The organism is Cellulophaga algicola DSM 14237 (assembly GCF_000186265.1).
Taxonomy (GTDB): domain Bacteria; phylum Bacteroidota; class Bacteroidia; order Flavobacteriales; family Flavobacteriaceae; genus Cellulophaga; species Cellulophaga algicola.
Map to the genome: position 1 here is coordinate 3,285,921 of NC_014934.1, position 57,332 is coordinate 3,343,252.

Annotated in this window: 59 protein-coding genes, 1 other RNA gene and 1 pseudogene (2 of these 61 cut by a window edge); 27 read left to right on the top strand and 34 right to left on the bottom strand. The window is 33.3% G+C overall.

The features are described from left to right. The 10 genes from CELAL_RS14205 to CELAL_RS14250 all read right to left on the bottom strand — a co-directional run. Positions 1–892 carry the beginning of a DUF6493 family protein gene (locus CELAL_RS14205; protein WP_013551591.1) on the bottom strand. 1,883 nt of this gene lie to the left of the window's left edge, so 892 of the gene's 2,775 nt are visible here — the first part of the coding sequence; the start codon lies at positions 890–892; the stop codon falls past the left edge of the window. After that, complete coding sequence (locus tag CELAL_RS14210) at positions 889–2,247, bottom strand: hypothetical protein (RefSeq protein WP_013551592.1); 1,359 nt, start codon at positions 2,245–2,247, stop codon at positions 889–891. Before CELAL_RS14210 ends, CELAL_RS14205 begins: the two co-directional genes overlap by 4 nt. A 125-nt stretch (positions 2,248–2,372) precedes the next feature. Further along, complete coding sequence (locus CELAL_RS14215; protein ID WP_013551593.1) at positions 2,373–3,263, bottom strand: hypothetical protein; 891 nt, start codon at positions 3,261–3,263, stop codon at positions 2,373–2,375. Between the two features lie 105 nt (positions 3,264–3,368). Further along, positions 3,369–4,472, bottom strand: a complete 1,104-nt coding sequence (locus CELAL_RS14220) for a toxin-antitoxin system YwqK family antitoxin (RefSeq protein ID WP_013551594.1) — start codon at positions 4,470–4,472, stop codon at positions 3,369–3,371. Between the two features lie 144 nt (positions 4,473–4,616). Further along, positions 4,617–5,948, bottom strand: coding sequence for a DUF58 domain-containing protein (locus CELAL_RS14225; protein ID WP_013551595.1), 1,332 nt, complete (start codon positions 5,946–5,948; stop codon positions 4,617–4,619). A gap of 178 nt (positions 5,949–6,126) precedes the next feature. After that, on the bottom strand, positions 6,127–7,125 hold the full coding sequence (locus tag CELAL_RS14230) for an AAA family ATPase (protein WP_013551596.1): 999 nt from the start codon (positions 7,123–7,125) through the stop codon (positions 6,127–6,129). Then, positions 7,115–8,335, bottom strand: coding sequence for a DUF4350 domain-containing protein (locus CELAL_RS14235; protein ID WP_013551597.1), 1,221 nt, complete (start codon positions 8,333–8,335; stop codon positions 7,115–7,117). The genes CELAL_RS14230 and CELAL_RS14235 overlap by 11 nt, the downstream gene beginning before the upstream one ends. Then, entirely contained in the window at positions 8,322–9,017 is a 696-nt protein-coding gene (locus CELAL_RS14240) for a DUF4129 domain-containing protein (protein WP_245529635.1), read from the bottom strand. Before CELAL_RS14240 ends, CELAL_RS14235 begins: the two co-directional genes overlap by 14 nt. A gap of 50 nt (positions 9,018–9,067) precedes the next feature. Further along, positions 9,068–9,964: a hypothetical protein gene (locus CELAL_RS14245; RefSeq protein WP_013551599.1), complete on the bottom strand. Its 897-nt coding sequence runs from the start codon at positions 9,962–9,964 to the stop codon at positions 9,068–9,070. Then, positions 9,939–10,922 (bottom strand): stage II sporulation protein M, encoded by a 984-nt coding sequence (locus CELAL_RS14250; protein WP_013551600.1) that lies wholly within the window; start codon positions 10,920–10,922, stop codon positions 9,939–9,941. The genes CELAL_RS14245 and CELAL_RS14250 overlap by 26 nt, the downstream gene beginning before the upstream one ends. A 33-nt stretch (positions 10,923–10,955) precedes the next feature. Between CELAL_RS14250 and CELAL_RS14255 the strand changes: the two genes are divergently transcribed. Next, entirely contained in the window at positions 10,956–11,669 is a 714-nt protein-coding gene (locus tag CELAL_RS14255; RefSeq protein WP_013551601.1) for an RDD family protein, read from the top strand. Between the two features lie 3 nt (positions 11,670–11,672). Beyond that, positions 11,673–12,290 carry a trimeric intracellular cation channel family protein gene (locus CELAL_RS14260; RefSeq protein ID WP_013551602.1) on the top strand — a complete coding sequence of 206 codons (618 nt, stop codon included), beginning with the start codon at positions 11,673–11,675 and terminating at the stop codon, positions 12,288–12,290. Between the two features lie 179 nt (positions 12,291–12,469). Here CELAL_RS14260 and CELAL_RS14265 read toward each other — a convergent pair whose 3' ends face one another. Further along, on the bottom strand, positions 12,470–13,174 hold the full coding sequence (locus tag CELAL_RS14265) for a peptidylprolyl isomerase (protein WP_041557743.1): 705 nt from the start codon (positions 13,172–13,174) through the stop codon (positions 12,470–12,472). Between CELAL_RS14265 and CELAL_RS14270 the strand changes: the two genes are divergently transcribed. Then, positions 13,173–13,811, top strand: a complete 639-nt coding sequence (locus tag CELAL_RS14270; protein WP_013551604.1) for an NUDIX hydrolase — start codon at positions 13,173–13,175, stop codon at positions 13,809–13,811. The two genes, CELAL_RS14265 and CELAL_RS14270, sit on opposite strands and share 2 nt — an antisense overlap. 39 nt (positions 13,812–13,850) lie before the next feature. Continuing rightward, complete coding sequence (locus tag CELAL_RS14275; RefSeq protein ID WP_013551605.1) at positions 13,851–14,654, top strand: lysophospholipid acyltransferase family protein; 804 nt, start codon at positions 13,851–13,853, stop codon at positions 14,652–14,654. Here CELAL_RS14275 and CELAL_RS14280 read toward each other — a convergent pair. The 3 genes and pseudogenes from CELAL_RS14280 to CELAL_RS14290 form a co-directional block, all read right to left on the bottom strand. Then, positions 14,651–15,298, bottom strand: a complete 648-nt coding sequence (locus CELAL_RS14280; RefSeq protein WP_013551606.1) for a hypothetical protein — start codon at positions 15,296–15,298, stop codon at positions 14,651–14,653. The genes CELAL_RS14275 and CELAL_RS14280 overlap by 4 nt on opposite strands. A gap of 12 nt (positions 15,299–15,310) precedes the next feature. Then, positions 15,311–15,805, bottom strand: coding sequence for an RNA polymerase sigma factor (locus CELAL_RS14285; protein WP_013551607.1), 495 nt, complete (start codon positions 15,803–15,805; stop codon positions 15,311–15,313). Positions 15,806–15,926: 121 nt separating this feature from the next. Further along, positions 15,927–17,144: pseudogene (locus tag CELAL_RS14290) on the bottom strand (amidohydrolase); the annotation flags it as partial. 65 nt (positions 17,145–17,209) lie between these two features. On the opposite strand from CELAL_RS14290, the gene tnpA reads away from it, so the two are divergent. After that, positions 17,210–17,647 carry an IS200/IS605 family transposase gene (gene tnpA, locus CELAL_RS14295; protein WP_013549065.1) on the top strand — a complete coding sequence of 146 codons (438 nt, stop codon included), beginning with the start codon at positions 17,210–17,212 and terminating at the stop codon, positions 17,645–17,647. 41 nt (positions 17,648–17,688) lie between these two features. On the opposite strand, the gene CELAL_RS22395 is transcribed toward tnpA, so the two are convergent. After that, complete coding sequence (locus CELAL_RS22395) at positions 17,689–17,928, bottom strand: hypothetical protein (RefSeq protein WP_041557744.1); 240 nt, start codon at positions 17,926–17,928, stop codon at positions 17,689–17,691. Positions 17,929–18,023: 95 nt separating this feature from the next. Between CELAL_RS22395 and CELAL_RS14305 the strand changes: the two genes are divergently transcribed. Both CELAL_RS14305 and CELAL_RS14310 read left to right on the top strand, forming a co-directional pair. Beyond that, positions 18,024–19,316 carry an NAD(P)/FAD-dependent oxidoreductase gene (locus CELAL_RS14305; RefSeq protein WP_041558177.1) on the top strand — a complete coding sequence of 431 codons (1,293 nt, stop codon included), beginning with the start codon at positions 18,024–18,026 and terminating at the stop codon, positions 19,314–19,316. Between the two features lie 119 nt (positions 19,317–19,435). Beyond that, positions 19,436–19,930 (top strand): hypothetical protein, encoded by a 495-nt coding sequence (locus tag CELAL_RS14310; RefSeq protein WP_013551609.1) that lies wholly within the window; start codon positions 19,436–19,438, stop codon positions 19,928–19,930. A 4-nt stretch (positions 19,931–19,934) separates the two neighbouring features. Here the strand turns inward: CELAL_RS14310 and xerD are convergent, their stop codons facing one another. Beyond that, the gene (xerD, locus tag CELAL_RS14315; RefSeq protein WP_013551610.1) at positions 19,935–20,831 is read right to left on the bottom strand and encodes a site-specific tyrosine recombinase XerD; all 897 of its coding nucleotides are present in this window, start codon (positions 20,829–20,831) and stop codon (positions 19,935–19,937) included. Between the two features lie 184 nt (positions 20,832–21,015). On the opposite strand from xerD, the gene CELAL_RS14320 reads away from it, so the two are divergent. From CELAL_RS14320 to aroQ, 3 genes are all read left to right on the top strand, one after another. Next, complete coding sequence (locus CELAL_RS14320; RefSeq protein WP_013551611.1) at positions 21,016–21,546, top strand: hypothetical protein; 531 nt, start codon at positions 21,016–21,018, stop codon at positions 21,544–21,546. Between the two features lie 130 nt (positions 21,547–21,676). After that, positions 21,677–22,141 carry a hypothetical protein gene (locus CELAL_RS14325; protein ID WP_013551612.1) on the top strand — a complete coding sequence of 155 codons (465 nt, stop codon included), beginning with the start codon at positions 21,677–21,679 and terminating at the stop codon, positions 22,139–22,141. A gap of 77 nt (positions 22,142–22,218) precedes the next feature. Continuing rightward, complete coding sequence (aroQ, locus tag CELAL_RS14330; RefSeq protein WP_013551613.1) at positions 22,219–22,632, top strand: type II 3-dehydroquinate dehydratase; 414 nt, start codon at positions 22,219–22,221, stop codon at positions 22,630–22,632. Between the two features lie 278 nt (positions 22,633–22,910). Here aroQ and CELAL_RS14335 read toward each other — a convergent pair whose 3' ends face one another. The 6 genes from CELAL_RS14335 to CELAL_RS14360 form a co-directional block, all read right to left on the bottom strand. Further along, positions 22,911–23,594 (bottom strand): hypothetical protein, encoded by a 684-nt coding sequence (locus CELAL_RS14335; RefSeq protein ID WP_013551614.1) that lies wholly within the window; start codon positions 23,592–23,594, stop codon positions 22,911–22,913. Between the two features lie 100 nt (positions 23,595–23,694). Beyond that, a complete protein-coding gene (locus CELAL_RS14340) occupies positions 23,695–24,588 on the bottom strand; it encodes an IS1595-like element ISCal1 family transposase (protein WP_013549103.1) in 894 nt (297 codons plus the stop codon). A gap of 71 nt (positions 24,589–24,659) precedes the next feature. Further along, the gene (locus tag CELAL_RS14345) at positions 24,660–24,944 is read right to left on the bottom strand and encodes a DUF3817 domain-containing protein (protein WP_013551615.1); all 285 of its coding nucleotides are present in this window, start codon (positions 24,942–24,944) and stop codon (positions 24,660–24,662) included. A 69-nt stretch (positions 24,945–25,013) separates the two neighbouring features. Then, positions 25,014–26,405, bottom strand: coding sequence for a dihydrolipoyl dehydrogenase (gene lpdA, locus CELAL_RS14350; protein ID WP_013551616.1), 1,392 nt, complete (start codon positions 26,403–26,405; stop codon positions 25,014–25,016). 182 nt (positions 26,406–26,587) lie between these two features. After that, entirely contained in the window at positions 26,588–27,088 is a 501-nt protein-coding gene (msrB, locus tag CELAL_RS14355; protein ID WP_013551617.1) for a peptide-methionine (R)-S-oxide reductase MsrB, read from the bottom strand. A gap of 155 nt (positions 27,089–27,243) precedes the next feature. Further along, positions 27,244–27,810 (bottom strand): hypothetical protein, encoded by a 567-nt coding sequence (locus CELAL_RS14360; protein WP_013551618.1) that lies wholly within the window; start codon positions 27,808–27,810, stop codon positions 27,244–27,246. Positions 27,811–27,978: 168 nt separating this feature from the next. Here CELAL_RS14360 and glgB point away from each other — a divergent pair, with 168 nt between their 5' ends. From glgB to CELAL_RS14380, 4 genes are all read left to right on the top strand, one after another. After that, the gene (gene glgB, locus CELAL_RS14365) at positions 27,979–29,874 is read left to right on the top strand and encodes a 1,4-alpha-glucan branching protein GlgB (protein WP_013551619.1); all 1,896 of its coding nucleotides are present in this window, start codon (positions 27,979–27,981) and stop codon (positions 29,872–29,874) included. Between the two features lie 103 nt (positions 29,875–29,977). After that, positions 29,978–32,377, top strand: a complete 2,400-nt coding sequence (locus tag CELAL_RS14370; RefSeq protein ID WP_013551620.1) for a glycoside hydrolase family 31 protein — start codon at positions 29,978–29,980, stop codon at positions 32,375–32,377. A gap of 100 nt (positions 32,378–32,477) precedes the next feature. Beyond that, positions 32,478–33,287 (top strand): M48 family metallopeptidase, encoded by an 810-nt coding sequence (locus CELAL_RS14375; RefSeq protein ID WP_013551621.1) that lies wholly within the window; start codon positions 32,478–32,480, stop codon positions 33,285–33,287. Positions 33,288–33,380: 93 nt separating this feature from the next. After that, a complete protein-coding gene (locus tag CELAL_RS14380; protein WP_013551622.1) occupies positions 33,381–34,721 on the top strand; it encodes an MFS transporter in 1,341 nt (446 codons plus the stop codon). A gap of 35 nt (positions 34,722–34,756) precedes the next feature. Here CELAL_RS14380 and CELAL_RS14385 read toward each other — a convergent pair whose 3' ends face one another. From CELAL_RS14385 to CELAL_RS14400, 4 genes are read right to left on the bottom strand one after another with little or no spacing between them, the layout of a single operon-like run. Further along, positions 34,757–35,482 carry a head GIN domain-containing protein gene (locus tag CELAL_RS14385; RefSeq protein WP_013551623.1) on the bottom strand — a complete coding sequence of 242 codons (726 nt, stop codon included), beginning with the start codon at positions 35,480–35,482 and terminating at the stop codon, positions 34,757–34,759. Positions 35,483–35,513: 31 nt separating this feature from the next. Further along, complete coding sequence (locus CELAL_RS14390) at positions 35,514–36,602, bottom strand: DUF4097 family beta strand repeat-containing protein (protein ID WP_013551624.1); 1,089 nt, start codon at positions 36,600–36,602, stop codon at positions 35,514–35,516. Further along, the gene (locus CELAL_RS14395) at positions 36,583–37,143 is read right to left on the bottom strand and encodes a hypothetical protein (protein ID WP_013551625.1); all 561 of its coding nucleotides are present in this window, start codon (positions 37,141–37,143) and stop codon (positions 36,583–36,585) included. The genes CELAL_RS14390 and CELAL_RS14395 overlap by 20 nt, the downstream gene beginning before the upstream one ends. Before the next feature lies 1 nt (position 37,144). Continuing rightward, a complete protein-coding gene (locus CELAL_RS14400; protein ID WP_013551626.1) occupies positions 37,145–37,696 on the bottom strand; it encodes an RNA polymerase sigma factor in 552 nt (183 codons plus the stop codon). Positions 37,697–37,913: 217 nt separating this feature from the next. On the opposite strand from CELAL_RS14400, the gene lon reads away from it, so the two are divergent. Together lon and cmk are read left to right on the top strand one after the other, a co-directional pair. Next, entirely contained in the window at positions 37,914–40,364 is a 2,451-nt protein-coding gene (gene lon / locus CELAL_RS14405; protein WP_013551627.1) for an endopeptidase La, read from the top strand. Between the two features lie 117 nt (positions 40,365–40,481). Further along, a complete protein-coding gene (cmk, locus tag CELAL_RS14410) occupies positions 40,482–41,174 on the top strand; it encodes a (d)CMP kinase (RefSeq protein ID WP_013551628.1) in 693 nt (230 codons plus the stop codon). A gap of 48 nt (positions 41,175–41,222) precedes the next feature. Here cmk and CELAL_RS14415 read toward each other — a convergent pair whose 3' ends face one another. Further along, a complete protein-coding gene (locus CELAL_RS14415; protein ID WP_013551629.1) occupies positions 41,223–41,603 on the bottom strand; it encodes a LysM peptidoglycan-binding domain-containing protein in 381 nt (126 codons plus the stop codon). Between the two features lie 279 nt (positions 41,604–41,882). On the opposite strand from CELAL_RS14415, the gene rpsA reads away from it, so the two are divergent. From rpsA to CELAL_RS14445, 6 genes are all read left to right on the top strand, one after another. After that, positions 41,883–43,703 carry a 30S ribosomal protein S1 gene (rpsA, locus tag CELAL_RS14420; RefSeq protein WP_013551630.1) on the top strand — a complete coding sequence of 607 codons (1,821 nt, stop codon included), beginning with the start codon at positions 41,883–41,885 and terminating at the stop codon, positions 43,701–43,703. Positions 43,704–43,868: 165 nt separating this feature from the next. Then, entirely contained in the window at positions 43,869–44,414 is a 546-nt protein-coding gene (pyrR, locus tag CELAL_RS14425; protein ID WP_013551631.1) for a bifunctional pyr operon transcriptional regulator/uracil phosphoribosyltransferase PyrR, read from the top strand. Positions 44,415–44,444: 30 nt separating this feature from the next. Continuing rightward, the gene (locus CELAL_RS14430; protein ID WP_013551632.1) at positions 44,445–45,371 is read left to right on the top strand and encodes an aspartate carbamoyltransferase catalytic subunit; all 927 of its coding nucleotides are present in this window, start codon (positions 44,445–44,447) and stop codon (positions 45,369–45,371) included. A gap of 5 nt (positions 45,372–45,376) precedes the next feature. Further along, entirely contained in the window at positions 45,377–45,709 is a 333-nt protein-coding gene (locus CELAL_RS14435) for a hypothetical protein (protein WP_013551633.1), read from the top strand. After that, a complete protein-coding gene (locus CELAL_RS14440) occupies positions 45,706–46,173 on the top strand; it encodes a DUF3291 domain-containing protein (RefSeq protein WP_041557745.1) in 468 nt (155 codons plus the stop codon). The genes CELAL_RS14435 and CELAL_RS14440 overlap by 4 nt, the downstream gene beginning before the upstream one ends. A 10-nt stretch (positions 46,174–46,183) precedes the next feature. Further along, positions 46,184–47,089 (top strand): ribonuclease Z, encoded by a 906-nt coding sequence (locus CELAL_RS14445; protein WP_013551635.1) that lies wholly within the window; start codon positions 46,184–46,186, stop codon positions 47,087–47,089. A 22-nt stretch (positions 47,090–47,111) separates the two neighbouring features. Here CELAL_RS14445 and CELAL_RS14450 read toward each other — a convergent pair whose 3' ends face one another. Further along, positions 47,112–48,005: an IS1595-like element ISCal1 family transposase gene (locus CELAL_RS14450; protein WP_013548995.1), complete on the bottom strand. Its 894-nt coding sequence runs from the start codon at positions 48,003–48,005 to the stop codon at positions 47,112–47,114. A 146-nt stretch (positions 48,006–48,151) separates the two neighbouring features. Between CELAL_RS14450 and pdxH the strand changes: the two genes are divergently transcribed. From pdxH to CELAL_RS14470, 4 genes are read left to right on the top strand one after another with little or no spacing between them, the layout of a single operon-like run. Continuing rightward, positions 48,152–48,796 carry a pyridoxamine 5'-phosphate oxidase gene (gene pdxH / locus CELAL_RS14455; RefSeq protein WP_013551636.1) on the top strand — a complete coding sequence of 215 codons (645 nt, stop codon included), beginning with the start codon at positions 48,152–48,154 and terminating at the stop codon, positions 48,794–48,796. Between the two features lie 34 nt (positions 48,797–48,830). Next, positions 48,831–49,319 carry a SixA phosphatase family protein gene (locus CELAL_RS14460; RefSeq protein ID WP_013551637.1) on the top strand — a complete coding sequence of 163 codons (489 nt, stop codon included), beginning with the start codon at positions 48,831–48,833 and terminating at the stop codon, positions 49,317–49,319. Next, positions 49,319–51,391: a polyphosphate kinase 1 gene (gene ppk1, locus CELAL_RS14465; RefSeq protein WP_013551638.1), complete on the top strand. Its 2,073-nt coding sequence runs from the start codon at positions 49,319–49,321 to the stop codon at positions 51,389–51,391. The genes CELAL_RS14460 and ppk1 overlap by 1 nt, the downstream gene beginning before the upstream one ends. Positions 51,392–51,404: 13 nt before the next feature. Beyond that, positions 51,405–52,304, top strand: coding sequence for a Ppx/GppA phosphatase family protein (locus CELAL_RS14470; RefSeq protein ID WP_013551639.1), 900 nt, complete (start codon positions 51,405–51,407; stop codon positions 52,302–52,304). Here the strand turns inward: CELAL_RS14470 and miaE are convergent. Then, entirely contained in the window at positions 52,301–52,882 is a 582-nt protein-coding gene (gene miaE, locus CELAL_RS14475) for a tRNA-(ms[2]io[6]A)-hydroxylase (protein WP_013551640.1), read from the bottom strand. The two genes, CELAL_RS14470 and miaE, sit on opposite strands and share 4 nt — an antisense overlap. A gap of 87 nt (positions 52,883–52,969) precedes the next feature. Further along, positions 52,970–54,823, bottom strand: coding sequence for a DNA polymerase III subunit gamma/tau (locus CELAL_RS14480; RefSeq protein WP_013551641.1), 1,854 nt, complete (start codon positions 54,821–54,823; stop codon positions 52,970–52,972). A 132-nt stretch (positions 54,824–54,955) separates the two neighbouring features. On the opposite strand from CELAL_RS14480, the gene rnpB reads away from it, so the two are divergent. Continuing rightward, an RNA gene (rnpB, locus tag CELAL_RS21735) (RNase P RNA component class A) lies at positions 54,956–55,277 on the top strand. Here rnpB and CELAL_RS14485 read toward each other — a convergent pair. The 4 genes from CELAL_RS14485 to CELAL_RS14500 all read right to left on the bottom strand — a co-directional run. Next, on the bottom strand, positions 55,277–55,873 hold the full coding sequence (locus CELAL_RS14485; RefSeq protein WP_013551642.1) for an LURP-one-related/scramblase family protein: 597 nt from the start codon (positions 55,871–55,873) through the stop codon (positions 55,277–55,279). The two genes, rnpB and CELAL_RS14485, sit on opposite strands and share 1 nt — an antisense overlap. A gap of 66 nt (positions 55,874–55,939) precedes the next feature. Continuing rightward, the gene (locus CELAL_RS14490) at positions 55,940–56,482 is read right to left on the bottom strand and encodes an RsmD family RNA methyltransferase (protein ID WP_013551643.1); all 543 of its coding nucleotides are present in this window, start codon (positions 56,480–56,482) and stop codon (positions 55,940–55,942) included. After that, positions 56,482–57,312: a DUF3822 family protein gene (locus tag CELAL_RS14495; protein WP_041557746.1), complete on the bottom strand. Its 831-nt coding sequence runs from the start codon at positions 57,310–57,312 to the stop codon at positions 56,482–56,484. Before CELAL_RS14495 ends, CELAL_RS14490 begins: the two co-directional genes overlap by 1 nt. Next, positions 57,290–57,332: the 3' portion of a hypothetical protein gene (locus CELAL_RS14500; RefSeq protein WP_013551645.1), read on the bottom strand. 608 nt of this gene lie beyond the right edge of the window; 43 of the gene's 651 nt are visible here — the last part of the coding sequence; the start codon falls outside the window, past its right edge — the gene reads right to left on this strand; the stop codon is at positions 57,290–57,292. The genes CELAL_RS14495 and CELAL_RS14500 overlap by 23 nt, the downstream gene beginning before the upstream one ends.

A 57,332-nucleotide genomic window follows, 5' to 3' on the forward strand; every position in this document is an offset into this window, starting at 1 on the left:
CGATAAAATAAGACCAATCGAAAGTTTTATCAGTAGAAATTTGTTTTAATATTTTAAGACTGAAATTGCTGATTAAATTTATATCATTATGCAGTAATTCTATGAATTGTGCTTGACAAGCCAGATTTTCTTCTTTAGTAAATTTGAGTCCGACGTAAACGTTTTTAACCCAAGATTGAGTGCTTTGTTTTAGCGTAGGGTTGTTGAATGCTTCAAATATTTTCTGCTGAACTTTGCCTTTATCTAATGTGCCGTCATTTACTAATTTTAAAATAATAGCACCAATATTTAAATCGCGTTCTAAATAAAAAGCGCCATCAACACCAAGTTCCATTTCAAAAACAGCCATTAAAATATCTAAGGTAAACTGATCTTTCGGAAAAATACGGTCTACCTTTTCGGCAGCTTCAGGTTTTAATTTTTCTGTAAAATGAGATTTGTGCCAAACATTAAAACGAATTAAGCAGGCTACAAAAATTTGCCTATCAAAAGGTACTTTTTTCTTCTCAAATAAAGCTTTAATAACCGTGTAAGGTATGTATGTGAGAAAACTTTCAGGGCTTGCTATATCTGCCTTAATCTCTTTATACCTGCTTTCTGGTTTTTGTAAGTCATAAAAAGATAAAACTTCGTCGATTTCAATATCACTTAAGACAGAAACATCAAGGTCTATTTTAGTTAAATTTAAAACCCCCTGAGAGCTGAAATTTAATAAAGAAATCATTGTATTTTGAACCTGAGAAAGTGTTTTTCTTTTTACTTCATCATATTGTTTTAAATGCTCAATGAAAATTTTTCTATCCTCCCATTCGTAACCTAAAAACCATTTCTTAATTCCTGTGATTTCTTCTTTGGCGAGTTTTTCTTCAAACATCTTTATTACTCCGCTCATAATTCTAGTTCTTCTATTATTTTTTCAATTTCTGTTTGCTCCTTATTCTTTAAGATTTTACCCACTAAAATATGCTTACAATCTCCTCTTTCATTTTGGTGGCTGGCATACCAGGTACAGGTGCATTTAGACTTCTCTTTCGATAATACTACTTTATGATAATGACCACTGCCTTTGACCTCAATCTCTTTATTTTTTACTAGCCATTTGTAGTCACCTTTATTAATGATTTTTAAAGCATTTTTATACCTAGGGTTTAAGCTTTCGATCCTGTTCATTTTAAAAGGCAGCTTTCTATAATAATAAACTTGGTCAGTAAGGTCAAAACCAAGTAAGCCCATAGAAGCCAGCCTAGTGGCAACATTTTTAAAATCTGTTGTACTTAGCTCTTGTAAGTGATTGTCTTTTAAGCTAAATTCTTCATGTATTTTGGCATAGTTATCTAATTTGTCTAACCAAGTATCGGGTACATCATCTACTAAGTAACTTAATACGGTGCCTTCGCCCGAAAAACCTCGCCAAAAACTTCTAGAAAGCATAAGTGTAAAACGCATATTTTTCATTTGAAACTCAAATGCCGTGGCATTTTCTGTTTCCATAGCGTATATGGTTAACGAATCGGCTAGGTTTACCAATCCGTCAAGTAACCTTAATCGATGTACACCACCAATACAGATACTCTTAGGCGATTTAACCGGTGATAGATTTGGTCTTCTACCTCTTAGACTTAAATGATAATCGTCATTGATGTTTCCTTTTGGTACGCTTCTAAAAAGTAATTGAATTTGGAGTTTATCTAGTTTTAAAAATGGCGTTAATTCTGAAGCTAAAATTTGAACGGTTGCCATACCTTTTATCCACCGTAAGGGTAAAGAGACTTTTTTTTCTACGACGCTATTATTATCTTTTTGCAGCACAAAATCTTTTTCTCCGATAGAAAAAAATACTTCTTCATTTTTTCTGATTTTACTTAAAGCAGAAATCATTTCAGTATTAAAATCTACGTTTGTGGTGCCTTGCTGTAAAAAATCACCATCTAAAGAAGCGGGCAGTAAATCTACTTTTGCATAAACACTACAACAAGATGAAAAGGCTTCTAATCTCAATTTATTACCACCGGCAGTAATTACAGGATCTCTTAAAGAACTGCCTAAAGGCATATAGTTGGCGGCAACAACTTTAGAAAGTGTAAGCAAACTTCTTGCTACTAGGTATGGGTTATTAAGCTTGCCCCAAAAGAAACAAGGTGTTTCAGCTTGCGAGTATTCTTCATTAAAATGAGCTAGAAAAAGTCTACTTTCTTTTTCTGTTTTTTTTAAGCTAGAAACCTGGCTGTACTGATATGAGATATTCATATTGGTTATTTAGATGTTTTTTTTTGAGAATATTAAATATATTATATGGATTTTCGACCTTATAAAATTACACAAACTCTTTAAAAAAGCACCAAACCACTATCTTAATTATGGGTTCTCAACTCTTAATTAATCGTGCTTTCTGGAGAGTTTTCTTGGGTTTCTGCCGCAGCTAGTTCCTTTTCAAGGAGCTTAGGCTCTACCCATTTCTTGTAAATGAAAAACTCAGTAATAGGGAAAAGTAGCACGAGAAGTGCCAACATATATAAGGGCTTGATAATAGCGCTGTATTGGTTGTCTAGCAAAGAAGTAAACCAATCGTTTAGTTTTTCTAAAACAACTTGCTCAATATCTTTATGACCTACAGACATTAAGAAATCCATTGCCGCACTAAAGTCACCATAAGTAATCACTTCATCCATATTGGTATGCGCTGCATGGGCAATTGCAAAATTAAGCATGGCATACACTCCTGCTTTGTAAATATCTGTACCGTATTTTGTAATTAAATAATCAGCTATTTTATTTTTCCCTGAATCTATGAGCGAATAGCCAGAGTTATGGTTTTTTGATTCTTTTCTCAATTGAAATATAAACTCATCAGACCGGTCTTTGGTATCTATGGCAGTGGCTTGTATTTCGCCAATGAAATTATTTTTAGCTTCTTCGGTTTCAAAGGCAAAACCTAAGGTGTTCGTGTAAATTCCAGAAACAATGTTTGTTTTCTCTTTTTCTAAGCATTTATAAATGCCACGGATAAGACCTATTTGTCCAAAAATATATAAGAAAGATAGTATGATTATAGGGATGTATAATTTTACAGCCCAGTTATAATATTTTGGTTTTCTTTTGAGTAGTTTTTTCTTTGCAATGACGATAGAGTAGGTCAGTGAAATAGCAAAGCCTAGGAATAGAAATAAGAGGGTGTTAAAAATTAATGTGCCTGAATGTGGAATTACGGTATCTCTTACTATACTCCAAATAAAAGGCCAATCTACTTTTTCTAAATATTCCATAGCTATTTTTAGATAACTTACAATTAGCTTGCTTTAGTATTTTTAAAGCAAAAAATAACCACTAAGTGTTCTTATTATTTTACTTAGTGGTTGTTTTTTTTTGTCTTAATTGTATTTTTTCTCGGAAACAACATTTCCATTTTTATATTCTGTTTCTTTAGAAATCTTTCCGTTAAGCTTATAGTATTTCCATAGACCCGTTTTTTCATGGTTCAGATACTCACCTTCACTTTCAACTTTACCAGCAGCATTATACGTCTTCGCTGGACCTTTTCTTCTACTATCCTCAAAAGTGTACATGTCTTTTAGCATTTTATCATCTGTATAACTTTTCCATTCACCAGATTTATAGCCCATGGTAAACTGTCCTTCAAGAATAAGTATTCCATCTTCAGAATAGAGTTGGTAAGCACCATTACGGTGACCATCTTTAGAATCTGCGATTTCTTTTTTAGTACCGTTAGCATAAAAATTAACTAGATTTTTTAAATAACTAGCGTCATATTTTTTCTCACTGAGGATGATTCCTGCAGAGCTATAGTATTTACAAGTACCATCTAATTTATTGTCTTTGTAAAGTTCTTCAGATTTTAATTTCCCATTAGAGAAATATTCCTTTTTAGAATACTCTTTAGCATCAGAGTAATTTTTTTCCCAAATTAAACGGCCGTCTTCTGTTTTTTGATTCCATTTGCCCGTGGCTTCATTATCTTTATAATAAGATGTTTCTACAAGTTTTGTTCCGGTACTGGCATCCTTGAGGTGTGCTACCCATTTACCATTCTTTAAATCACTACTGTAAGATTCTATTTTTTGAAGAACGCCTTTATTCGTGTAGGTTTTCCATTCGCCATCTTTGAGGCCATTTTTATACATGAAATCTTCATATACTTTACCATTGGAGTAGTAAGATGTGCTTTTGCCGTTTGCTTGCCCATTCTCATTAAAGGTAATTTCTTGTTCTAATTTCCCAGTGAAATCAAAATCTTTCTTAGTACCTACCATTTTTCCGTTTTTAAAAGTAGCTTGCGTGTAGGCACCACTATTTTCTGCAATTTTATAAGCTCCCTCTAGCGGTTTTTCATCTGACTTAAAAATTGTTTCTTTTCCGAATCTTTGGGTGTCTACATCGTTCCACATCAAATAGGTTTCTTGTGCTTGTAGGGTAGACACAATTAAAAGTAATAGGATAAAAAGGGTGTTTTTCATGGTGGTAGGTATTCATTAGTAAGTTCTAAAAATAAAGCTAAATAATTAATATCCTCAATTTTAAAACTATTTTCTATCGATAAAGTAGATTTTAAACTCTTCTAAGGCATAGATAATCGGTCTTTATAGTCATCAGAATGTTGGTTATAACAGCCCTCTAGCTTTTATCTCTAAGTACTTATTGATGGTGTTTATGGTAAGGTTTTCTGGTTTTGTAAGTATGGTTTGTATGCCATATTGTTGCAGTTCTTTCTGCATTAATCGTTTTTCTAAAGAAAATTTTTCAGCAATAGTCTTATGATATATACTTTGAATGTCTTCTGCATTGGTTTCTATAAGTTCTTTTAGTTCTGTGTTCTCAAAAAAGATGACCACTAAGACATGTTTTTTAGCAATAGCGGTTAAAAATGGAAGCTGTCTGCGCATGGCAGAAATATGTTCAAAATTGGTATATAATAAGAGTAGACTTCTGTGGTTTACTTTTCTTTTGATATGTGCGTAGAGCAAGCCAAAATCAGAATCTGTAAAGGCTGTAGTTACGTTATATAGTTTTTCTAAAATGGTATTTAAATACGTGATTTTTTGTACAGCAGGTAGAAAAGTTTCAATCTTTTTAGAGAAGGAAATCATGCCTGTTTTGTCGTTCTTTTTTAAAGCAACATTAGAAAAAGCTAAGGTAGAATTTATAGCATAATCTACTAATTTAAGTTCATTAAAAGGCATTTTCATAACCCTTCCAGTATCTATAATAGAATAGATAGGCTGCGATTTTTCATCTTGGTATTGGTTTACCATAAGCTGACTTCTTTTCGCAGTAGCTTTCCAATTTATAGTTCTAAAATCATCACCAGCAATATATTCTTTAATCTGTTCAAACTCTTGGGTGTGCCCAATTCTGCGAATTTTTTTAAGTCCAAATTCCGTTAGATTATTACTCATTGCAAGGAAATCATACTGTTGCATTTGAATAATACTTGGGTACACAGGTACCATTTCATCTTTCTGAAATAGATACCTGCGCTTTACCATTTTTAGATGGGAAGAAACAAAAATATTTAAATTTCCAAAAACATATTCCCCACGGTCTACAGGACGTACGGTATAGTCATATTGTTTTTTATCTCCTTTGAGTAGTGTAGTCGTATAGTCAAAATCTCTTTTTTGAAACTGCACTGGCAATTCGTCTATTATACTGATAAGGACTTTAAAAGGATAAAAACTTCTAAAATTTAAGGTGATGGTGTTGTGATCGCTATTGGATAATTTCTGAGGGGTTATTCTGCTAGCTTCTATGCCTTTTTTTGTACTGTATACCAAAAAGAGGTCTAAGAAAAATGTAGCTAATAATAAGAAGGTTGTTATCCAAGCAATAGGATAAAGCCATTTTACCCAGTACGACACAATAAATAACGCTGATAAAATAGCGATATACCTAAAAAAGGAATTATGTATGTAAAACGATTTTAAAAATTTCATTTGCTTTTTATTAACTCTAATTCTTTACTGTTTAAAAACAGTAGTTAGTTTTGGTTTTTAAGCCTTTTTTTTTGAACTTACCATCAACCATCAACCATCAACCATCAACCATCAACCATCAACCATCAACCATCAACCATCAACCATCAACCATCAACCATCAACCATCAACCATCAACTACCGAGGTATCTCTACAGATTCCATGATCATTTTTATCACACTATCGGTACTCATACCTTCCATTTCACGTTCTGGAGTTAGAATAACACGGTGATTTAAAACAGGAACTAAGGCTCTTTTAATATCATTTGGAATTACAAAATCACGCCCATCAATGGCAGCAAAAGCTTTGGCTGCATTTAAAGTAGCAATACTAGCTCTTGGAGAACCTCCTAAATACAAATGTGGGTGGTTACGGGTTTTAGAAATTACTTCAGCGATATATTTTATAATTTTTTCTTCAACTACAATCTCTTGAATCTTTTGTTTAAAATCTATTAATTGCGTTGGTGTAATTACAGCGTTAATTAATCCTTGTGGTTTGCTTCCTTTACGTTCATGATGTGTTTGTATAATTTTCACTTCTTCTTCTAACGTAGGGTATTCTACTTTAATTTTGAATAAAAAGCGGTCTAATTGTGCTTCTGGTAGGGCGTATGTACCTTCTTGCTCAATTGGGTTTTGAGTTGCTAGAACCATAAACGGGGCATCTATTTTATAGGTGGTACCATCCATAGTTACTTGTATTTCTTCCATGATCTCAAACATGGCCGCTTGCGTTTTAGCAGGAGCACGGTTTATTTCATCTATCAACACGATATTAGAAAAAATAGGCCCTTTTTTAAACTCAAATTCAGCTGTTTTTACGTTGAAGATAGAGGTGCCCAAAATATCACTAGGCATTAAATCTGGTGTAAACTGGATGCGACTAAAATTGGTTTTTAAAGTTTTGGCAAAAAGTTTTGCGGTAACCGTTTTTGCAATTCCGGGAACACCTTCAATCAATACATGCCCATCTACCAAAAGAGAAACAATAAGCAGTTCTATAAAATTTTCTTGACCAATGATTACTTTGGCTAATTCTGCTTTTATAGCATCTACCGCATTTTTTAAATCTTCTAAGGGTATTCTATTATCAAAATTTAAATCGCTTGTATTTGTTTCGTTATTTTCCATGGGCGTTTGCTTTAAAATTTTCTATCGCAGTATTCAACTTTATTAATTCTGCGTCTGTTATATGTTCTTTATGCTTTAGACTACTGAATATTGAAAATAAGTCTTTAATTTCATACGCTTCATGATGTGTTCTTGCTGCGAGATTTTGAAAAAAGTCTTCATTAACCTCTAACGTATTCAAATAAAAGTGAGACCGAATATATTCTAGAAAGAAGGCTATTTTATGATGCGCAATAGATTTACGATCTCCTTTTTCATAATACATTTCTGCTATGGTTCTCGTAAATGCTAAAGTCTGGTTTTGTAATGGTTTTACAATAGGCACTGCTCTTTGTTTACGCTTGCCTTCAAACAACACATAAACTAAGGCCCCTATAAGAATCATATAATACGCCCATTTTAATTCTTTTGTATTTAAAAAGATATACATAGGGGAGGAGTAGAATTTTTTACCACTCTTATAATATGCATCGATATAAATAGGATTTTCGTTATTTAAATAGGATAATAGTCCTGCAGTGTAATTCCGGTTGTTGTCTTTTAAAATAAAATAATTGGTAAAAGCGATAGGGAAGGTGGTTAGTATTATATTCCCCTTACCAAATTTTTGTTGGATAACATTTGGGTGTGTTTCAAAATCTGTTCCGTTGCCTGATGCATTAGAAACCTCACCAATCACAATAGTATTTAGCGTATCTAATTGGCTAAAATACATAGTGCTATAACTTTTCTTATATTGATATTTTATTTTCGAATTTAATTGAGGGTTCACTAAGCGGTGTTGAAACTGATGTTCTAAGCCCTCATCACCATAAAGACTCTTGGTTTCTAAATGTAGCGTGTCTAACAATTCTTTTTCAAAATTTGAAGACGCAATAAATAGGGTGTTTCCTTGAGTGGTCCAATCTAAAAGTGTTTCTAATTCTGTTTTTGAAAATGAAACGGAATTATTGATAAATACATACGTATTTTCTTTAGTATCTATCTCTTTTAGAAACTCAAAAGGAGGCACGGAGACAGGTAAAGTTGTCGTAAATTTCTTTTCAAAAATATCATTTAGGACCTTTGTACCATAGGGAATTTTATGCTGTGCCACATAAGATGGAAACCAGTTGAGCGCTTCTTTTTTGTTATATTCTAAGTACAATATTAGTGCGAAAGTAAGTGCACCTATGATGATGTAAATAATACTTTTTTTACGAATTTTCATGGATGTTTTTTTTAAGCGTGGAAAAAGCCATTGCTGCTTTTTGATACTTGGTTTCATCTATCGTAAAATCGCCATACCAGATATATTCATAAAGACGGGTACTAGCTTTAAAAGGTGTTTTTAAGTGCTCTTTATTTATCTCATTAAGATAATCAGAATTTGTTTTTTGTAATTCCCATGCTATAATATCTTTTTCGGTAAGTAGCTTTAAAATCATTAAATAGGAGTATCGAATGGCTAAGCGGTAGTCTTTATTAGCAACGGCATTTGCGATAAGATCATCAATATTTTCATTTTTGATAATATTTTCTTCATCAGACAACCCAACGATATTCCCGTTTGTAGTAGTATTCTGTTGACTCCTTAAGTTTGCATTTATAAAAAAGCGAATGAGTATAAAGATTAAAAAAACGATAAGCAAATAAGGAAGTAGTCTTAGAAAAAAAGATAAGGGTCCTACAGCAGCATCAATACCAAAAATCCATTCAAATATTCGGGTAATAATATTTTGAAACCACGCCCAAACATCATCAAGCCAAGTTGGTTCTTTTATCTTCTCTTCGTAGTTAAACGCAGCATCATCTTTATACGCACTCAAGTCGTCTTCAGTAATCTCTTGAGTACTTAATTGTGAATCATCATAGCGCACCACAAGAGTGTCCTGCTGTGCTTGTAAGGGCATCAAAAGACAAGTTGTAGCGAAAAAAATGAATAGGAGTAGCTTCATATAAATTACGAATCTAAATCTCCTCCTAATTTTTGAATACGTTCCATAGTTCCTTCATTATTTTTTATTTCATTAAGGTTGAAATAAATAAAAGCAATAGCAACGAGTGATATAATATTAAATAAGAATTGCGCAAGCGTAGAAATTAAATTTAGAACAATATAAATGGGGTCTACAAAGTTTACATCCATATTTTCTGCATCCATTTCTCCAGAAAAAATACCCAACTTAAAATATTGGTATATAACGGCAGGGATGCTAAAAGCGTAGGAGGCAAATGTAACGATAAGCCCTACTACGAAAATAGTAGCAAAAGTCATCCACCAGTGTTCTTTAACCAAATCAAAACTATACCCAAAGGAATCAGTAGCACTTCTTTTGCTATAGACCATAATAGCAAAACTCAAAGAAAGTGGTACGTATAAAAATATTCCAGGAATACAGCAAAATATTAAGGCGATCCCTACAGATAAAATAACTAAAATACCTAGACCTATGAAGCTCCAGAAATTTTTATACACGTTTTTTCTTATCTCAGTTTCGTTAATAACGCCGTTATTTTCTGCATAAGATTGTATATAATATAGCGTAGTGGCTTGTGAAAGTACATAGGTTGCTATTCCAGAAAATAGTAAAGCAATTACTGCAAGAATAAAATTGATACTAGAAAATGCATTAAGAGGATTAGAATTAAAATTAGCATTTGCATTAAAATCTAATAAAGAAGAGAAACTAGAAAAATAGAAACCATAGCTAATTAAAAATACGGCCAAATAAGGACCTACAATCTTAAAGAAGGTAGTAAAGAAAGGTTTAAATTGGATGCGTAAAAAAGCAAAAGTATCGGACAAAATATCGCCTAGCTCTCGTTTTTTCTTAAATTCTATGTGTTGAATTTTCATGTATTTGGTTTTTTTTATGAAGTTGAATTGGGTAAATAATATAATAAAAAACGATTAATGATAATGAAGTAAAGATGATGAAAATAGCTAACCAATCGGGCATTTCGGTATGTCTCGTAACAAAACCTTCTAGAAAACCTGCAATGATAAAAAACGGAATAGTGCTTACTACAATTTTTAAACCGTTGAGCACTCCAGTTTTAAAAGAGTCTATTCTTGGGTAAGTCCCTGGAAACAACATACCATTGGCTAAAACCAATCCTGCACATCCAGCAATAATAATAACAGAAATTTCTATAGTACCATGAATCCAAATGGTTCTTACGGATTCCCACCCCAAACCTTTTTCAAAAAAGAAATACTGAAAAGACCCTAACATCAACCCATTGCTGAGTAATATATATAAGGTGCCTATTCCTAGTAAAACTCCGTAAACAAAGGCCATTAGTGCTACACGAATATTGTTGATGGTAATACCAAGGAACATGTTAAATTCTCCCTGTTCTTTGTACACCTTCATGGGGTCATTATTTTCAATATTATCCAAGGTCATATTTACATAATTATCGCCTAAAATAGAACGGACAAAATCTCCTTCATTTGCGGCAGAAAAAACGCCAACAGCCACAAAAAAACCAAAAAAGAGAAAAGCAATTAAAAGTTCTCTTTGATGGTGGTAAAACATGGTCGGAAATTCTGTTTTCCAAAAACGTACAATACGGTTCTTAGATTCTCGTTTTGTTTTATAGATTTGCCTATGGGCTTGCCCAGCGAGTGCATTCAGAAAAAATTCAGTGTTGCTTTGTGGGTAGAATGTCTTGGCATAACTTAAATGATCGGTAATTTCAATATAAAGGTCAGAAAGTTCGTCAGGATTTATTTCTGTTTTCTTTGCAAGGACATTTTCAAAAGTTGTCCATTTGTCTTTATTTTGTTTAACGAAAGCAGCCTCGCGCATTAACCTTGGGTATTTATCCAAAGAAAGTAAAATATGGAACAATTTCAAATAGAAACCGCTCAAAATATAAGTATTAGTCAAAATACAGCACATTTAGGCGATCGAATGTTGGCGTTTTTGATCGATACGCTCATAATCGTTGCGTATTATATTATTGTAATTATACTTATGGTCTCCTTAAATTTGGATGGAGGAGATTCTTGGGCGATGTATATGTTATTTTCATTGCCCCCTTTTTTGTATTATTTGTTGTTAGAAACCTTTAATAATGGTAAAACGGTAGGAAAAAGTGCTTTGAAAATTAGGGTAGTAAAACTAGACGGATCAAACCCTACATTTGCAAATTATTTTGTGCGATGGATATTGCGAATTTTGGATATATCATTAAGTTCTGGAGGGGTAGCTGTATTAACCATATTACTTAGAGGAAACGGACAGCGAGTAGGAGATATGGCAGCTGGTACCACGGTAATCAGTGAGAAAAAAAGAATAAGTATTAGAGATACTGTTCTTAGAGAATTACCAGAAGATTATGCGCCAAGATTTCCGCAAGTAACCGTGTTTAGTGACCGAGAAATGCAAACGATTAAACAAATGTATGATGATGCACGTAGAAAAGGAGACCACAATGTAATTGTAGAGTTAAGTAAGAAAATTAAAAAAGTAGCTGTAATTACCACAGATCTTATGGCTATAGAATTTGTAGATATTGTTATTAAAGATTATAGTTATTACACACAAGATTAGCATATGTTTTATTTTACTATTGATATTTTAGGGATTATAGCCTTTTCTATTTCTGGCGTTATGATGGCCATGGATAAAAAGCTAGATATTTTTGGAGTTTTTATCATCGCTTTCGTTACCGCCGTTGGTGGGGGTACTTTGCGTGATATTCTTATCGGAAGTACACCCGTAATCTGGTTGGAAGATATTGTTTATCTAGCTACCATTTTAGGAACTGTATTTGGTGCTGTTATTTTTAGAAGCCAGTTAAAATACCTTCGAAAGTCTTTGTTTTTGTTTGATACTATTGGAATAGGTTTGTATACAATGGTGGGTATTCAAAAAGGAGTAGCGATAGGTCTTCATCCAATTATGTGTGTAGGTTTAGGAACCATAACGGCAAGTTTTGGCGGGGTTATACGCGATATTTTATGTAATGAAATTCCGGTAATTTTTAGAAAGGAAGTATATGCTACCGCTTGTATTTTAGGCGGAATTGGTTACTTTTTATTAGAAAAACTACCACTGAAAGATGCCTACCCTTATGTGGGTGGTATTATTATCGTTATTACAGTGCGTTTATTAGCCGTTTTATTTAAGATTACGTTGCCTAATATCTATAAAACACCAAAGGAAGTTTAAATTCTTAGGTGCAAACTAACACGTTTTAGATGAAAAAGTATTCGTTGGGCCGGTTCTACGACAGCAGAACTGGCTAAAGAATAGCATACGTTTGTATAAAATGAAAGTGAAGAGCGTGTCAGTTCATGAATAGATAAACCGATTCAAACCATTTTTTTTTTTGAACTTTCATCTTGACCTTAAAAAGCTTCAGCCTTAAGAATATGAATATTCTGTACTGGCCAATCACCTTGTTCTACAGGTTGGCTGTTAATTAAATCAACCACATCCATACCTTCAATAACTTTACCAAAAGGTGTATAAGTATCATCTAAATGATAGGACCCTGGCTTTGTAACCACGATAAAGAACTCAAATGGGGATGCTAGTTTATGTGGATTGTCTAATTCACTACTAGGCATAGAAATAGTACCTCGATGGTGTTTGTATCCTTTTTTGGTGTCTGGGGGTAATAAATACCTACCTATTTCGCCACGCTTTCTACCTGTTTCTATATTATCAGAATTGCCTCCTTGAATAATAAAATTCTTTACCACACGATGAAAGTAGGTAGAATTAAAATATCCTTTTTTCGTTAAATAGATAAAATTAGCTTTATGATAAGGCACATCGTCATAGAGTTGAATCGTAAAACTACCAAGATTAGTCGTTATTTTTACCTTATCCTCTTTTAATGTTTTTGAATATTCAAAGAAAAACGGAATTGCATTTTCTTCATCCAAAACAAATTTTTCAGGTTCTTCTTTTTTAGAGATTTCAGTAGTCGAATCTTTTTTAATCTCCGTAGTTGAAGTTTTCGGAGTTGTTTTTGTTGGCGTATCTTTACAAGAAGAAGCCATAAGAAGTATACTAAAGGCTAAAAAATAGAACTGTTTTTGTACCATGAATTTTGAGGATTTTTCTAAACGGATTTCAAAAATAAAAAATCTACCGCTTCCAGGGGTCGATTCGCACTATAAAATGGCGCCAGAAATTCGTATTAACGAATTACAGAAAATAGAAAAGGCATCAAAAAATGCTCGTAAAGCAGCGGTAATGTCACTTTTCTATCCTAAAAAAGAAGAAACTACGCTCTTATTAATTCTTAGGAAAACTTATAAAGGTGTTCATTCTAATCAAATTGGCTTTCCTGGAGGAAAGGCAGAGAAATTTGATGCAGACTTATTGCAAACGGCGTTAAGAGAAACGCATGAAGAAGTAGGTGTGCCTCCAGCGCAAGTAGAAGTTATAAAATCACTTACAGAATTATATATACCTCCTAGTAATTTTGAAGTACAACCCTATATAGGATTGTATAAAAATCCAAGTCCGTTTATTCTTCAAGAAAGAGAAGTTGCTGCACTTGTAGAAGTTTCTTTGCAAGATTTTATGGATGACGGAGCTATTTTTAATCAAAATTTAACAACATCCTATGCAAAAAATATTGATGTACCTGCCTTTAAATTAAATGGTTACACGGTTTGGGGAGCTACTGCAATGATGTTGAGTGAAGTAAAAGAGTTATTAAAGCAAGTACTATAACGCTTATTTTGTAATTTTGTAGGTACTAAACGAACTACGATGCCCCTATTTAAGAAAAATCCTTTTGGACATAATTTATTTATTAAGAAATGGTTGATTCGTATTTTAGCGCTACTTTCTCATAGAAGGTACAAAGGATTCAATACATTAGAAATAGAAGGTGCAGATATTCTCCGCAGCTTACCAGAAACTAATGTGCTGTTTGTTAGTAATCACCAGACCTATTTTGCAGATGTTGTTGCTATGTTTCATGTGTTCAATGCAAGTTTAAGTGGGCGAGATAATAATATCAAAAATATTGGTTACATCTGGAACCCTAAATTAAACATGTATTATGTTGCGGCAGCGGAGACTATGAAGAAAAGTCTGCTGACTAAAATTTTAGCCTATGCAGGATCTATAAGTGTAGAACGTACCTGGAGAGCAGAAGGTAAAGATATTAATAGGCAGGTTAAAATGAGCGATATCTCCAATATTGGTAAAGCGCTTGATGATGGCTGGGTCATAACCTTTCCTCAAGGAACAACAACACCGTGGAAACCTCTAAGAAAAGGTACTGCGCATATTATTAAAAAATACAGACCTATAGTAGTTCCAGTCGTTATTGATGGTTTTAGACGCTCTTTTGATAAAAAAGGATTGCGTGTTAAAAAGAAAGGAATTCTTCAATCTATGGTTATTAAAGAACCTTTAGATATTGATTATGAAAATGAGTCTTTCGACGCAATTATCGAGAAACTAGAATATGCTATTGAACAGCATCCATCATTCTTAAAAGTTCTTTCTGCAAAAGATTTAGCAGCTTTAGATGAAGAAAACAAACAACGTAAATGGCGTGTTTAAATTTCTAATTTTTTAAGTTCTGCATAATTCTTGTTTAGCTTTCTTAAAAGTAATCCGTAAAGTAAAAAATATACGACTCCCATTAATGCTACCATAATAAGTCCAAATATTCCAATAGTAATAATTAAGGTTCTTTTTATTTCACTTGGGTTTATATTTTTTACATCCGTACTCATATTGGTTATAAGCGCAGAAAAGTCATTGTTTAAGTAAATACCAAGCATAAACATAGCGATCATGATCAACACCATAGTTAAAGAGAAGATAATATAATACTTCACTGTTCTTCGTGTTTTTAATATTTTAGACATCAAGTGTTTCGCATTGTCAAGGGCAGAAATCTCTTTGTATCTACGGTAGAATTGATAGATAAAATAACATACTACAGCATAATAAAACACAGAAAATCCTATGAAATAGTTGTCAAAACCAGTGGTGCCAAAAAGGTCTATATTGTTTTTTGTAGATGGCAGTAGGTAGAGAAGGTGTGGTAAAACAAATTCTAAAATACTGATCACAAAAATCCACTTTACAATAGAAGAAGATTTCTTCCATAGCATTTTATAGATCTCGTCATAGGTCAATTTTGGGTGTGCTACGTCCTTCTTTTGCCAATCTCTTTTTAATAATTCTAGTTCATCCATCATTATATACTCTTATGGATTAAGTATGGTTCTTAATTTTGTCTTGATCCTATTCATCTTAACTCTTGCATTTACTTCAGAGATACCTAATGTCTCAGAAATTTCGGTATAGTTTTTATCTTCTAAATACAGAAATACTAAGGCCTTGTCAATGTCATTTAATTGCTTTACGGCTTTGTACATTAATTTTAGCTGTTGTTCTTCTGTTGCATCATATTCGTCGGCTTTTATTTTAAATATTACCGAATCATAATCAATTGTTCTTACGCTTTTTTTAGATTTTCTATATAGCGTTATCGCTGTATTTAATGCCACACGATACATCCATGTGCTAAATTTAGCATCACCTCTAAATTTTGGATATGCTTTCCAAAGTTGAATGGTAATTTCTTGGAATAAATCATTATGGGCATCGCTATCATTTGTGTACAGCGTACAAATCTTGTGAACAATATTCTGATTGTTCTCAAGTTCAGTTACAAATGAATGCTCTAATTCTTTACTCACGTTGTGGTTGGTTGATGCTTATTAGTAGCGTAAACTATAACTATGTTACACTTAAAACTAAAAAAACCGATAAATAATTTATCGGTTTTTTTATACCATATCTTCAATACCCTGAAAATCATTAGTTTCTGTAATCTAAAGCAGGTTCTCTATCGCCTAAAAGGGGAAGATATATAAAATCTTTGCCTCTTTTTTCCTCTAATTCTGCTTTTGCTTTTACGATTAAATCTGGATTATTAAAAACATCTATAGCCGTTAATGCTAGTGTTTTTGCTGCATTCATCATTCCTGTATATCCTATAGATGTACCGCCAGCGGCAACAGCTTGCCAACTATGAGCGGCTGTTCCTGGAACCCAAGTAGCAGTACTTAAACCTGCAGTTGGGACCGTAAAACTAACATCGCCTACATCTGTAGAACCAAAAGCCTTACCTTCCGTGGTATAGGGTGCAATTGTATTTACTTTATCCATATCAGTCTTATCAAATCCTAACGTGAGCGATATTTCATCTGCAAATTTTTGTTCTTCAGGAGTATATGTGAATCCGCCTACTTTAGTCAAATTTTCATACATGATTTTTTGAATAGTTAAATTTGGGAGTAATTCGTGTGTACCACCTATCATTTCATATTTCATGGTGGTTCCAGTACCCAATGCAGCTCCTTCTGCGGCATTTTTAAGGCGTTCAAAGAGATCAATAACAACGTCTCTAGTGTTATGCCTTACGTAATAATACACTTCAGCATAATCTGGAACTACATTAGGGGCTTTTCCTCCATCTGTAATTACATAATGTATTCTAGCTTCCTGAGGAATATGTTCTCGCATCATATTTACCATAGCATTCATACTTTCTACGCCATCTAATGCAGAACGCCCTTTTTCAGGAGATGCTGCCGCATGTGCCGAAATACCATAAAATCTAAATTTCGCAGATTTATTGGCTAATGCTGCACCAGCGCTTGCTGCATTCAGACTGCCTGGATGCCAATGTAGTGCAATATCTACATCATCAAATAACCCTTCTCTTACCATATATACTTTTCCAGACCCACCTTCTTCTGCAGGGCAACCGTAAAAACGAATAGTACCCTTTATAGCATTAGACTTCATCCATTCTTTTACGGAAATAGCAGCAGCAGTAGAAGCTGTACCAAATAAATGATGTCCGCAAGCATGCCCAGCAACTTTCCCTAAAGATTCTTTTTTTGATATCGCTTTTTGCGAAAGTCCTGGTAGTGCATCATATTCACCAAGAATAGCAATTACAGGAGAACCACTACCATATTCAGCTATAAAAGCTGTGGGGATTCCTGCGACACCTTTATTGGTCTCAAAAATAGTTAAAACTATGCACTTTAGTGCATTTCGCTTTAGCTTCTAAAAAGACCTACCTTTGATTTATGGCTGAACAAAGGACTAATGGACATAGCGTTTCGAGGTTGACTGCTCACTTAGTTTGGAGTACAAAATATCGTTATTCTGTTTTGGAAGGCGATATTCAGATTCGTTGTCGAACAATCTTATTACAAATATGTGATTCTGAAGATGTTCAGATATTGAAGGGAGTTGTTTCAAAAGACCACGTTCACATGCATATTGAATATCGACCATCAATGAGTCTAAGCTATTTGATGAAGAAGTTAAAGGGTAGAAGTTCTCGAAAGCTTCAACAAGAATTTCCTGCATTAAAGTCAAAATATTGGGGTCGTCACTTTTGGGGAATAGGTTATGGTTGTTGGAGTACAGGTAATATAACTGATCAAATGGTTAATGAGTATTTGGAGCATCATAGAAAGCCAGATGATGGAGAAAACACAAATTTCATATTGGAACGATGACTTTTGGGTGACTTTAAGTCACCAGCCAGAAACTATGGACTTTAAGTCCATAGTGGTTCATTTATAGTAAACCCATTCTTCTTGAGTGTCTTTTGTAAAAGCGCACTACTTTGTTCTTCTTGATACCCCATCTCAGCATAATCCCATATGTTTTGGGCTATAGCGGTATATTCTTTATTTTTAGATTCTAAATTTTTCAGAACATCTTCTTTAGTTTCTTGGGCCATTAAAAAAGGCACACAAAAAAGACTTATTAAGACAGGGAGTAATTGTTTCATCATGGGAAAAGAATTTTTCTATTATAGATCACTATAAAAATAGCATTTTCTTTTATGCTAGCTAACACCGATTGTTTATTTTTACTTTTATGAGCGCAATGAACATTCCAAAAAGTAGTTTCCCCCGTATCATAATTATAGGAGGAGGTTTTGCAGGTATTTCTTTAGCAAAAGAATTAAGTAAAAAAGAGGTGCAAGTGCTACTTTTAGATAAAAATAATTACCACACCTTTCAACCGCTTTTATACCAGGTGTCTACTGGCGGTTTAGAACCAGATTCTATAGCTTATCCTATCCGGAAAGTCTTAAAAGATTATCCAAATTTTTTCTTTCGTTTGGCAAATGTAGAAGAAGTAAATCCAAGTAAAAATGAATTAATAACTAATATTGGAGCTATTAATTATGATTATTTGGTGATGGCAACAGGGTCTGAAACTAATTTTTTTGGTAATAAAGAGATTGAAAAAAACGGAATGGTCATGAAGTCTATTCCAGAATCCTTGAACTTAAGGAGTTTAATTCTTGAAAACTTTGAACAAGCCTTGCTTACAGATGACCTCCATTTAAGAGATGCGCTCATGAATTTTGTCATTGTTGGAGGCGGTCCAACAGGTGTAGAGTTAGCAGGAGCTCTAGCAGAAATTAAAAAAGGCATTTTGCCAAAAGATTATCCAGATTTAGATACCAGAAGAGTACAGATAAACTTAGTGCAATCTGGCGATCGAATTTTAAAGGAAATGAGTGAAAAGGCTTCTAAAAAGGCAGAAGATTTTTTAGAAGAATTAGGGGTGCAAGTATGGAAAAATACGCGCGTAAAAAGTTACGATGGAAAGTTAGTGACCACTCAAACGGATTTATCTTTTGAAGCAGCAACACTTGTTTGGGCTGCAGGAGTAAAAGGTGCAGCAATAAAAGGTTTAGATGCAGAAGAATTATTAATGCGTGGTAATCGTATTAAAGTAAATGAATTTAATCAAGTGATTGGTCATGAGAATATTTTTGCTGTAGGCGATGTTGCAGGAATGGAACTCCCGGATTACCCTAGTGGACACCCTATGATGGCGCAACCCGCAATGCAACAAGGTAAAAACTTAGGTAAAAACTTAACATATCTGTTAGGGAATAAACCCCTAAAACCCTTTATTTATAATGATAAAGGGAGCATGGCTACTATTGGTAGGAATAAAGCAGTGGTAGATTTAGATGCATATAAATTTCAAGGAATTTTTGCTTGGTTTGTTTGGATGTTTGTACACCTATTCTTTTTAATAGGGTTTAGGAACCGTATGATTGTTTTTATCAATTGGGTATATAATTATGTCCGTTTTGATCGCGAAGCACGTTTAATTATTAGACCGTACAAGAGAGATTATACCATGTTTAAAGATTAAAATTAGCTGTTTGTTTTCGATACGCTATGTTAATATTAAGATAATAATCTCTGTGCTTGTATGATTAGTAGTAGTTTTTAGTTATTTTTCTCATCTATTGTTTTCTAAAAACTACTACAATGGTTAAAAATATATTGCTGCTTTCTTTCGTAATGGGTACTACTATTGTTTTTAGCCAAGAGATAAATGAGTATGGTATTCCTAGTAGTTTGATTGGTTTATCTGTTTCATCTACAGGATATTCCAATTATTATAATGATGAACAGCACTCTACTTTTACTGTGGATTGGAAGATTAATGAAAAAAATGCATTATTGTTGAGAGGTTATTATGATACAAACTCCATGGGAGATATTTTTAAAACACAGTTATTGTTTCGAAAATCAATTTCAGATAGGTTTTATATCTTTTCAGGGCTAGAGATGAATATGGAACGAATTGTTATAGATGGAGCAAATAGCACTGAAAATTTTAAAGCAATCAATGGTATTGGGTATAAAGTTCAGGAAGATTTTTTAATTGAACTCGTCAACGAAACTATAATAGGGAAACAAAATTTAAATAACAATTATAGCAAAAGTCTAATAAGATTAGGAGCTAAATTTAAGTTTTAAATGATTACTTTCTTGGATGAAACTCATTAAGAACTTGAGCCAAATGAGAACGATCTACATGCATGTATACTTCTGTAGTCGTAATACTTTCGTGTCCTAACATTTGTTGAATAGCTCTTAGGTCTGCTCCATTTTCTAATAAATGTGTAGCAAATGAATGTCTAAAAGTATGCGGACTTATGGTTTTTTTTAAATCGATTTTTATAGCTAATTGCTTTATTATCGTAAAAATCATGGCTCTAGTCAATTGTCTTCCTCTTCTATTAAGAAACAGGATATCTTCAAAGCCTTTTTGAATATTTAGATGCACTCTTATTTCATTCTTATATAGGTTGATGTATTTTTTGTTGATGTCGCTAATAGGAACAAAACGCTGTTTATCTCCCTTACCAGTAACTTTAATGAAGTCTTCTTCAAAAAACAAATCAGAAATTTTAAGGTTGATAAGTTCAGATACCCTAACACCACAACCATATAAGGTTTCTAAAATAGCTCTGTTTCGTTCTCCTTCTGGAGTAGACAAATTTATAGCAGCGATCAAATCATTAATTTCATCTTCAGAAAGCGTATCTGGTAATTTTCTACCAGTTTTAGGAGACTCTATTAATTCTAAGGGGTTGTCAATTCTATAGTCCTCAAAAACTAAGTAATTAAAAAAACTTTTTAAGCCCGAAATGATCCGAGCTTGAGAACGTGGATTTACATCTTTAGAAATTTCATAAATAAATTGTTGAACAATATGCTTGTCTATTTGAATAGGAGAAGTGACTATCTTATTCGTTTCTAAAAATAAAAGTAGCTTTTGTATATCTAAAGAATAGCTACTAATAGAATTTTCAGAAAGACCGCGCTCTATTTTTAAATAGTTTTGATAATCATTCAATGCAATGTTCCATTTCATACGTTAAATGTACCTGAAAATTAACATTAAAAACAAACTTTTTTTCGAGGTCTAATTACTTGATTTTGTGTAATTTGATAAAATAATTTAGATATTTTGTCTATTTCATAGAAAATACTTTAAAATAAAATGTAATTCTTATCGTTTTCACTTTTAAATATAACATAAACAAAAACTTAAAATTATGAAAAAAGTGTTTTTAATTGCTGCTATGGCTTTATTTGGATTTGGTGTTCAGGCACAAGATGAAGTTAGTGGCGGTCAAACGGACATGGGAAGTTGGTTGATTGAAGCGAATACAGGTTTTGGTGCGGCTGCAGCATCAAATACGTCATTCTCTTTAAATTCAATTGACGGAGATACCTCATGGTCTATTGGTGCTGAAGGTGGTTATTTTGTTGCCGATGATTTAGCAGTAAAAGTAGGTTTAGGTTATTCCGACACTACTATTGGCCTTTTAGATTATAGTTCATTTAATTACAAAATTGGTGCTAAATACTATATCTCAAGTATGATTCCTGTTCAGGTTGATTATGCAGGTGCAAGTATTAAAGATGCTGATGAGAACCCTAGCTATATTGGTTTACAAGGTGGTTATGCTATCTTTTTAGGTCAGAATGTTAGCATTGAGCCAGGTTTACGTTACAACGTTGCTTTGAATGATTTTTATGAAGATAGATTACAATTCAACGTTGGTTTTGCATTACATTTCTAAGATAAAATAAGAGTATAAAAAGTAGAAGGGAGCCAATTGGCTCCCTTTTTTTTGTATAAAACTGAAGGATAAATTTTGCAGTGTTGGCTAAAAAAAATAGCTTTGATTCCTTAATGGAAAACAATAGATAATGAAAAGAATAACAAAATTTGTATTTGTATTATGTGTGTTCGGGTTGTCGCAACTACGTGCACAATCAGACTATAAAATGGCGGCAGGCTTAGGAATAGATTTTGGTTCAGGGCAAACCTATGTGGGGCCAAGCGCTAAATTTTTTCTAGCTCCAGATGCGGCTATTGAAGCTGATGTATTATTTGCAAGTGGATCTACATTAATTCAAGCATTTTATGAATACCACGGAGCAATAGAGAGTACAGATGGTTTAAAATGGTATGCGGGAGTAGGACCAGGGGTTACTTTATATGATGGTGGTTCTAATTTTTTAATACGTCCTTTGGTTGGGTTAGATTTTAAATTTAATACCGTACCCTTAGCACTTACATTTGACTGGAGACCTGCTTTAGGATTTAACGGAGATGGTAGTGATTTTGAAGCTGCTAGATTCGGATTAGGGTTTAGGTATGTTTTAGACTAATTACTCTTTTAAAATATTAAAAAGCAGAAGTGTACCTTCTGCTTTTTTTATGCCTTTTAATTTAATATTTTAGCAGAATGAAAATACTAATACTTAACGGTCCAAATTTAAATCTTTTAGGCAAGCGCGAACCAGAAATATATGGTTCAGATACTTTTGAAGATTATTTTACAAAACTGCAGTTTAAGTTTAAGGATATCGAATTAGAATATTTTCAATCCAATTTAGAGGGAGAGCTTATTGGAAAAATCCAAGAAGTAGGTTTTTCTTATGATGGTATTGTACTAAACGCTGCAGCTTATACCCATACATCTATAGGTATAGGCGATGCTATTAAAGCAATAACGACCCCTGTTATTGAGGTTCATATTTCTAATACGCACAAACGCGAGGAGTTTAGACACGTGTCTTATATATCTCCTGTTGCCAAAGGTGTTATTTTAGGTTTCGGATTGCAGAGTTATGATTTAGCACTACAGAGTTTTTTATAATTTATTTTTGTAACTAGCGTTTTTAATTAATGACCTATTGTCATAGGATTTTTTGTGTTCAGAGATAGAGCAAATAATTCCTATAAAATTGAACAAGCTCGCTATGCCTAATTTTTTTTAGCAGAATCACAGATAAGTCATACCAAAGGATGAGGGTGTATTTCTTTATTAGAATTTTCACAAGTAGCTAATAAATAAATAGCCTCTAAATAACAACTCCCAGAGCAAAGGTTTGTCAGGGTTTCTCGTGGAGCTTACTGTGTACCTATTTTTTATTGCTATTTTATTAATGTTGTTATATACCCAGAGAATTTTTGAGCAGGATAATCATGTCCGAATAAACCTCTAGTTTTAAATTGTTTTAAGGAAGCTTTTAAAGTTTCTTCGGTAAACTTAGAAGTTGCTAGATCAAAATTAGCATCTCCTTCTGTCGCAAAAACTTTATGACGTTGTACCCAAATAGAATCAGCATCTATCTTCTTTACAAGAAACCATGTATTGCCGTTATCAATGACATTAGCGCTATCTGTAGTGGTGTACAGGACCATAATTTTATCTCCAACACTAACCTGTTCAATAGCTTCAGATTCAGATTCATAATCGTTTTGTCCAAATACATTATAGCCAATAACAACAGAAATTATAGATAGGGGTAGCATCAATAGAATATAAAACCACTTAGTAAAACTTAATCTTTTAGGCTGTAGTTTTAAGATGCTTTTTTCATTGAGGTAATACTGCTCAATTTCATCGGTCCAAACTACAGGAGCAATTTCAGATTGTGTATTATCGCAGAAAAGTTTACCACTAACATTAGAGGTTATTTTTTTTGAAAAAGCTGTTTCTATTCTTTTTTGATGAAATTGGAGCTCCAGACAGTTAGAGGTTCCACAACCAGGACATTTACTAGGTATTTGTTTCGTTCCAATAGGATCATAATAATCTGTTACGCTAAAATACATACAGGCTCTTTTTAATTGATTAAAGCAAAGGTGTTGTATTTATGAAATGAAAAAACCCCTGATAACAGGGGTTTTAAAATAAGGTTTTAGAGGTCAGTAGTTAATTACTTATTAATTCAGCTTGATTGATTTTATCATTATTGACCATTTTAACAATAAGATTATTGAATATTGTAGCTTTACTTTGAGATCTGTTTATTCTAAAACAAAATTCATTGAAATATCTATTTAAATTATTGTCACTAACCCAAGAATAAGTTGTTCTTATCCAAGATTTAACCTGATGTATCATTGTATGAAGCGCTTTAAAATTTAACCCTCCATTACTTTCTATTTGTGTGATGTCGTAAGCCTTTGCAATAGGACTATAGCCTCTCCATTTATCTGTAGTAATCTTTGCGTTTCGGCTGATATGGTTGACAAAAATATATTGTAAGGATTGTGCTGAAAAATCATCTATTTTCATAGCATACATTCTTTTTACCTTTCCATCTTCTGTAAGCTGAACAGCTGTAACCGCCTTCTTTTTCTTAGCATTGTAGCTTCTGCCAACTTTTGTTTCTTCTCTGCCCCCTAAAACAAATTCATCTACATGAACAACTCCGTCCATAGGATTATTCCCACTCGAAGACATAGCTTCTCTGACCTTAAGCATAAAAAGTCTAGCTGTTTTTTCTGTTACTCCGTAACGTACTCCCATATAACTTGCAGATAAGCTTTTCGTGCTTGTAGCCATCTCAAAACAAATAAAAAATGCTTTGCGAACACCAAACTTTACCTTGTGAAATAAAGTATCTGCTGTTGCGGATTCTGTATGTCTACAAATATTACATTGCCTAGAGAAATCAGCACGTGTTTGACAGGCTATATGATTGCATCTAGAACATTTAAAAGGGGTTTTAGACTTAATATTTGTTAAATATTCTTTGCAATCATTGTCCGTTTTGAAGCAATCAGAGAACTCTAGAAGATTTTGACCCTTGAAAATATCCATAATTTAATATATTTACTGAGTATCAAGATACGAAGTTAGCTACTGACCTCTATAAGGTTTAAAGTGATTTTTTAAGCTTCTAGCGGTTTTAAATATTTTTTGTCAATATAAAATGTCGCAAAGGGAAGGAATGCGGCTATAAATATAATTAAGAACCTTTTAAGTCCCCATTTCCTTTCGTAGCAAAATAATACGGCTAGTACGCAATAGGCAATAAATAAAAACCCATGAGCATAACCAATATAAATATTTGGTTCAGGAATGCCTGCTAAGTATTTTAAGGGCATGCCAACACCAAATAATAGCAAATAAGAAATTCCTTCTAAAATTGCGGTAAGACTAAAAATTTTAAGCATAATTGTATATTTTAGGGTATAAAAAATGCCGTGTTTTACCACAGCATTTTAGTTGTTTTTAGAATTATGTTATAAATGAATTACTTCATCATAAGCAGCTGCAACAGCTTCCATAACAGCTTCGCTCATTGTAGGGTGTGGGTGTATTGCTTTTAATATTTCATGCCCAGTAGTTTCTAATTTACGAGCTACTACAGCTTCAGCAATCATATCTGTTACTCCGGCACCAATCATATGACAACCTAACCATTCGCCATATTTGGCATCAAATATAACTTTTACAAAACCATCAGGAGTTCCAGAAGCTTTAGCTTTTCCACTCGCAGAGAATGGGAATTTTCCTATTTTAATATCTAATCCTTTTTCTCTGGCTTGTTTTTCTGTTAAACCAACAGAAGCAATTTCTGGAGAACTATACGTACAGCCAGGAATATTACCATAATCTAAGGGCTCTACATGTAAGTTTGCTAATTTTTCTACGCAAAGGATTCCTTCTGCAGAAGCAACGTGTGCTAGAGCAGGACCAGGAGTAACATCGCCAATAGCATAATAACCAGGAATGTTTGTTTGATAGAAATCGTTTACTAAAATTTTATCACGATCGGTAATTATACCAACATCTTCTAAACCAATATTTTCAATGTTAGTTTTAATACCTACTGCAGAAAGTACAATGTCTGCTTCTAAATGCTCTTCACCTTTTGCTGTTTTTACAGTAACTTTAACGCCTTCACCAGAAGTATCTACCTTGGTAACTTCAGAAGAAGTCATAATCTTAACCCCTGCTTTCTTAAAGCTACGTTCTAGTTGTTTAGAAATATCCTCATCTTCTACAGGAACAACATTTGGTAAGTATTCTACAACAGTAACTTCTGTACCCATTGCATTATAGAAATAAGCGAACTCAATTCCAATAGCACCACTACCAACAACAATCATTTTCTTAGGCTGACTTTCTAAAGTCATTGCTTGTCTGTAGCCAATTATTTTTTTACCATCTTGAGGCAAATTAGGTAATTCTCTACTACGAGCACCAGTTGCTATAATGATATTAGTAGCACTGTATTCTGTAACTGTGCCTTCGGCATCTTTTACAGCAACTTTTTTTCCAGCTTTTAAAGTACCAAAACCCTTGATAACTTCAATCTTGTTCTTTTTCATAAGAAATTGAACACCTTTACTCATACCCTCGGCAACATCACGGCTTCTTTTTACAACCGCACTAAAATCTTTATCTACATTACTTACTTTTAAGCCGTAATCTTCCGCATGTAGTAAATAATTAAAAACTTGAGCAGACTTTATCAATGCTTTAGTTGGTATACAACCCCAGTTTAAACATACGCCACCAAGAGATTCTTTCTCTATAATGGCCACTTTAAATCCTAACTGAGATGCTCTAATCGCAGTTACATAACCTCCTGGGCCACTTCCTAAAACAATAATATCAAAATTGCTCATGTATATATTTTTTTTGATGTTTTAATTTGAAGTTGCAAAGTTACAAAATCGAAAGCAAAAGGATTGCTAGTTTTTAAAAATTACAGGAGAGATTTGTTACAAATAGAAAAAGGCTGTTTTTTTAAAAAACAGCCTTTTCATATTCTAATAGATTCCTTTTTTTTTTGGAAATAAAAAACAACTTATTTTGAAGGAGTAAAATGTACCGCAGCTCCATTAATACAATGTCTTTTTCCTGTAGTTTTACTAGGGCCATCATTAAAAACATGCCCTAAATGCCCGCCACAAACTGCACAATGTTCTTCAGTACGTTCATAACCAATTTTGTAATCTACATCAAAAGCAACATTGCCTTTAATTTCTTGATCAAAGCTTGGCCATCCTGTGCCTGAGTCAAATTTGTTTTCGCTCTTAAAAACAGGAGTGCCACAACCAGCGCAAGAGTATACTCCTGCTTCTTTTATTTTTAAAAGATTGCTAGAAAATGCACGTTCTGTACCTTCTTCTCGGAGAACGTAATATGCTGTAGCTGTTAATTTTTTACGCCATTCATCTTTTGAAAGACTGACTTCAAAATTTTCTTCTTGTTTGGTGTTATCGTCCATCGCAACTTTCTTCTCTTGAGATACACCGTTGCATCCAGTCACAACAAATAATACACCTAATAGGATATTCTTAATCATAGCTTTTTTTTTAAATTTAAATTTTCTTTTCACTGTAATTTACGTAGCTCAGAATTAATTGGTCGTTAAAATTTTGATAAATGTACAGGTGCCTGTAAATAAAAAGCTCCATTAGAAATCTTTCTAATGGAGCTTTTGTCTTTATGTTTAGGTTATTATTTCATAGAAATACGAGCAATACTTTCTTCTTCAACATTGATAGCATTTAATACAGCAGACATGTTGGACTTATCTAGTTTAGAACTTAGAAAATTACCAGGTAGTATAACTATTCTAAATAATTGATTATCTGTAAAATCAGTGCTTATGCCTGATAAATCAAAATTTCCGTCTAGAAAAATTTGAGTATCTCTAGCGGTGTGTGTATTAGTGTATTGTATTGTTCCGCCGTCTAAAAAGAAACTTTGAGGAATTAAGCTCCAATTATCTTGTACTACTCCATCATTAAAGGTAATGTTAGAATCGAAACGATACACTAGAATAGCATCTTCAGGTAATACTTCAAAAGAGGTGTAATCAATGAAAGTTAATGTTTCGTCGTAGATATTATTATTTGCATTATAAATAAGATTTACATTATCGACTTCAAAAACTCTTGCGTTAATACCATCCTCTCCATCCGCTCCATCAAATCCTCTTTCTCCATTTAATCCATCACTCCCTGAGCAAGAAACAAATAATACTATTGAAAACATTCCTAATAATTGTATCGCTTTTTTCATTTTATTTTATTTAAGTTTTATATATTGTTTTTCACGTTTAATGATAGAATCAAAAAGCATTCCATTCTTAATTTCTTAGAATTAAATTGGAAACTGTTTCAAAAGTAACGTTTTATTAATCGAACTATTATTCAAACTTGATTATATTGCAGTAAATAAAATATCCTCATGCCAAACGTAGAAGTACATAGCCTATTTACAGAATTTGATATAAATCTATTTAAAGCGGGTAAACATTTTCAGTTGTATGAAAAATTAGGGTCACACCTTATTACTTTAAATGGAATTAAAGGCACCTATTTTTCAGTGTGGGCTCCCACAGCAAATTCCGTTAGTGTTATTGGCGATTTTAATTCATGGCAAGTAGGAGAGCATGAGCTTAACGTACGTTGGGATGATAGTGGTATTTGGGAAGGTTTTATTCCAGAAATAGAAAAAGGCGCTCTTTATAAGTATAGTATCAGGTCTAATAACCAAGGTATTAGAACAGAGAAAGCAGATCCTTTTGCGCGCTATTGCGAAAAACCACCCAAAACTGGTTCTGTTGTTTGGGATGGTGATTATTCGTGGCAAGACAAGGCGTGGATGGGTTACCGTAAAGATAAAAATGGTTTAGATAAACCGTATTCCGTGTATGAAGTGCATTTGGGGTCTTGGAAACGAAAAGAAGATAATCAGTTTTTGAGTTATTTAGAATTGGCAGAGGAGTTAGTGCAGTATGTAAAAGAAATGAATTTTACACATGTAGAATTTATGCCGATTATGGAATACCCGTATGACCCTTCTTGGGGGTACCAATTAACAGGCTTTTTTGCACCAACGTCTAGATTTGGAAACCCAGAAGAGTTTAAAGTTTTGGTAGATAAATTACATCAGAATGATATTGGGGTTATATTAGATTGGGTTCCATCACATTTTCCTGAAGATGCGCATGGACTAGGATTTTTTGATGGCTCACATTTATATGAGCACCCGGATAGACGTAAAGGATATCATCCTGATTGGAAAAGTTTAATTTTCAATTATGGTAGAAATGAGGTTCGTGCATTTCTAATTAGCAATGCTATGTTCTGGATGGATCAGTTTCATGTAGATGCCCTACGGGTAGATGCTGTTGCTTCAATGATTTACCTAGATTATTCTAGGGAAGAAGGCGAGTGGGAGCCAAATATTTATGGAAATAATGAAAATTTAGAGGCAATTTCATTTTTAAAAGAAATGAATCAGCAATTATATGCAAGTTTTGACGGTATACAGACCATAGCGGAAGAATCTACTGCTTTTTCAGGGGTGTCACGACCTGTAGATTTAGGTGGTTTAGGCTTTGGGATGAAATGGATGATGGGTTGGATGCATGATACTTTAGAGTATTTTAAAAAAGAAGCTATCTATAGAAAACACCATCAGAATGATATTACGTTTAGTATGACGTATGCCTTCTCTGAGAATTTTATGCTTCCTTTTTCGCATGATGAAGTGGTGTATGGGAAACAATCGCTTTTAAATAGAATGCCAGGAGATGAGTGGCAGCGTTTTGCTAATTTGCGTTTGCTATTTGGGTACATGTTTACACACCCAGGAGCAAAGCTAATTTTTATGGGAGGAGAGTTTGGACAATCTTCTGAATGGGATTTCCAGAAAAGTTTAGATTGGCATTTGACGCAATATAATTTTCATTCAGGAATACAAGAAACTGTAAAAGATTTAAATACCATTTATAAAAACTATCCGGCATTGTATGAAAAGCAATTTAGTACAGAAGGTTTCCAATGGATAGATTATGGTGATGGTGAAAATTCTGTACTGGCATACATCCGAAAAGGACATGATGCTAAAAACGATTTACTTGTAATCTGTAATTTCACTCCAGTACAAAGAGATAACTATAGATTAGGGGTTCCAAAAGCAACTAAACTAAAAGAAATTTTTAATAGTGATGCTGAAAAATATGGAGGCTCAGGAGTGTTAAATGCGAAGATCAAAACAGAAAAAATAGCGAGTCATACATATAAGAATTCCATAGAAATAACATTGCCTCCGCTCGGAATTGTTATTTTACAATAAAAAAACATGACTATAACGTAATAGTTTGTAATTGGGTAAAGTATAGTTTTATTATTTGCGCATAATATCTTTTTTTTGTCAGTATAAATAATTTCGATCAGCTATGATTACGAATACAGAGCTTGAATATAAAGGAAATTTATATCCGAATGAAATTGTAGATTTCAAACAGGATACCGATAAAATATATTTCACAACTGCCAATGGAGTAATCCTCCAGATTACAGTTTTAAGAAATAGTATGATCCGTTTTAGGTATGCAACAGATCATAATTTTGAACCAGATTTTTCTTATGCTTTAAATAAAAATGCATTAAGGGGATATAATGAATTAGATATTCGTGAAACACCTACGGAATATATAATTTCAACAGTAAGAATGAATATTCTTATTGATAAGAAAACACTACGCACTCAAATATCTGATCCTGAAGGAAATATCATCTGTGAAGATGAGTTGGGTTTTCATTGGGAGGAGAATTATGAATATGGGGGCAATATTGTAAAAATGAGTAAAATAACCCGTACTGGCGAAAGTTATTACGGTATGGGTGATAAAGCAACACATTCAAATTTAAAAGGTAAGCGCGTAGAGAATTGGGTCACCGATCAATATGCTTATGGTAAAGACCAAGACCCTTTATATAAAGCAATTCCTTTTTATGTAGGGTTAACAGATAACAAAGCTTACGGTATTTTCTTTGATAATACCTTTAAAACACATTTTGATTTTGCTCACGAGAAGAAACATGTTACTAGTTTTTGGGCAGATGGAGGGGAGATGAACTACTATTTTATCTATGGGCCAACTATGGAGAAAGTGGTGCGTTTGTATACAGATTTAACAGGCACACCAGAATTACCACCTTTATGGGCCTTAGGTTTCCAGCAATCTAAATGGAGTTATTTTCCAGAGAGTAGAGTAAAAGAAATAGCACAAAAATTTAGAGACCTTAGAATTCCTTGCGATGGTTTATACTTAGATATAGATTATATGGATGGCTTTAGGTGTTTTACATGGGATAAAAAACTATTTCCAGATCCTAAAAAAATGATTGCTGATTTGGCTGAAGATGGCTTTAAAACAGTAGTTATGATAGATCCGGGAATTAAAATTGATAGAGATTACTGGATTTATCAAGAAGCCATGGAAAAAGATTACTTCTGTAAAAGAGGTGATGGACCTTATATGCATGGTAAAGTTTGGCCTGGGGAGTGTAATTTTCCAGATTTTACAAATCCTAAAGTTAGAAAATGGTGGGCAGAGCTGTATAAAGAGTTCATGGCAGATATAGGCGTTCATGCTGTATGGAACGATATGAATGAACCTGCCGTGATGGAGGTGCCATCCAAAACAGCTCCGTTAGATACGCGTCATGATTATGATGGCCACCCAAGTACCCATAGAAAAGCGCATAATGTGTATGGTATGCAAATGGTTAGGGCAACCTATAATGGTGTTAAAAAACACGTATATCCCAAACGCCCTTTTGTCATAACAAGAGCGGCCTATGCAGGAACACAGCGTTATGCGTGTACCTGGACTGGCGACAATGTTGCTACTTGGGAACATTTATGGCTAGCCAATGTACAAATGCAACGCATGTGTATAAGTGGATATTCGTTTGTAGGATCAGATATTGGTGGATTTGCAGAACAGCCAGATGGCGAGTTATTTGCTCGATGGGTGCAACTTGGTATTTTTCATCCATTCTGTAGAGTGCATTCTAGTGGAGATCATGGCGATCAAGAGCCTTGGTCTTTTGGGGAAGAAATTACAGACATTGTTCGGAAATATATAGAGTTAAGGTATCAATTGTTGCCTTATTTATATACCATGTTTTACAAATATTCTAAAGAAGGCTTACCAATGCTTCGTGCTTTGGTAATGTACGACCAAGAGGATCCTCAAACACACTTTAGAACAGATGAGTTTATATTTGGAGAACAAATTTTAGTTTGCCCAATACAAGAGCCAAATTCTAAAGGACGAAGAATGTATGTACCTAGAGGTAAATGGTATAATTACTGGAATGGGGAAGTGATTAAGGGAGGAATGGAAAAATGGGTAGTAGCAGATATAGACAAGATTCCTATGTTTATAAAAGAAGGTGCAATGATTCCTAAATATCCTGTTCAACAGTATGTTGGCGAGCTAAAAGTTTTAGAATTATTGGTAGATGTGTATTTTAAATTGGGAGTAGAAAATTCTACAGTTTACGAAGATGCTCAAGATGGTTTTGATTATAAAAAAGGAAGGTATAGCCTCCGTAATTTTAAATTAAATGGTAAGGAGAATGAATTGATCATTCAGCAATTTAAAGATGGTTCTTTTATAACATCTTATGAAACTATAAAGATGCAATTACACGGTTTGCCTTTTACTATAGAAGCTGTTTTAATAGATAGTGAAAAGGTGAGTTTAGATGCTGTAAAATTGTTGGAAAACAATTGTATTGAGGTCCCAAAAGAATTTACAACATTACAATTATTAGGCAGCTAATTTTTCGTAATTTTAACCTCTAAACATTAACTATATTAAAGAATATGCTTTATGCGTAACCTCTTAAGGTTGAATTCTTTAAGCGATTAAAAATATTATTATGAAAAAAATTATTTTAATTCTTGCAATATTTATAGGCGTATCTGCTTGTAAAACAAACCCGTTTACGGGAAAGAAAATGTTAAATGCATTTCCTAATAGTCAAATTTTCCCAACAGCATTCGCTCAATATGACCAGTTTTTAACAGAAAATAAAACAGTTGAGAATACTGCTGATGCTAGGATGATTACAACCGTAGGACAACGTATTGCCTCTGCGGCAGAACGTTGGTTAACCGCAAATGGATACCCAGGGTATTTAGATGATTATAAATGGGAATATCATTTAGTGCAAGATGAAACGGTAAATGCTTGGTGTATGCCTGGAGGCAAAATTGTTTTCTATACAGGAATATTGCCAATTTGCCAAGGTGAAACAGGAGTAGCAGTAGTAATGGGGCATGAAGTTGCTCACGCATTAGCAGATCACGGAGCACAGCGTATGACCGCTAGTTATGGTCAGCAAATAGGTGCAGTTGTTGGTAATGTAGCAATTAAAGATGAAAAATCTTTGGGGTTATTTAATCAATATTATGGTGCGGGTTCTAATGTTTTAGGAATGCTGCCTTTTAGTAGAGGTCATGAAACAGAAGCTGATAAAATAGGATTGCAAATTATGGCAATTGCGGGCTATAACCCAGACGAAGCTGCAGAGCTTTGGAAGAGAATGAAAGCAAATAGTGGTGCCTCAACTACTCCAGAATTTATGAGTACCCACCCTTCTAATGATACAAGAATAAATAATCTAACCGTTTGGGCGCCAGAAGCAAAAGCTGAAGCGGCTAAATTTGGTGTCACTAGTTTTAAATAATTGTAGTGAAATTTAAATATTAAGTAATATATTAAGCTGTTCTTTTTAAAGAACAGCTTTTTTTATGTAAAAAATAAAACTACCAACACAACCATGGCAAAAATTCAAGCAGAAAAAGGGAGTAAAAAATTATTAAATGCCTGGGCGTTTTATGATTGGGCTAATTCAGTATATACCTTAACAATAGCCTCTTCCATATTTCCGATTTTTTATTCCGCCTTATTTGCGTCTTCAGATGAGTTGGTAAGTGCTTTTGGTTATGAAATGAAGCCTACAGTATTAATATCTATAGTTACTGCTTTTACCTTTTTAACCGTAGCGATACTATCTCCTATTTTATCAGGAGTTGCAGATTATGTAGGGAATAAGAAAATGTTCATGAAGTTTTTCTGCTATGTAGGGAGTATAGGTTGTATGGGTTTGTACTGGTTTAGCTTAGACTATATTCATTTAAGTATGTTCTTTTATTTTATGGGCTTGATTGGGTATTGGGGGAGTTTGGTTTTTTATAATTCTTACCTACCAGACATTGCTTTTGAGCACCAGCAAGATAGTATTAGTGCTAAAGGTTTTTCTTTAGGGTATATAGGAAGTGTGCTTTTGTTAGTTTTAAATTTAGCGATGGTAATGATGCCAGAAATGTTTGGGTTTGATGTTGGTGAAACAGAAGAATCACTTAACCTAGCTAAATTTGAAGCCATGAAAATTTCTTTTATTACGGTGGGTATTTGGTGGGCACTATTTAGTCAGTATACCTTTTATGTATTGCCAAAAGGAGTATCTACAGGACATAAAATAACAAAGTCGGTTGTATTCAACGGTCTAAAAGAACTTGGACTAGTGTGGGATAACTTAAAGCAAAATAAAAGATTAAAACGTTATTTAGGCGCATTTTTTGTGTTTAGTATGGCGGTACAAACCATTATGTTAATGGCGGTTTATTTTGGAGAAAAAGAAATAAGTTGGGCTACAGATTCTGAGAAAACAACCGGACTTATTATTAGCATTTTGGTTATTCAACTGGTGGCCGTACTGGGTGCGTATGTAACCTCTAAAGCATCTGGAAAATTCGGGAATATAAGGACCTTGATTTTTGTTAACTTTATTTGGCTGTGCTTGTGTTTTTACGCCTTCTTTATGATTACTCCAATGCAATTTTATATTGCGGCAGGATTAGTAGGTTTGGTTATGGGAGGCGTACAATCTTTAGGGCGTTCTACTTATTCTAAATTCTTGCCAGAGACAGACGATACTACTTCGTATTTTAGTTTCTATGATGTCGCAGAGAAAATTGGTATTGTTATCGGAATGGTAATTTTTGCAGTCGTAGATCAAGTTAGTAATATGCGCTATGCTATTTTATTCTTGTTTGTATTTTTTCTAGCCGGGATTATTTTACTTTTTAGAGTGCCAAAAGAAAAACCTCTTAATTAAAAGAGGTTTTAGACAATCCGATTTTTATTTGATGCTTATCTTTTAGAAATACTACCAGATCCTGATATTTTGGTGTTTAATTTATCAGGATTTCCTTTGTAGCTAATATCTCCAGAGCCAGAAACCTGGGCTTTTAGACTTCTATTGGCTACCACTTGCATATCTGCAGAACCAGAAATAGTAGCTTTAACATTATCGGCTTCCAATTCATATGCTTTTATATTTCCAGAGCCAGAAATAGTAGCTTTAAAATCATTTGTACTCCCCTTTAATTCCATATCTCCAGAGCCAGACATTGTTGCAGAGATAGTATTGGCTTCCAGACTCAATGATATGTCTCCTGATCCAGACATGGTCATTTTAAATCGGTCTGTTTTTAAAGTTTTCTTACCAATAACATCTCCAGAACCAGAAAGTGAAAGGGCTTCAATCGCTTCTACAGGGATAGTTATTTTTATACTATTCTTCCATTTAGATGGCTGTAGGTTTTTATGGTCTTCTACTTTAACCACAAGTTGACCATTTTTTATTTCTGTAACGATGTATTCTAAAAGATTTTCTTCTCCCGTAAGTGTTATTTCGCCTTCAGTTCCAGCGACTAAATCTACATCGAACCATCCAGATATGGATACTGAATCATAATCTTCGGTAGCTCTTTCTATAGTTTTAAAAACACCATTTCCTTTAATTTTTTTACCCCATTGCGCAGAGCAGGAGGTAATTGTTACAAGTGATAAGACTGCAATAAATAAATTTTTCATGATTTTTGTTCTTTTTATGACTGATTGTATATTAGTTTTTGGTGAATGAAATTCCCCCGTAATCACTGGTAATATTCATTCTATTTGGGCTAGATGAATTCCCGTAATAGCCTTTGTAGAATTTTTCACTAGATTCTTCTCTACTTACATTGATTTCAAAATCATCTTTTCCACTTACACCTGCATATTCTGTGCTTATTTCAAAATTGAAATGGTAACCAGGGCTATAGCCAATTTTTACTCCTGTATAATCAGAACGGATATTTAAATTATTAGCATCTGCAGCCATATTTGCTATTTGTATGCCTCCATAATCAGAGGTGATGTTTACATTGCCATGTACTGTTCCAAGTTTAACGTTAATATAATCTCCATTACCATCTACATTATTTACTTCGTTAGCCTCAATTTTTCCGTAATTATTATGATAGGTTAAATTTTGCATTTTAGTAATTGTTCCGTTTGTATAATCAGAGTTAATATCTAAATCTTCTGCTTTATCAATGGTAAAACCTGAGTAATCTGCTTTTATTCTTCCGCTTTTAATGTAGCCAATGGTAGATTTTGAGGTATAATCAAAATTCAGTTCATTATTTCTACCGTGTAATTCACCAATTTCTAAGCGTCCGTAATCACAAGATATTTTTGCATGACCATCTATTCTATCTAAAGTAATGCTGCCATAGTCATTGTTTAGGTGTATGTTATTTTTTACAGGAACTTTAATATTGTAATCTATTTGCATGTTTACGTTGCTATTGTTTCCCCAGCCCCAATCCCAGCCGTCTTTATGCTCGTTAAATAAAGTCTTCGCAGAGACTAAGCTACTATTTCCTTCAAAAGCTACCGTAATTTCATCAAGCTTACCAGATACTTTTTCTTCATTATTACCATTCACAGAAATGTGTACTTCAATAACAATTCTGTTTTCGTTCCATGAAGTAATATTTAAATTTCCATAACTATTAGAAACTTTTAATAAGGCATCGCTGTTAACAGTGAACTCTTTTTTAATTGTCTTTTCTCTAGTGTGTTTGCCTTTAATGCCATTGTTAGCTATGAGGCTAAAAGGCAATAAGAACATTAGTACGAGTGTATAATTATATAATTGTATTTTCATGTTCGTTTTTTTTGATATTTTTAATTACTTCAATTTGTTGTAAAACATCCTCTAGTAAATCTATTCTTGTTTGAAAGTTAACTATCATAGCACTAAGTATTAATTTACTGTTGCCGCCATTGATTAAATCTCTTTCTATGCTTTTATAATTTTTTTCTAATTTGGATAGTTGAATCATGGTGTCATCAACTATTTTTTTTGTTTCTGGTGAATTTTCATTTTGCAATTTCTTTATTTCTTGTTCAATAACATTGGCAAAGTAAAATTCCGTGTTTGATATTTCTGGTGATATTTTTACGACTTGTTCGTTAATAGAGTGGTTTTGGTTAATGAATAGAAAGCCTAATCCAAAAATGAGTAAGAAGCTTGCTGCAATGAAAAGAAACTTAATTGTATTTCCTTTTTTTGGTGGTAGGCTTTTTACATCTTTACTTGTATTTAGTTTTTCTAAAAACCGCAGTTCATGTCCTTGACTTGGCTCTTCTGTATCCCAACCACTGTTGAGGTGGTTAAATAAATCGTCTATATTGTCCTTCTTCATCTTAACTGGCCATTAATTTTTTACGTAAGCTTTCTTTCGCCCTTGATATGGTAGTTCTACAATTTGCATAACTTAAATCCATAATTGTACTTATTTCTTCATAATCAAACCCTTCTATTAAATGTAAGGTCAAAGAAATTCTGTAATTGTCTTTTAACTGTTTCATGGTTTCCATCACTTTTTGAGCCTTTTGTTCCGTAAACACATAATCAGCGGCAATTCCGTCGTTATCCTCGACCTTATATATAATATCGTCCAGTGCAACTTCATTTTTCTTTAGTTGTTTTCTGTACTGGTAGATACTGTTGTTTATTACAATGCGTTTTAACCAAGCTCCAAAGGCAACTTCTCCTTTAAAAGATTCTAATTTGGTAAATGCGCTTAAAAACGAATCTTGCATGACGTCTTCTGCAAGGGCGCTATCTTTTACAATTCTCACGGCAGTGTTAAACATTGCTTTATAGTATCTATTGTAAACTTCTAGCTGTGCGCTTTGTCTCCCGTTTAAACACAAATGTAACAAGGTATCAATATGTTCTTTTTTGTGGCTCAAAAAATGGTTGTTTTGTAGTAATGATGATTCTGTTTGTGTAATGTTACACTTTTTTTAAATTATTTTTTATGTGTTGGCATAAGAATTGCTTTTTATACTTGAAAAAAAGTTGCTGTCCTTAATAACGCCACTAGTTATTAAGGTTTATAGCCTATCTTAAATATTAAATTTTAAACAGATTTCTGCACTTCGGTGACAGAATGACCGAAATATAACTATGGGAAATTCTAAATTTTCAAATTTTGACAATATGTCGCTACAAGGTATCGATGAGGATTCTGAGTTAATACCTCTTTTAACTGCAGAAGATGAGGAAGAAATGAATAGTGAAAAACTGCCAGAAACATTACCTATATTACCTTTGCGTAATACGGTATTATTTCCTGGTGTAGTTATTCCTATAACGGCAGGTAGAGATTCTTCCATTGCTTTAATAAAAGATGCAAATAATGGGACCAAAGTTATTGGTGTTGTTTCTCAGAAAGATGAGAATGTTGAGAATCCAGGCATTAATGATATAAATACCTTAGGAACAGTAGCAAGAATTTTACGTGTTTTACAAATGCCAGATGGTAATACTACGGTAATTATTCAAGGTAAAAAACGTTTTGAAGTGGCAGAAGTGCTAACAGAAAAACCATACATGACGGCTACTGTTCGTGAAGCTAAAGAAGTACGACCTGATCCTTTGAATCCAGAATTTTTGGCGATCATTGAATCGGTTAAAGAATTAGCTTTAAAAATTATCAAGGATAATCCTAATATTCCGAGTGATGCCTCATTTGCTATAAAAAACATTCAAAGTGATTCATTTTTAATAAATTTTGTTTCTTCTAACTTAAGTGTAGATGTAGAGATTAAACAAGAATTGTTAGAGATACCAGACTTGCAAGAGCGTGCTTTAGCAATGTTAAAGTATATGAATGTAGAGCTTCAGAAATTAGAATTAAAGAATGTCATCCAATCTAAAGTTCGCACCGACCTAGATCAGCAACAACGGGAGTATTTCTTAAACCAGCAGATGAAAACTATTCAAGAAGAATTGGGTGGTGGTTCGTATGAAGAGGAGGTTGAAGAAATGCGTAATAAGGCGAAAAAGAAGAAATGGGGCAAAAAAATTAATGAACATTTCTTAAAAGAGCTTTCTAAAATTCAACGAATGAATCCGCAAGTAGCGGAATACAGCATTCAACGTAACTATTTAGAGCTGTTTTTAGAATTGCCTTGGAATGATTTTTCAAAGGATAAATTTGATTTAAAAAGAGCGCAAAAAATATTAGATAGAGATCATTACGGATTAGAAGATGTAAAGCGAAGAATCATAGAATATTTGGCAGTGTTAAAATTGCGAAATGATATGAAATCTCCAATCTTATGTTTTTATGGACCTCCCGGAGTTGGTAAAACTTCATTAGGTAAATCTATAGCAGAAGCTTTAGGAAGAGAATATGTACGTATGTCTTTAGGGGGCCTTCGTGATGAGGCTGAAATTCGCGGGCATAGAAAAACGTATATAGGAGCTATGCCAGGACGTATTATTCAAAGCTTAAAAAAGGCAGGAAAATCTAATCCTGTTTTTATTCTTGATGAGATTGATAAATTATCAAACAGCAATCAAGGGGATCCTTCGTCAGCAATGCTGGAGGTTTTAGATCCAGAGCAGAATAGTGAGTTTCATGATAATTTCTTAGAAATGGGGTATGACCTTTCTAAAGTAATGTTTGTAGCCACAGCAAATAATATTGGTAATATACAACCTGCATTGCGAGACCGTATGGAGATGATTCCTGTAAGTGGTTATACGATCGAGGAAAAGGTTGAAATAGCAAAAAGACATTTATTGCCAAAGCAACTTAAAGAGCATGGTCTTTCTGAGAAAGATCTTAAGGTAGGGAAACCGCAACTTGAAAAAGTTGTAGAAGGATATACCAGAGAATCTGGAGTTCGTGGTTTAGAGAAGCAAATAGCAAAAGTTGTCCGTAATACCGCTAAGAATATAGCGATGGAATTAGAGCATGATCTTAAGCTTACCAATGAAGATATCGTGACCATATTAGGTCCTGCACGTATGGAACGTGATAAGTATGAAAATAATGATGTAGCAGGAGTTGTTACAGGCTTAGCTTGGACAAGCGTAGGCGGAGATATTTTATTTATAGAATCTATCTTAACTAAAGGTAAAGGGAATTTAACCATTACAGGTAACCTTGGTAAGGTTATGAAAGAATCTGCTACCATTGCCATGGAGTACATAAAATCTAATTGTGATTTATTTGGTATTGATGCAGATGTTTTTGAAAAATATAATGTGCATATTCACGTACCAGAAGGAGCAACACCTAAAGATGGTCCAAGTGCAGGAGTTACTATGCTTACTTCATTAGTTTCTTTGTTTACACAAAAGAAGGTAAAGAAAAGTTTGGCAATGACAGGAGAGATTACGCTAAGAGGAAAGGTATTACCTGTAGGTGGAATTAAAGAAAAAATCTTGGCAGCAAAACGTGCACGTATCAAAGAGCTTATTTTGTGTGAGGAAAATAGAAAAGATATTCTGGAAATAAAAGCAGACTACTTAAAAGGATTAACTTTTCATTATGTTACAGAAATGCATGAAGTGGTAGCGCTAGCGATTACGAATCAGAAAGTTAAAAATGCCAAAAAGTTATAAAAGCATTAGGCAATATTAAATTCCAAAGGATGGTTATTTTTACAATAGCCATCCTTTTTTTCTAAAATAAATCATAACATAGGGAGAGAACTAAACATTTCTTTTTAATTTTATTACATGCAAAAAATTACAATAGCAATAGATGGGTTTTCATCTACAGGAAAAAGTACGATAGCGAAACAATTGGCAAAATCATTGGGCTATATTTATGTAGATACAGGCGCAATGTATAGAGCTGTTACATTATTTGCTATGCGTAATGGTTTTGTAGGTACTGAAAATACTAATATTGGTGCACTAGTTAAATTGCTGCCTAAAATTAATTTAAAATTTGTGTACAATGATGCGCTAGGCTTTGCAGAGATGTATCTGAATAATGAAAATGTAGAAAAGGAGATTAGAACACTTGAAGTTTCTAGAAATGTGAGTCAAGTTGCCACCATCGAAGAAGTGCGTTACAAGTTGGTAGATATGCAAAAGAAAATGGGAGTAGAGAAAGGTATTGTTATGGATGGCCGTGATATTGGTACTGTAGTTTTTCCTGATGCAGAATTAAAGCTGTTTATGACTGCTTCCGCAGAGAAAAGAGCTACAAGGAGGTATAAAGAATTATTAGATAAAGGAGATAAGGTGACTTTTAAAGAGGTTCTTAAAAATGTAGAACAAAGAGACTATACGGATTCACATAGAGAATTCTCCCCGTTAAAATTAGCCGATGATGCTATTGAATTTGATAATAGTGACATGGGACTTGAAGAACAATTTGAACGAATTTTAAATTACTCTCAAAGGGTAATAGATAAACAATAAAAAAGGCGCTCATGGAGCGCCTTTTTTTGTTTTAATAGAATTCCTTTTTTATAAGTTAGGAATCACTAATACTTGATCTGGATGTATAACATCTGGACTTTTTAAAACCCCAGTGTTTGCTTCAAAAATTTTCGTGTATTTCATAGCATCACCGTAATATTGTTTGGCAATCTTACTTAAAGATTCTCCTCCTTTAACCGTATGTCTGTGGAATACAGAACTATCAGCAACAGAAATGTTAGCTTTTACATCAGCAGCATTTTCGCCACCAATTTCTTTAATCTTATCCCAAATAAGGTTTTTTTCGTAAGGAGTATTTGCTTCACCTTTTATGCTTAAAACGCCACCTGCTTCAGAAACGTCACCATTTTTAATTCCTAATTCTTCTCCAAGATTTAAAACGCCTTGGTATTTAGCTTTTACGCTCATGTTTATATATTTTAATAGTTAATTTAATAACTTAAATATACAAAATTTAGTATAAATAATAATATAAACTGCCTATTAAAAATATAGTTTTGCGCTATTGTATTTTATGTTAGTAGATTAGCTTGCGTACTTTTGAAAAAATGATTAATTTTGCACACCTTTTTTAAGCAAGTGATATTAAGAGGAAAAGGGGATGTTTATAAAAAACAATGTATAATCTTTTGTAGTGCACGTTTTAACTCTTAGTAGGTACTATAGAATACAAATTATTAATCAGCAATGGCTGAAGAAAAAAAACAAGCAGAAGCAGTGGAAGCTGTTGAAGCAAAAGTACAGGCACCTGTACAAGACCCTCAAGAATTTTTAGAAAATTTTAACTGGACAAAGTACGAGCAAGGTATTGAGCAAGTTGATGATGCCAAACTTCAAGAGTTTGAGCAACTAGTTGCTGAAAACTTTGTAGATACAATGGATGAAGAAGTAGTTCAAGGTACTGTAGTTTACATTACAGATCGTGAAGCTATTATCGACATTAACGCAAAATCAGAAGGTGTTATTTCACTGAATGAATTTCGTTACAATCCAGATTTAAAAGTTGGTGATAAAGTTGAGGTTCTTATCGACATTCGTGAAGATAAAAGTGGTCAATTAGTATTATCTCATAGAAAAGCCAGAACTATCATGGCTTGGGATAGAGTAAATGCTGCTCACGATAAAGAAGAAATCGTTAATGGTTTTGTTAAGTGTAGAACTAAAGGTGGTATGATTGTAGATGTTTTCGGAATCGAAGCATTCTTACCAGGTTCTCAAATTGATGTGAAGCCAATTAGAGATTACGATCAGTACGTAGGTAAAACTATGGAATTCAAAGTAGTGAAAATTAACCACGAATTTAAAAACGTTGTTGTTTCTCATAAAGCGCTTATTGAAGCTGATATCGAAGAACAGAAAAAAGAAATCATTGGTCAACTAGAAAAAGGACAAGTATTAGAAGGTGTTGTTAAAAACATTACTTCTTATGGTGTGTTTATTGATTTAGGTGGTGTTGATGGTTTAGTTCACATTACTGACCTTTCTTGGTCTAGAATTAACCACCCGAACGAGGTTGTTGAGTTAGATCAGAAATTAAATGTTGTAATCCTTGATTTTGATGATAATAAATCAAGAATTCAATTAGGTCTTAAGCAATTAGAGAAGCATCCTTGGGAAGCTTTATCTGATGAAATTAAGATTGGTGATAAAGTAAAAGGTAAAGTAGTCGTTATTGCTGATTACGGTGCATTTATCGAAGTTGCTGAAGGTGTTGAAGGATTAATTCACGTTTCTGAAATGTCATGGTCTACTCATTTACGTTCTGCTCAAGATTTCGTAAAAGTAGGTGATGAGGTTGAAGCTGTAGTATTAACTATGGATCGTGATGATCGTAAGATGTCTCTTGGTATCAAGCAAATGACTCCAGATCCATGGACTGATATTACTACTAAATACCCAGTTGCTTCTAAGCACACAGGTATCGTACGTAACTTTACAAACTTTGGTGTTTTTGTTGAATTAGAAGAAGGTATTGATGGTTTAATCTATATCTCTGATTTATCTTGGACTAAGAAAATTAAGCATCCATCAGAATTTGTAACTGTAGGTGATAAATTAGAAGTTGAAGTATTAGAGTTAGATGTTGAAGGACGTAAATTATCTTTAGGTCACAAACAAACTACAGATAATCCTTGGGATAAATACGAAACTGAATTTGCTTTAAACACAACTCACACTGGTACTATCGGTGAGGTTGTTGATAAAGGAGCAACTATTGATTTCAACGAGGATATTCAAGCATTTGTACCAACACGTCATTTAGAAAAAGAAGATGGTTCTAAATTAGGTAAAGGTGATTCTGCTGAATTCAAAATCATTGAGTTCAATAAAGAATTCAAGAGAGTTGTAGCAAGTCATACTGCTATATTCAAAGCTGAAGAACAACGTAATGTAAAAGCTGCTGTTAAGAAAGCTGCTGCTCAAGCTGATGAAGCAAAACCTACTTTAGGAGATGCTAATGAAGCGTTACAAGCGTTAAAAGATAAAATGGAAGGTAAGACTAAATAGTCTTATTTGTCATAATCTTAATCTGCCTTGTGTAGATTTTAAAGAGCCCGAACTTATGTTCGGGCTTTTTTTATGCCTAATTTTCAATTTGTATAAAATGATTATTCTGTTTGAATCAAATTTTAAAAGATAATTTGATACTTTTGTAATCACACAAATTTTAGCATGAGTCAAAAAGTATTGCTTTCTTCAAAAGAGATAAATATTATCCTGCATCGCTTGGCTTGTCAGCTTTTAGAGAATCATTTAGATTTTGAGAATACCGTTTTAATAGGAATACAACCTCGAGGTATATTTCTAGCACAAAGACTTACCGATATTCTACAATCGGACTATGGTGTTAAAAATATAAATTTAGGGTTTTTAGATATTACTTTTTACCGGGACGATTTTCGTAGAGGAGATAAACCATTAGAAGCAAACAAAACTAAAATCAATTTCTTAATTGAAGATAAAAATGTTGTACTCATAGATGATGTGCTATATACAGGAAGAAGTATAAATGCAGCATTAACAGCATTGCAATCTTTTGGTAGACCTTCAGATGTAGAGTTACTGGCGTTGATAGATAGAAGGTTTAGTCGTCATTTACCGATACAGCCTAATTATAGAGGTAGACAGGTAGATGCTATAAATAATGAAAAGGTAAAGGTTGAGTGGAAAGAGAACGACGGTGAAGATGTGGTCTATTTAATCAATACTGCCACTTAAAGTTTAATATAGAATAGGAAAAATAAGCATATGAGCGAGTTGAGTGTAGATCACTTATTAGGAATTAAATATCTTAAAGAGCAAGATATTCAGCTTATTTTTGAAACTGCAGATCATTTTAAAGAGGTCATCAATAGATCTATTAAAAAAGTACCTTCTTTACGAGATATTACAATTGCTAATGTTTTTTTTGAAAATAGTACCCGAACAAAACTTTCTTTTGAACTTGCAGAAAAACGTTTGTCTGCAGATGTAATTAATTTTTCAGCAGGACAATCTTCAGTCAAAAAAGGAGAAACCCTAATAGATACCGTGAACAATATTCTAGCTATGAAGGTAGATATGGTGGTTATGCGTCATCCTAATCCCGGAGCAGGAATATTTTTATCTAAACATGTAAAGGCAGCTATTGTAAATGCAGGTGATGGTGCTCATGAGCACCCCACGCAGGCATTGTTAGATTCTTATTCTATACGAGAAAAATTGGGTGATGTTGCAGGTAAAAATGTAGTTATAGTAGGTGATATTTTACACTCCAGGGTAGCATTATCTAATATCTTTGCACTAAAGTTACAAGGTGCTAATGTAAAAGTTTGCGGCCCTAAAACATTAATTCCTAAACATATAACGTCATTAGGTGTAGAGGTAGAAACAAACCTTAAGAAAGCATTAGAATGGTGTGATGTAGCTAATATGTTGCGCATACAAAATGAACGTTTAGATATTAGTTATTTCCCAACCACGAGAGAGTACACGCAACAATTTGGAGTACATAAAAAGTTGTTGGATAGTCTAGACAAAGAGATTGTAATAATGCATCCAGGACCTATAAACCGCGGGGTAGAAATTACAAGTGAAGTAGCAGATTCTAACCAGTCTATAATATTAAACCAAGTAGAAAATGGTGTAGCTATTCGTATGGCAGTGATTTATTTATTAGCTTCAAAAATAAAATAGAACTTATGATTTTTGATAAAGATGAAAATATAACTATTGTATTTCAGGAAAATGCAACTTTAAAAATATTTTTAGAGAACCTAACAAATGGATATGAGAAAATTAAGAATGATCATATCATTATTAATCTTTTTTCTTTTACTGAAATAACTAAAAACGAGTTGTTAGAATTTTTAGATATTTCAAATACCCATAAGAAAGCAAAGAAATCTTTTGTATTGGTAACAGATGTTGTTTCTTACGATGATGTTCCTACTACTATTTCTATAGCACCTACTATACAGGAAGCAAAAGATATCATTGAAATGGAAGAAATAGAACGGGACTTAGGGATATGAGTTATCTCGCTCAAATAAATATAGCGAAGATGATAGATGAAATCGATAGTCCTGTGATGGTAGATTTTGTGGACAATTTAGATAATATAAATGCATTAGCGGAAAACAGCAAAGGTTTTGTTTGGCGTTTAATTGAAGGCGAAAATAAGGCAACGTCTATCCAAGTTTTTGATGATCATTTTATGATAGTGAATATGTCTGTTTGGCAGAATATAGAAGCACTTTTTAAATTTACCTATGCGTCAGAGCATGTAGAAATTTTTAAACGAAAAAAAGAGTGGTTTCATAAAATGAAAGAAATGCATATGGCATTTTGGTACGTGCAAGAAGAAATACGACCAACATTGCAACAGGCAAAAGAACGCTTATTGTATCTTCAAAAACATGGTGAAACACCATATGCTTTTACATTTAAAAGTAAATTTACGGCTGAAGAAGCTAAAACATATATTCCATTGCACTAGATAACTTTTTATGAAATTAACGATACTTGGTTGTTATGCCGCCACTCCTAGAACAATGACGAATCCTACGTCTCAAGTTCTTGAAATAAAAAATCAGATGTTCTTGATAGATTGTGGAGAAGGTACTCAAGTGCAATTAAGAAAGCATAAAATCAGATTTTCTAAAATCAATCATATTTTTATTTCACATCTTCATGGAGATCATTTTTTTGGATTACCAGGATTAGTGTCAACGTTTCGTTTGTTGGGAAGAGATACAGAAATGCATATTTATGGGCCTAAAGGAATTGAAGAAGCTATAAATCTTCTCCTAAAGTTAGGAAACTCATGGACAAATTATAAATTAATTTTTCATGAATTGACCTCAAAAGAGTCTGAGTTAATTTATGAGGATGATAAGGTTACTGTGAAAACAATCCCTTTAAATCATCGAGTGTATACCAATGGTTTCTTATTTCAAGAGAAGCTATCCTCTAGAACCTTAGATATTGAAGCGGTAGAAAGTTATGGGATTGAAGTGTGTTACTATCAGAATATTAAAAATGGGCGCGATATTACCTTAGATGATGGTCGGGTAATTCCGAATGATGAGTTAACCTTTGATCCTCCAAAACCAAAAAGTTATGCGTTTTGTAGTGATACAGCCTATAAGCCAGATATTGTTCCTTTGATTAAGGGGGTAGATGTCCTGTATCATGAATCTACTTTTTTAGAAACACAGGCAGAACTCGCGCCTAAAACCAAGCATTCTACGGCAAAAGAAGCTGCTGCTATAGCGAAACAGGCCAATGTGGGTCAGTTAATACTCGGGCATTACTCTACGCGTTACAAATCAATAGACTTATTTAAGGAAGAGGCTCTGGAGGTTTTTGATAAAGTTTTATTAGCAGATGATGGTAAGGTGTTTAACTTTTAATCTACTTTATAGAGGTCAGTAGTTAATTACTTATTAATTCAGCTTGATTGATTTTATCATTATTGACCATTTTAACAATAAGATTATTGAATATTGTAGCTTTACTTTGAGATCTGTTTATTCTAAAACAAAATTCATTGAAATATCTATTTAAATTATTGTCACTAACCCAAGAATAAGTTGTTCTTATCCAAGATTTAACCTGATGTATCATTGTATGAAGCGCTTTAAAATTTAACCCTCCATTACTTTCTATTTGTGTGATGTCGTAAGCCTTTGCAATAGGACTATAGCCTCTCCATTTATCTGTAGTAATCTTTGCGTTTCGGCTGATATGGTTGACAAAAATATATTGTAAGGATTGTGCTGAAAAATCATCTATTTTCATAGCATACATTCTTTTTACCTTTCCATCTTCTGTAAGCTGAACAGCTGTAACCGCCTTCTTTTTCTTAGCATTGTAGCTTCTGCCAACTTTTGTTTCTTCTCTGCCCCCTAAAACAAATTCATCTACATGAACAACTCCGTCCATAGGATTATTCCCACTCGAAGACATAGCTTCTCTGACCTTAAGCATAAAAAGTCTAGCTGTTTTTTCTGTTACTCCGTAACGTACTCCCATATAACTTGCAGATAAGCTTTTCGTGCTTGTAGCCATCTCAAAACAAATAAAAAATGCTTTGCGAACACCAAACTTTACCTTGTGAAATAATGTATCTGCTGTTGCGGATTCTGTATGTCTACAAATATTACATTGCCTAGAGAAATCAGCACGTGTTTGACAGGCTATATGATTGCATCTAGAACATTTAAAAGGGGTTTTAGACTTAATATTTGCTAAATATTCTTTGCAATCATTGTCCGTTTTGAAGCAATCAGAGAACTCTAGAAGATTTTGACCCTTGAAAATATCCATAATTTAATATATTTACTGAGTATCAAGATACGAAGTTAGCTACTGACCTCTACTACTTTATATTTAGTGTATAAATAAGTTTAAGAACCATCTTGTTTTAGTATCTTTTTCAGAACTTTGTGTAAGTTGATGTTAAGCAGATAAGGATGCAAAAAGATTTAGGAGAATATAGAAAAACATACGAGAAAAGCGAACTCACTGAAACTAGTATTTCAGACAACCCAATGGAGTTATTTCAAAAATGGTTTTATGAAACCGAAGCTTCAGAAGGTGTTGATGAGCCCAACGCTATGACCGTTTCTACAATTGGATTAGATGGTTTTCCAAAGAGTAGAGTCGTTTTATTAAAAAAATATACCCACGAAGGTTTTATTTTTTATTCCAATTACGATAGTGAAAAAGGGAAAGCGATTGCGGCCAACCCTAAAGTTTGTATCTCTTTTTTTTGGCCTTTTATGGAACGTCAAATTATTATAAAAGGGATTGCGGAAAAAATTCCAGAAAATTTATCTGATGGATATTTTGATTCTCGTCCAGATGGTAGTAAGCTTGGTGCTATAGTTTCTGAGCAGAGTGCTGTTATTAGTTCTAGAGAAGTCCTGGAAGAAAAACTAAAAGAACTCGAAAAAGAATACGTAACCAAAGAAATCTTGCGGCCTAAAAATTGGGGAGGCTATATTGTTAAGCCTGTTTCAATGGAATTCTGGCAAGGGAGACCCAACAGGTTGCATGATCGGATACGGTTTTCTTTAGAAGATATAGACTGGAGAATAGATAGATTAGCACCTTAAATTACAGCTTTAACCACCTAAATTTTATAAAAATTTGAAAACTATTTATTTAATGCGTCATGGTAAATCTACTTGGGATTATGCAGTCTCAGATAACGATAGGCCTTTAAAAGAACGTGGAATAGAGGATGCGCATTTGGTAGCAGAAGCTATTCATGGATTAAACTTAAAGATAGATGCTTCTTATTCTAGTCCTGCCAATCGAGCACTTCATACTGCTATGATTACACTTAAAGACTTAAGTTTTCCATTGCATAAATTTCAGATTTCAAATGATTTATATGATTTTTCAGGAGAATCTGTACTTCAATTTATAAAAGAATTAAATAATGACCTCAATTTTGTTTTTATTTTTGGTCATAATCATGCCTTTACCGAAATTGCAAATACATTAGGGAGTCAATTTATTGAAAATGTGCCTACGGCAGGTTTTGTACAGCTAAATTTTGAGGTAGAAAATTGGAAGGCTATTCGTAAAGGGATTACTCAAAAAATATTATTTCCTAAACAGCTAAGATCATAATGATAAAAAATAAGAATCAATATATAAACCGAGAAATAAGTTGGTTACAGTTTAATAAGCGTGTATTGCAAGAAAGTGCTGATAAAAAAGTGCCTTTAATTGAAAGGCTACGTTTTTTAGGTATTTTTTCTAATAATCTAGATGAGTTTTTTAAAGTAAGATATGCAACCGTAAAACGAATTGTAGAAGCAGGAAAAACAGGTAAAAGTGTTCTTGGTGGTGAAATCGCGAAAGATTTATTAGAAGAAATTACGAACATCGTTATTAAGCAACAAACGGAAAGTCTTAAGATTTTAGGTGAAATAGAAAATGAACTTGAAACGAAGGACATATATATTATAAATGAAAAGGAAATTTCAGAAAGCCAATCTGAATTTATAAAAACCTATTTCGCAAATCAAGTAAGTCCAGTCTTAATGACAATCATTTTAAACGATTTGCGTGAGTTTCCTGTTTTGAAGGATACTGCCGCTTATTTGGCCATAAAAATGGTTTTAAAGGCAGAAACAGATCATAGAAAGTCTGAAAATAGATATGCCTTAATTGAAATTCCTAAAGGAATAGATCGTTTTGTTGTTTTGCCTAGAGAAGACGGAAAAGATTATATAATTCTTTTAGATGATCTTATCCGATATAGTTTAGGAAACATATTTAATATGTTCGAATATAAGTCAATTTCAGCTCACATGATAAAAATTACTCGTGATGCAGAATTAGATATGGATAATGATTTGAGTAAGAGTTTTATCGAAAAAATATCTAGTAGTGTCGAGCACCGTAAAACAAGTGATCCAGTTCGTTTTGTTTATGATAAAAGTATAGCAAAAGATACGCTTAACTTTTTAAAGGATAAAATGAATATAGAAGGTACGGATAGTGTTATTCCTGGAGGTAGGTATCATAATCGTAGAGATTATATGGGCTTCCCGAGTTTGGGTAGGCAGGATTTATTATATGATAAAATTAAACCTTTGCCAGTTAAGGGTTTAAATATGGAAGGCAGTCTTTTTGAATGTATTGCGACAAAAGATTATTTGCAATACACACCTTATCATACTTTTTCTTATATCATTAAATTCTTAAGAGAAGCTGCTTTAGATCCTAAAGTAAAAACAATTAAGATTACGGTTTATCGTCTAGCTAATAATTCTCAAGTAGCAGCATCATTAATTAATGCGGTAAAAAACGGGAAGCAAGTTACTGTTCAAATAGAATTACAAGCACGTTTTGATGAGCAAGCAAATATTCAATATGCAGAGCAGTTACAAGCAGAAGGAGTAAAGTTAATTTTTGGTGTTCCAGGCTTAAAAGTACACAGTAAAATATGTTTAATAGAGCGTGAAGAAAATGATATCATAAAGCGCTATGGTTTTGTGAGTACGGGTAATTTTAACGAAGCAACATCTCGTATTTATACCGATTATACCTTGTTTACGGCTAAGGATGAAATCCTAAAAGAATTGAATAAGGTGTTCGATTTTTTTGAAACGACCTATAAGATTAATAAATACAAACATCTAATTGTTTCTCCGCATTATACTAAAAATGTCTTTAAAAAACTTATAGACACAGAAATTGCAAATGCAAAGGCAGGAAAAGAGGCGTACATTAAAATAAAGATGAATAGCTTTACATCTTACAAGATGGTAGATAAGTTGTATGAAGCCAGTAACGCAGGAGTTAAAATTAAACTTATTATTCGGGGTATTTGTTGCTTAATTCCTGGGGTAAAGGGAATGAGTGAAAATATTGAAGCTATAAGCGTTGTAGATAAATTTTTAGAACACCCAAGATCTTTCATCTTTGCTAATAATGGCGATCCTAAAATATTTATTACGTCTGCAGATTGGATGACGAGAAATTTAGATTATAGAGTAGAGGTAGGGTGCCCTATTTATGATGAAGATATTAAGCAAGAGCTTATAGATACTTTCGAGATTTCATGGAGTGATAATTTAAAAGCAAGGGTGTTTTCGGACAAGCAAGATAATGCGTACAAAAAAATAAAAGGACCAGAAGTGCGTTCTCAATTTGCGCTTTATGAGTATTACAAAGCAAAATTAGAATCGTAAAATACTAGAACTATTGAAAGTTAGAAAATTTGCAGCTATAGATATTGGATCAAATGCTATCCGATTATTAACGCACAATATTATAGAAGAAAAGAATAAAGTAACGCTTTTTCGCAAAAGTGCTTTAGTGAGGGTTCCGGTGCGTTTAGGAGAAGATTCTTTTACCGTTGGAGAAATAACGGATCGTAATGCGGACCGTATTGTTAGTACCATGAAAGCTTTTAAGTTGTTAATGGACGTTGCAGGTGTAGAAAATTATATGGCTTGCGCAACTTCTGCAATGCGCGAAGCTAATAATGGTTTAGAGATTATTAAGCGCGTAAAAGATGAGGCAGATATAACTATTGAGCTTATTGATGGTAAACGAGAGGCTGCTATTATTGCTTCTACAGATCTTAAGCAATTAATGCAAAAAGATAAATCCTATTTGTATATTGATGTTGGAGGGGGGAGTACAGAGTTTACCTTATTTACAGAAAATAAAATTCAGGTTTCAAAATCATTTAAGTTAGGAACAGTTCGTTTACTTAATAATATGGTAGGAGAAGCTACTTGGCAGAAATTAGAAGATTGGGTAAAAGAACACGTTAAGAATATTCCAGATGTATCCATTATAGGTTCTGGTGGTAACATCAATAAATTGCACAAAATATCTGGTAGAAAAGAAGGAGAACCTTTGTCTTCAATTTGGTTAAAAGCACAATATAGCTTTTTAGAAAGTCTAACCTATGAGGAGCGAATTTCTGAATTAGGATTAAATCCTGATAGGGCAGATGTTATTATTCCTGCTACAAAAATATTTTTGTCTGCCGCAAAATGGAGTGGAGCTAAAAAAATACACGTGCCTAAAATCGGATTATCTGATGGTATAATTAAAACCTTGTATTATGATACGAATGGCAAGAAACCTTAACCGTGGATACTCTCGCCTTTACTTAGGTCTTTCATAATATTAGCTTCGTGAGCTAGAAGGTCTTCCCATTTTTGATTTACTTCTGTTCGGTCGCCGTATTGTCTGGCAAATTTAAGGAACATGGTGTAATGGCCAGCTTCACTAATCATTAATTTATGGTAGAAGTTGGCCAATTCTTTGTCTTCTAATTCTTCAGATAGCAATCTAAACCTTTCACAACTACGGGCCTCTATAAGTGCGGCGTATAATAATCTGTGCACCAGTTGAGTAGTTCTGCTTCCTCCTTTTGGAAAAAACTTTATTAACTCTAGTACATACTCATCTTTACGATCACGGCCTAAAATCTGACCTCGGTCAATAATTCTATCATGAACCATTTTAAAATGCCCCATTTCTTCGCGAACTAAGGCTACCATTTCTTGTACTAATTCTGTGTACTCAGGAAAAGATACAATTAATGATATTGCTGTTGCTGCTGCTTTTTGCTCACAATAAGCGTGATCGGTTAAAATTTCATCTATATTTTTTTCAACAATATTTACCCATCTTGGGTCTGTTGGTAATTTTAATCCTAGCATTTGTTTAAGTATTATGTAATAAGTATAAGCTTTGGTTCAACGTAAAATTACCTTGAACAGGGTGTTTTTTTTAGATAGAACAAGCAGCTATAAATCCAAATCAAACTCACGTCTTAAAAGGTCTATCGCTGGATTTTTAGCTCTTAGTTTTTCATATTTCTCTTCAGGAGTAAATGCGAATTTGGTAGAGGTGGTTTCGTTTACGGTAATTTGTAATTTTACAAAGTGATTGTTTAATTTTAAACGTAAGTATTCCATCAAATCGAACTGTTCCCGTTCAATTTCTTTTTTCATAGTGCCATTTGGGAGTTCAATCCAAATGGTAAAATTATCTCTTAGTTTTGGGGTGTCGCTATTGAGGTTAGACGCTAATATTTTACGCCCATCAATATCAATCTTATGAACAAAGTCTGCCCAATGTTTTTGCATATCCTCTTCTGAAAAAGGAGATCTTGGGAGTTTGCTTTCATCAATAACGGTTTCCTTTTTATTGAGTTGATGCTCCTTTTTTAAACGTAGGCTAGATAAGGATAGTCCAGAAACTCTATTCTTTGGACTATTAATGGATAACTTTTCTACAGGTTTTTTTTGGTCCTTGAGGCTATCAGGAGTAGCTTCTTCTACTTTTTGTTTAGTTAGATTCTCTTGAGGGATATATGTTTCTGTATGATCTGTTGCTGTTGTTTCTTTAGGGGTATTTGAAGTAGGAGTAGTCGCATCAATCTTTTCGTCTACAATTTTTGGTAATTCATTGGTGGTGACTAAAGCATCAGGATTTGCTTTAAAAGTATTCACAGTTCCTTTTTTAAAGTTTTCACTTTTAAAAAAAGAAGCCGGAATTATATAATCTGCGTTGCCTACGGAATTAGGATTTTTTTTTTCTCCATCGTAATCGATAGAGGATAATTTCATTAAAGATAGCTCAACTAGGAGCCTTTGGTTTTTACTGGACTTATATTTTATATCACAATCATTGGCTATGTCTATTGCTTTCATTAGAAAACTGGCAGAGGTAACTTTAGATTGTTCTAAGTATAATTTTTTAGCATCGTCACCTACTTCTAATAACTCAATCGTTGAAGCGTGTTGGCATACCATTAAATCTCTAAAATGAGATGCTAGTCCGGTAATAAAATGATGTCCATCAAAACCTTTTGCAAGGGTTTCATTAAAAAGAACCAGTAATCCAGGAATATTATGTGCTAGAATTAAATCTGTGGCTGCAAAATACGTATCGTAATCAAGAACATTTAAATTTTCTGTAACTGCTTTTCGGGTAAGTTTTTTACCAGCAAAACTAACTACTCTATCAAAAATTGATAAAGCATCACGCATGGCGCCATCTGCTTTTTGAGCGATAATATGCAATGCGTCATCTTCAGCTTCAATCCCTTGGTTTTCTGCAATGTATTTTAAATAGGTTGCAGCATCCTTAACCGTAATTCTTTTAAAATCAAAGATTTGACAACGGGATAGAATCGTTGGGATAATTTTATGTTTCTCTGTAGTTGCTAGTATAAAAATAGCATGCTTAGGTGGTTCTTCTAATGTTTTTAAAAAGGCATTAAATGCCGATTGTGAAAGCATATGAACCTCATCTATAATATAGACTTTGTATTTACCAACTTGTGGTGGTATGCGTACTTGATCTGTTAAACTACGAATATCATCAACAGAATTATTGGAGGCAGCATCTAATTCAAAAATATTAAAAGCATAGTCTTCATCGCTATGTTGAGAGCCGTCTTCATTAATTTTCTTAGCTAGAATACGCGCACAAGTAGTTTTCCCTACACCTCTTGGGCCACAGAATAATAAAGCTTGTGCTAAATGGTTATTCTCTATAGCATTTAATAGCGTATTGGTAATGGCTTGTTGCCCAACTACATCTTTAAATGTTTGAGGTCTATATTTTCGTGCCGATACTACAAAAGGTTCCAATACGTATTATTTTTTAAAAAATTATGATACTGTTTTGCACAGTTATTACAAATATAAAAATAGCTTAGGAGAATAAGTGTTATTTATATTTTTTTAGCACTTAATTTATCAACAATTAAATTACCTTTGCCAATAGCAGGTCATCTTATCGCGGATTGTGTTATGCAAAACGAGGAAAGTCCGGACACCAAAGTGCAGTATAGCGGGTAATGCCCGTCACTCTAGTTTACTAGGGGAGGACAAGTGCAACAGAAAGAATGTACAGGTAATGCTGTAGTGAAACCAGGTAAACTCTATACGGTGAAACGTCATGTATATCAGCTTTAAGGGCTGCACGCTCGTGTTGAAGGGTAGGCGGTTTGAGCTTTTAGGTAACTAAAAGTCTAGATAAATGATAAGAAACCCTTGACGAATATCAAGGGTCACAGAATCCGGCTTACGACCTGCTTTTTTTTATCCTCTTCTTCTTTCTAAAAGAACCATCATCATTAATCCTAAAACAATACGTTGTTCGTCATCCGTATCAATATCTGTTAATTTAGAGACTTCAAATTTTCTTCCAAAGAAAGAAGCTTCTTTCTTTAAACGTGCTACTTTATTGCCTTCTAGATCTGTAACGATATAGGATGGGTTAAATAAATAACCTGTAAACATTCCTAGAACAGGAACTTCGCCAAGCATACTGTCAAATACTTTTACCCAACCATTTTCTTCACGAATATGGTATTGTAATTTTTGACTCTGATCAATAAGTTCATATTTTGCTTTCCAAATAGAAGCCCAACCTTTTCTTGCAATTTTCCCTAATTCTTTGCCTTCTGCATCTGTAAAATTATAAGCAGTGGAAAAATCTATCCATTTATCTGCATTAATTTTAAAAATTACTTTTGATTTTGATTCATCTTCGTAAATAGAAATGGCTTCTTTTAGTTTAAACATTTTCTGTTTTACATAAGCTACAGTTTGTCCAGAGGCATCTGTTGCAGTAAAATCATTTGCAAATGATGATATTTTAAAAACAAATTTAATTGGAAAATTAAAGTCTTTCATTGGTTGATTTTTTGTCTATTATACTTTGTAAGTAAACGAAGTTAACTTACAAATGGTATTTCTGTTTTAAGAATTTGCTTCAAAAAAACTAAATACACTACCTCCGTATTTTCTTTGTTTACTAAAGTTTGGCAATTTAGATAAATCGGTATGTTTTGAGTGCTCTACAATTAAAAGCCCGTCAGCTAGAAGTAGATTTCTTGAAAACACCAAAGTTGGAATTTTTTCAAAATCTTCTATAGGTAAATCATATGGAGGGTCTGCGAAGATAATATCGTTTTTCGCAGTTGTTTTCTCTAAATAGCTAAATACATCACTCTTTAATGCGGATATAGATAATTCTAATTTTTCGGTAGTTTCAGTTATGAATTTTACACATCCTTGATCAGCATCTACCGCTGTAATTTTATCACATCCTCTTGAGCCAAATTCAAAGGCAATATTTCCTGTTCCCGAAAATAGATCCAATACAGAAATATCGGGTAAATAATAATTATTGTTTAAAATATTAAACAAGCCTTCCTTGGCCATGTCTGTTGTTGGTCTGACGGGTAATTTTGATGGTGCTGTCAGTTTTCTTCCTCTGTGTTTTCCTGATATTATTCGCATTAAAAAGCGCTTAGTGTAGTGAAATCAATTGTTTTTTTATGCTGACTGTCGATATGTTCAGAAAGGTTTGATGGAATAAAAACATCAACATTTCTTACATAAGTATACGTTAGATTATAAAGTTCATCTCCTTCTTCAATGGCTCCAAATAGTCTAAGTTTAATAGTTTCAGTATCTAATTTTAATTGTTCAATAGTAAATAAGATATAATAAATAAAATCTTCTTTAGTACTAAAGGTAAAACTATTGAAAAATAATAATTTTTTATTTGATATTACAGTGATATCTACTTGTTCTTCTGTAATGTGGGCATAACAAATAGTTTCTTTTCCTCCGGTGAAGTTATTGAGTAAGCTTTCAATAAGTATGGTTCCGCTGTGTTTATATTCAAACTCTCCAAAAAGTTCGTATATATAATTGTTAATATTTGCGAAGGGTACATAGATATTTACGATTTCATAATTTTTAATCTCATCGTAAGCAATATGATCATTAGCTAAAATCTTAGCGTTGAACTTTAGGTAGTTTGGTAATTCGTCTGGATTGAAAAGTGCTTTTGGAACTAGAGTAAAAAGCGGATTTCTGTGAATTACGGTAATATGTGAAAAAGACATTTTGTTAATGTCGAACTTTTCAAGTGCTTCTTTTAGGTTTTTTTGAAGTTGGAAAGGAATAACTTCTTCCTCAAAAGATATATGTTCTTGTGCTATGATGCTATTTTCAACTGAATCTAAGACACAAAAAGAAAGTCCATTCAAACTAATCTGAATGGACAATTTTTTATAACTCAATTCAGAGTTTGTCGTATTAATTTCTGTCTTTTTTATCATATATCGGTGGCCAGTTACCA

What these genes read in the sequence shown, in the direction of transcription:
- CELAL_RS14210 (WP_013551592.1), bottom strand. Translation starts at nt 2,247, where the DNA reads ATGAATATCTCATATCAGTACAGCCAGGTTTCTAGCTTAAAAAAAACA.
- CELAL_RS14215 (WP_013551593.1), bottom strand. Translation starts at nt 3,263, where the DNA reads ATGGAATATTTAGAAAAAGTAGATTGGCCTTTTATTTGGAGTATAGTA.
- CELAL_RS14220 (WP_013551594.1), bottom strand. Translation starts at nt 4,472, where the DNA reads ATGAAAAACACCCTTTTTATCCTATTACTTTTAATTGTGTCTACCCTA.
- CELAL_RS14225 (WP_013551595.1), bottom strand. Translation starts at nt 5,948, where the DNA reads ATGAAATTTTTAAAATCGTTTTACATACATAATTCCTTTTTTAGGTAT.
- CELAL_RS14230 (WP_013551596.1), bottom strand. Translation starts at nt 7,125, where the DNA reads ATGGAAAATAACGAAACAAATACAAGCGATTTAAATTTTGATAATAGA.
- CELAL_RS14235 (WP_013551597.1), bottom strand. Translation starts at nt 8,335, where the DNA reads ATGAAAATTCGTAAAAAAAGTATTATTTACATCATCATAGGTGCACTT.
- CELAL_RS14240 (WP_245529635.1), bottom strand. Translation starts at nt 9,017, where the DNA reads ATGCCCTTACAAGCACAGCAGGACACTCTTGTGGTGCGCTATGATGAT.
- CELAL_RS14245 (WP_013551599.1), bottom strand. Translation starts at nt 9,964, where the DNA reads ATGAAAATTCAACACATAGAATTTAAGAAAAAACGAGAGCTAGGCGAT.
- CELAL_RS14250 (WP_013551600.1), bottom strand. Translation starts at nt 10,922, where the DNA reads ATGCGCGAGGCTGCTTTCGTTAAACAAAATAAAGACAAATGGACAACT.
- CELAL_RS14255 (WP_013551601.1), top strand. Translation starts at nt 10,956, where the DNA reads ATGGAACAATTTCAAATAGAAACCGCTCAAAATATAAGTATTAGTCAA.
- CELAL_RS14260 (WP_013551602.1), top strand. Translation starts at nt 11,673, where the DNA reads ATGTTTTATTTTACTATTGATATTTTAGGGATTATAGCCTTTTCTATT.
- CELAL_RS14270 (WP_013551604.1), top strand. Translation starts at nt 13,173, where the DNA reads ATGAATTTTGAGGATTTTTCTAAACGGATTTCAAAAATAAAAAATCTA.
- CELAL_RS14265 (WP_041557743.1), bottom strand. Translation starts at nt 13,174, where the DNA reads ATGGTACAAAAACAGTTCTATTTTTTAGCCTTTAGTATACTTCTTATG.
- CELAL_RS14275 (WP_013551605.1), top strand. Translation starts at nt 13,851, where the DNA reads ATGCCCCTATTTAAGAAAAATCCTTTTGGACATAATTTATTTATTAAG.
- CELAL_RS14280 (WP_013551606.1), bottom strand. Translation starts at nt 15,298, where the DNA reads ATGGATGAACTAGAATTATTAAAAAGAGATTGGCAAAAGAAGGACGTA.
- tnpA (WP_013549065.1), top strand. Translation starts at nt 17,210, where the DNA reads ATGGCTGAACAAAGGACTAATGGACATAGCGTTTCGAGGTTGACTGCT.
- CELAL_RS22395 (WP_041557744.1), bottom strand. Translation starts at nt 17,928, where the DNA reads ATGATGAAACAATTACTCCCTGTCTTAATAAGTCTTTTTTGTGTGCCT.
- CELAL_RS14305 (WP_041558177.1), top strand. Translation starts at nt 18,024, where the DNA reads ATGAACATTCCAAAAAGTAGTTTCCCCCGTATCATAATTATAGGAGGA.
- CELAL_RS14310 (WP_013551609.1), top strand. Translation starts at nt 19,436, where the DNA reads ATGGTTAAAAATATATTGCTGCTTTCTTTCGTAATGGGTACTACTATT.
- xerD (WP_013551610.1), bottom strand. Translation starts at nt 20,831, where the DNA reads ATGAAATGGAACATTGCATTGAATGATTATCAAAACTATTTAAAAATA.
- CELAL_RS14320 (WP_013551611.1), top strand. Translation starts at nt 21,016, where the DNA reads ATGAAAAAAGTGTTTTTAATTGCTGCTATGGCTTTATTTGGATTTGGT.
- CELAL_RS14325 (WP_013551612.1), top strand. Translation starts at nt 21,677, where the DNA reads ATGAAAAGAATAACAAAATTTGTATTTGTATTATGTGTGTTCGGGTTG.
- aroQ (WP_013551613.1), top strand. Translation starts at nt 22,219, where the DNA reads ATGAAAATACTAATACTTAACGGTCCAAATTTAAATCTTTTAGGCAAG.
- CELAL_RS14335 (WP_013551614.1), bottom strand. Translation starts at nt 23,594, where the DNA reads ATGTATTTTAGCGTAACAGATTATTATGATCCTATTGGAACGAAACAA.
- CELAL_RS14340 (WP_013549103.1), bottom strand. Translation starts at nt 24,588, where the DNA reads ATGGATATTTTCAAGGGTCAAAATCTTCTAGAGTTCTCTGATTGCTTC.
- CELAL_RS14345 (WP_013551615.1), bottom strand. Translation starts at nt 24,944, where the DNA reads ATGCTTAAAATTTTTAGTCTTACCGCAATTTTAGAAGGAATTTCTTAT.
- lpdA (WP_013551616.1), bottom strand. Translation starts at nt 26,405, where the DNA reads ATGAGCAATTTTGATATTATTGTTTTAGGAAGTGGCCCAGGAGGTTAT.
- msrB (WP_013551617.1), bottom strand. Translation starts at nt 27,088, where the DNA reads ATGATTAAGAATATCCTATTAGGTGTATTATTTGTTGTGACTGGATGC.
- CELAL_RS14360 (WP_013551618.1), bottom strand. Translation starts at nt 27,810, where the DNA reads ATGAAAAAAGCGATACAATTATTAGGAATGTTTTCAATAGTATTATTT.
- glgB (WP_013551619.1), top strand. Translation starts at nt 27,979, where the DNA reads ATGCCAAACGTAGAAGTACATAGCCTATTTACAGAATTTGATATAAAT.
- CELAL_RS14370 (WP_013551620.1), top strand. Translation starts at nt 29,978, where the DNA reads ATGATTACGAATACAGAGCTTGAATATAAAGGAAATTTATATCCGAAT.
- CELAL_RS14375 (WP_013551621.1), top strand. Translation starts at nt 32,478, where the DNA reads ATGAAAAAAATTATTTTAATTCTTGCAATATTTATAGGCGTATCTGCT.
- CELAL_RS14380 (WP_013551622.1), top strand. Translation starts at nt 33,381, where the DNA reads ATGGCAAAAATTCAAGCAGAAAAAGGGAGTAAAAAATTATTAAATGCC.
- CELAL_RS14385 (WP_013551623.1), bottom strand. Translation starts at nt 35,482, where the DNA reads ATGAAAAATTTATTTATTGCAGTCTTATCACTTGTAACAATTACCTCC.
- CELAL_RS14390 (WP_013551624.1), bottom strand. Translation starts at nt 36,602, where the DNA reads ATGAAAATACAATTATATAATTATACACTCGTACTAATGTTCTTATTG.
- CELAL_RS14395 (WP_013551625.1), bottom strand. Translation starts at nt 37,143, where the DNA reads ATGAAGAAGGACAATATAGACGATTTATTTAACCACCTCAACAGTGGT.
- lon (WP_013551627.1), top strand. Translation starts at nt 37,914, where the DNA reads ATGGGAAATTCTAAATTTTCAAATTTTGACAATATGTCGCTACAAGGT.
- cmk (WP_013551628.1), top strand. Translation starts at nt 40,482, where the DNA reads ATGCAAAAAATTACAATAGCAATAGATGGGTTTTCATCTACAGGAAAA.
- CELAL_RS14415 (WP_013551629.1), bottom strand. Translation starts at nt 41,603, where the DNA reads ATGAGCGTAAAAGCTAAATACCAAGGCGTTTTAAATCTTGGAGAAGAA.
- rpsA (WP_013551630.1), top strand. Translation starts at nt 41,883, where the DNA reads ATGGCTGAAGAAAAAAAACAAGCAGAAGCAGTGGAAGCTGTTGAAGCA.
- pyrR (WP_013551631.1), top strand. Translation starts at nt 43,869, where the DNA reads ATGAGTCAAAAAGTATTGCTTTCTTCAAAAGAGATAAATATTATCCTG.
- CELAL_RS14430 (WP_013551632.1), top strand. Translation starts at nt 44,445, where the DNA reads ATGAGCGAGTTGAGTGTAGATCACTTATTAGGAATTAAATATCTTAAA.
- CELAL_RS14435 (WP_013551633.1), top strand. Translation starts at nt 45,377, where the DNA reads ATGATTTTTGATAAAGATGAAAATATAACTATTGTATTTCAGGAAAAT.
- CELAL_RS14440 (WP_041557745.1), top strand. Translation starts at nt 45,706, where the DNA reads ATGAGTTATCTCGCTCAAATAAATATAGCGAAGATGATAGATGAAATC.
- CELAL_RS14445 (WP_013551635.1), top strand. Translation starts at nt 46,184, where the DNA reads ATGAAATTAACGATACTTGGTTGTTATGCCGCCACTCCTAGAACAATG.
- CELAL_RS14450 (WP_013548995.1), bottom strand. Translation starts at nt 48,005, where the DNA reads ATGGATATTTTCAAGGGTCAAAATCTTCTAGAGTTCTCTGATTGCTTC.
- pdxH (WP_013551636.1), top strand. Translation starts at nt 48,152, where the DNA reads ATGCAAAAAGATTTAGGAGAATATAGAAAAACATACGAGAAAAGCGAA.
- ppk1 (WP_013551638.1), top strand. Translation starts at nt 49,319, where the DNA reads ATGATAAAAAATAAGAATCAATATATAAACCGAGAAATAAGTTGGTTA.
- miaE (WP_013551640.1), bottom strand. Translation starts at nt 52,882, where the DNA reads ATGCTAGGATTAAAATTACCAACAGACCCAAGATGGGTAAATATTGTT.
- CELAL_RS14485 (WP_013551642.1), bottom strand. Translation starts at nt 55,873, where the DNA reads ATGAAAGACTTTAATTTTCCAATTAAATTTGTTTTTAAAATATCATCA.
- CELAL_RS14490 (WP_013551643.1), bottom strand. Translation starts at nt 56,482, where the DNA reads ATGCGAATAATATCAGGAAAACACAGAGGAAGAAAACTGACAGCACCA.
- CELAL_RS14495 (WP_041557746.1), bottom strand. Translation starts at nt 57,312, where the DNA reads ATGATAAAAAAGACAGAAATTAATACGACAAACTCTGAATTGAGTTAT.